This window comes from Chitinophaga arvensicola (assembly GCF_900110835.1).
Lineage (GTDB): Bacteria > Bacteroidota > Bacteroidia > Chitinophagales > Chitinophagaceae > Chitinophaga > Chitinophaga arvensicola.
Genome location: NZ_FOJG01000002.1, coordinates 807,403 through 865,073, shown reverse-complemented (window position 1 = coordinate 865,073; position 57,671 = coordinate 807,403). Strand labels below are relative to the sequence as shown.

40 protein-coding genes (2 of these 40 only partly in view) are annotated in these 57,671 nt (G+C 48.6%); 27 read left to right on the top strand and 13 right to left on the bottom strand.

Going from position 1 to position 57,671, the window contains the following annotated elements:
• The 12 genes from BMW79_RS20900 to BMW79_RS20845 all read left to right on the top strand — a co-directional run.
• Positions 1 to 6,296, top strand: partial view of a hypothetical protein gene (locus BMW79_RS20900; protein WP_089897747.1) — the 3' portion only. The gene continues 187 nt to the left of window position 1, outside the view; 6,296 of the gene's 6,483 nt are visible here — the last part of the coding sequence; its start codon lies off the left edge, out of view; it ends in the stop codon at positions 6,294 to 6,296.
• Positions 6,297 to 6,305: 9 nt separating this feature from the next.
• Positions 6,306 to 7,742 (top strand): contractile injection system tape measure protein, encoded by a 1,437-nt coding sequence (locus BMW79_RS20895; RefSeq protein ID WP_143059235.1) that lies wholly within the window; start codon positions 6,306 to 6,308, stop codon positions 7,740 to 7,742.
• Between the two features lie 27 nt (positions 7,743 to 7,769).
• A complete protein-coding gene (locus BMW79_RS20890) occupies positions 7,770 to 10,367 on the top strand; it encodes an eCIS core domain-containing protein (protein ID WP_089897743.1) in 2,598 nt (865 codons plus the stop codon).
• A 10-nt stretch (positions 10,368 to 10,377) separates the two neighbouring features.
• On the top strand, positions 10,378 to 10,998 hold the full coding sequence (locus tag BMW79_RS20885; protein ID WP_089897741.1) for a pentapeptide repeat-containing protein: 621 nt from the start codon (positions 10,378 to 10,380) through the stop codon (positions 10,996 to 10,998).
• Positions 10,999 to 11,009: 11 nt separating this feature from the next.
• Positions 11,010 to 12,368, top strand: coding sequence for an OmpA family protein (locus BMW79_RS20880; protein ID WP_089897739.1), 1,359 nt, complete (start codon positions 11,010 to 11,012; stop codon positions 12,366 to 12,368).
• Between the two features lie 11 nt (positions 12,369 to 12,379).
• Positions 12,380 to 15,220, top strand: coding sequence for an eCIS core domain-containing protein (locus BMW79_RS20875; RefSeq protein ID WP_089897737.1), 2,841 nt, complete (start codon positions 12,380 to 12,382; stop codon positions 15,218 to 15,220).
• A gap of 146 nt (positions 15,221 to 15,366) precedes the next feature.
• Positions 15,367 to 16,230, top strand: a complete 864-nt coding sequence (locus tag BMW79_RS20870) for a WD40 repeat domain-containing protein (RefSeq protein WP_089897736.1) — start codon at positions 15,367 to 15,369, stop codon at positions 16,228 to 16,230.
• Positions 16,231 to 16,242: 12 nt separating this feature from the next.
• Positions 16,243 to 17,616, top strand: a complete 1,374-nt coding sequence (locus tag BMW79_RS20865) for a vanadium-dependent haloperoxidase (RefSeq protein ID WP_218150394.1) — start codon at positions 16,243 to 16,245, stop codon at positions 17,614 to 17,616.
• A gap of 7 nt (positions 17,617 to 17,623) precedes the next feature.
• Positions 17,624 to 18,394, top strand: coding sequence for a ParA family protein (locus tag BMW79_RS20860; RefSeq protein ID WP_089897729.1), 771 nt, complete (start codon positions 17,624 to 17,626; stop codon positions 18,392 to 18,394).
• A 6-nt stretch (positions 18,395 to 18,400) separates the two neighbouring features.
• Positions 18,401 to 19,120 carry an eCIS core domain-containing protein gene (locus BMW79_RS20855; protein ID WP_089897727.1) on the top strand — a complete coding sequence of 240 codons (720 nt, stop codon included), beginning with the start codon at positions 18,401 to 18,403 and terminating at the stop codon, positions 19,118 to 19,120.
• Entirely contained in the window at positions 19,117 to 20,637 is a 1,521-nt protein-coding gene (locus tag BMW79_RS20850) for an ATP-binding protein (protein WP_089897725.1), read from the top strand. Before BMW79_RS20855 ends, BMW79_RS20850 begins: the two co-directional genes overlap by 4 nt.
• A gap of 265 nt (positions 20,638 to 20,902) precedes the next feature.
• The gene (locus tag BMW79_RS20845; protein ID WP_089897723.1) at positions 20,903 to 21,772 is read left to right on the top strand and encodes a glycerophosphodiester phosphodiesterase family protein; all 870 of its coding nucleotides are present in this window, start codon (positions 20,903 to 20,905) and stop codon (positions 21,770 to 21,772) included.
• Between the two features lie 3 nt (positions 21,773 to 21,775).
• Here BMW79_RS20845 and BMW79_RS20840 read toward each other — a convergent pair whose 3' ends face one another.
• Entirely contained in the window at positions 21,776 to 22,411 is a 636-nt protein-coding gene (locus BMW79_RS20840; protein WP_089897721.1) for a response regulator transcription factor, read from the bottom strand.
• Positions 22,401 to 24,392, bottom strand: a complete 1,992-nt coding sequence (locus BMW79_RS20835; protein WP_143059233.1) for a sensor histidine kinase — start codon at positions 24,390 to 24,392, stop codon at positions 22,401 to 22,403. Before BMW79_RS20835 ends, BMW79_RS20840 begins: the two co-directional genes overlap by 11 nt.
• 218 nt (positions 24,393 to 24,610) lie before the next feature.
• Here BMW79_RS20835 and BMW79_RS20830 point away from each other — a divergent pair, with 218 nt between their 5' ends.
• Positions 24,611 to 25,000: a hypothetical protein gene (locus BMW79_RS20830; RefSeq protein WP_089897716.1), complete on the top strand. Its 390-nt coding sequence runs from the start codon at positions 24,611 to 24,613 to the stop codon at positions 24,998 to 25,000.
• A gap of 89 nt (positions 25,001 to 25,089) precedes the next feature.
• On the opposite strand, the gene BMW79_RS20825 is transcribed toward BMW79_RS20830, so the two are convergent.
• The gene (locus tag BMW79_RS20825) at positions 25,090 to 25,839 is read right to left on the bottom strand and encodes a LytR/AlgR family response regulator transcription factor (RefSeq protein WP_089897714.1); all 750 of its coding nucleotides are present in this window, start codon (positions 25,837 to 25,839) and stop codon (positions 25,090 to 25,092) included.
• A gap of 13 nt (positions 25,840 to 25,852) precedes the next feature.
• The gene (locus tag BMW79_RS20820) at positions 25,853 to 26,971 is read right to left on the bottom strand and encodes a sensor histidine kinase (RefSeq protein WP_245752620.1); all 1,119 of its coding nucleotides are present in this window, start codon (positions 26,969 to 26,971) and stop codon (positions 25,853 to 25,855) included.
• A 249-nt stretch (positions 26,972 to 27,220) separates the two neighbouring features.
• On the opposite strand from BMW79_RS20820, the gene BMW79_RS20810 reads away from it, so the two are divergent.
• Positions 27,221 to 29,665 carry a TonB-dependent receptor domain-containing protein gene (locus tag BMW79_RS20810; protein WP_089897711.1) on the top strand — a complete coding sequence of 815 codons (2,445 nt, stop codon included), beginning with the start codon at positions 27,221 to 27,223 and terminating at the stop codon, positions 29,663 to 29,665.
• Between the two features lie 125 nt (positions 29,666 to 29,790).
• Positions 29,791 to 30,594: a 3-keto-disaccharide hydrolase gene (locus tag BMW79_RS20805; RefSeq protein ID WP_089897709.1), complete on the top strand. Its 804-nt coding sequence runs from the start codon at positions 29,791 to 29,793 to the stop codon at positions 30,592 to 30,594.
• A gap of 75 nt (positions 30,595 to 30,669) precedes the next feature.
• Here the strand turns inward: BMW79_RS20805 and BMW79_RS20800 are convergent, their stop codons facing one another.
• Positions 30,670 to 31,428 carry an SDR family NAD(P)-dependent oxidoreductase gene (locus tag BMW79_RS20800; protein ID WP_089897707.1) on the bottom strand — a complete coding sequence of 253 codons (759 nt, stop codon included), beginning with the start codon at positions 31,426 to 31,428 and terminating at the stop codon, positions 30,670 to 30,672.
• A 240-nt stretch (positions 31,429 to 31,668) separates the two neighbouring features.
• On the opposite strand from BMW79_RS20800, the gene BMW79_RS20795 reads away from it, so the two are divergent.
• Both BMW79_RS20795 and BMW79_RS20790 read left to right on the top strand, forming a co-directional pair.
• Positions 31,669 to 33,942, top strand: coding sequence for an ATP-binding cassette domain-containing protein (locus BMW79_RS20795; protein ID WP_089897704.1), 2,274 nt, complete (start codon positions 31,669 to 31,671; stop codon positions 33,940 to 33,942).
• A 39-nt stretch (positions 33,943 to 33,981) separates the two neighbouring features.
• Positions 33,982 to 34,671 carry a GNAT family N-acetyltransferase gene (locus BMW79_RS20790; protein WP_089897702.1) on the top strand — a complete coding sequence of 230 codons (690 nt, stop codon included), beginning with the start codon at positions 33,982 to 33,984 and terminating at the stop codon, positions 34,669 to 34,671.
• Here BMW79_RS20790 and BMW79_RS20785 read toward each other — a convergent pair.
• Positions 34,640 to 35,398 carry a ferritin-like domain-containing protein gene (locus BMW79_RS20785; protein ID WP_089897700.1) on the bottom strand — a complete coding sequence of 253 codons (759 nt, stop codon included), beginning with the start codon at positions 35,396 to 35,398 and terminating at the stop codon, positions 34,640 to 34,642. The two genes, BMW79_RS20790 and BMW79_RS20785, sit on opposite strands and share 32 nt — an antisense overlap.
• A gap of 228 nt (positions 35,399 to 35,626) precedes the next feature.
• Between BMW79_RS20785 and BMW79_RS20780 the strand changes: the two genes are divergently transcribed.
• The 5 genes from BMW79_RS20780 to BMW79_RS20760 all read left to right on the top strand — a co-directional run bounded on the left by BMW79_RS20780 (position 35,627) and on the right by BMW79_RS20760 (position 42,856).
• On the top strand, positions 35,627 to 36,256 hold the full coding sequence (locus BMW79_RS20780; protein WP_089897698.1) for a hypothetical protein: 630 nt from the start codon (positions 35,627 to 35,629) through the stop codon (positions 36,254 to 36,256).
• 77 nt (positions 36,257 to 36,333) lie between these two features.
• Positions 36,334 to 36,867, top strand: coding sequence for an RNA polymerase sigma factor (locus tag BMW79_RS20775; RefSeq protein ID WP_089897696.1), 534 nt, complete (start codon positions 36,334 to 36,336; stop codon positions 36,865 to 36,867).
• A 92-nt stretch (positions 36,868 to 36,959) separates the two neighbouring features.
• Positions 36,960 to 37,976, top strand: coding sequence for a FecR family protein (locus BMW79_RS20770; RefSeq protein WP_177192266.1), 1,017 nt, complete (start codon positions 36,960 to 36,962; stop codon positions 37,974 to 37,976).
• 94 nt (positions 37,977 to 38,070) lie between these two features.
• Complete coding sequence (locus BMW79_RS20765; RefSeq protein ID WP_089897692.1) at positions 38,071 to 41,307, top strand: SusC/RagA family TonB-linked outer membrane protein; 3,237 nt, start codon at positions 38,071 to 38,073, stop codon at positions 41,305 to 41,307.
• 19 nt (positions 41,308 to 41,326) lie between these two features.
• Positions 41,327 to 42,856 carry a RagB/SusD family nutrient uptake outer membrane protein gene (locus BMW79_RS20760; protein WP_089897690.1) on the top strand — a complete coding sequence of 510 codons (1,530 nt, stop codon included), beginning with the start codon at positions 41,327 to 41,329 and terminating at the stop codon, positions 42,854 to 42,856.
• Between the two features lie 49 nt (positions 42,857 to 42,905).
• Here the strand turns inward: BMW79_RS20760 and BMW79_RS20755 are convergent, their stop codons facing one another.
• The 6 genes from BMW79_RS20755 to BMW79_RS20730 are packed head-to-tail and all read right to left on the bottom strand — an operon-like array spanning position 42,906 to position 48,674.
• Entirely contained in the window at positions 42,906 to 43,160 is a 255-nt protein-coding gene (locus BMW79_RS20755; RefSeq protein ID WP_089897687.1) for a DUF6755 family protein, read from the bottom strand.
• A 5-nt stretch (positions 43,161 to 43,165) separates the two neighbouring features.
• Complete coding sequence (locus tag BMW79_RS20750) at positions 43,166 to 43,681, bottom strand: Rieske (2Fe-2S) protein (protein WP_089897685.1); 516 nt, start codon at positions 43,679 to 43,681, stop codon at positions 43,166 to 43,168.
• A gap of 10 nt (positions 43,682 to 43,691) precedes the next feature.
• Positions 43,692 to 44,261, bottom strand: coding sequence for a 4Fe-4S dicluster domain-containing protein (locus BMW79_RS20745; RefSeq protein ID WP_089897683.1), 570 nt, complete (start codon positions 44,259 to 44,261; stop codon positions 43,692 to 43,694).
• 11 nt (positions 44,262 to 44,272) lie between these two features.
• Complete coding sequence (locus tag BMW79_RS20740) at positions 44,273 to 46,486, bottom strand: molybdopterin oxidoreductase family protein (protein WP_089897681.1); 2,214 nt, start codon at positions 46,484 to 46,486, stop codon at positions 44,273 to 44,275.
• A gap of 38 nt (positions 46,487 to 46,524) precedes the next feature.
• Positions 46,525 to 47,589: an MFS transporter gene (locus BMW79_RS20735; RefSeq protein ID WP_089897679.1), complete on the bottom strand. Its 1,065-nt coding sequence runs from the start codon at positions 47,587 to 47,589 to the stop codon at positions 46,525 to 46,527.
• A gap of 23 nt (positions 47,590 to 47,612) precedes the next feature.
• Positions 47,613 to 48,674 carry a tellurite resistance/C4-dicarboxylate transporter family protein gene (locus tag BMW79_RS20730; protein WP_089897677.1) on the bottom strand — a complete coding sequence of 354 codons (1,062 nt, stop codon included), beginning with the start codon at positions 48,672 to 48,674 and terminating at the stop codon, positions 47,613 to 47,615.
• Between the two features lie 157 nt (positions 48,675 to 48,831).
• Between BMW79_RS20730 and BMW79_RS20725 the strand changes: the two genes are divergently transcribed.
• From BMW79_RS20725 to BMW79_RS20715, 3 genes are all read left to right on the top strand, one after another.
• Positions 48,832 to 49,743: a sterol desaturase family protein gene (locus BMW79_RS20725; RefSeq protein WP_089897675.1), complete on the top strand. Its 912-nt coding sequence runs from the start codon at positions 48,832 to 48,834 to the stop codon at positions 49,741 to 49,743.
• 62 nt (positions 49,744 to 49,805) lie between these two features.
• Entirely contained in the window at positions 49,806 to 50,450 is a 645-nt protein-coding gene (locus BMW79_RS20720) for a hypothetical protein (RefSeq protein ID WP_089897673.1), read from the top strand.
• 38 nt (positions 50,451 to 50,488) lie between these two features.
• Positions 50,489 to 51,679 carry a M50 family metallopeptidase gene (locus tag BMW79_RS20715; protein WP_089897671.1) on the top strand — a complete coding sequence of 397 codons (1,191 nt, stop codon included), beginning with the start codon at positions 50,489 to 50,491 and terminating at the stop codon, positions 51,677 to 51,679.
• On the opposite strand, the gene BMW79_RS20710 is transcribed toward BMW79_RS20715, so the two are convergent.
• Positions 51,647 to 52,606, bottom strand: coding sequence for a ligand-gated ion channel (locus BMW79_RS20710; RefSeq protein WP_089897669.1), 960 nt, complete (start codon positions 52,604 to 52,606; stop codon positions 51,647 to 51,649). The genes BMW79_RS20715 and BMW79_RS20710 overlap by 33 nt on opposite strands.
• A 322-nt stretch (positions 52,607 to 52,928) precedes the next feature.
• Between BMW79_RS20710 and BMW79_RS20705 the strand changes: the two genes are divergently transcribed.
• Both BMW79_RS20705 and BMW79_RS20700 read left to right on the top strand, forming a co-directional pair.
• A complete protein-coding gene (locus BMW79_RS20705; protein WP_218150393.1) occupies positions 52,929 to 54,701 on the top strand; it encodes a hypothetical protein in 1,773 nt (590 codons plus the stop codon).
• An 86-nt stretch (positions 54,702 to 54,787) separates the two neighbouring features.
• A protein-coding gene (locus BMW79_RS20700) for a SusC/RagA family TonB-linked outer membrane protein (RefSeq protein ID WP_218150392.1) crosses the window boundary here: on the top strand, positions 54,788 to 57,671 show its 5' portion. It continues 290 nt past the right edge of the window; the window shows 2,884 of its 3,174 coding nt (coding positions 1-2,884); it begins with the start codon at positions 54,788 to 54,790; its stop codon lies off the right edge, out of view.

Here is a 57,671-nt window from a genome sequence, read left to right as displayed (position 1 = left end):
TGCTGGACATGGGATACAGAACCAGTTTGCCTTTTGAAGACCTGCTGAGTATGAATCCCGGTGGTGCGCAGAAAGAAGACAATTTTTTCACTCCCGCACGGATACTGACCGTGAACCCACTCACCATCACCGATTACCGAAAATTGCTGATGGATATTGATGGTGTGCGCAATGCATGGCTGGAAATCGCCGGCGATGTACCACCTGAAATACATTGGTCGGCAGCAGGAGAGAATAGTCTTATGTGCCGTGGAAAGGACTTTCAGGAAGGGTATCAGGACGATATCACCCTGGTGGAATTAAATGGCTTATACAATATTTTCATTGAACCGGAAACGCTGCCGGAAGACAGCCAGGAGAGAGCGCAGGCGCTCAGTGATCTGAAAGAAAAGATTCGCAGGGCGTTGATGGCGCACCGTAACCTGTGTGAAGATTTTTACAATATTACTATCCTGTGTCACGAGGAGATAGGTGTGTGCACAGAAATTCAGCTGGAAGAGGGGGCAGACCTGACTACAGTACTGAATGAACTGGTGTTAAGGCTCTATAACTTTTTCTCTCCCCGGGTGACCTTTTATACCCTGCAACAGATGTTACAGGAAAAGCAGGTGGCGATGGAAGATATTTTTGCGGGCAGGGCTTACGCTGCCGGCAGTCATGGTTTCATTGACACCACCGAACTGAATGCCATCACCCGGCCCACCGAAATACACGTGTCCGACGTATATCATGTGATGTTTGACGTAGCGGGAATTGCCACTGTTTCCGGTCTCAGTATAGCCGGTTACGTGAGTGGCAGTACTTCGCCGTCGGCTTCCACGCTGGGCAAAGCCTGGATTCTCCCATTGCTGACAGGGCATCTGCCGGTGTTGTCGCTGGCGCTCAGCCGTTTTGTATTTAAACGCGGCAGTGCCACCTTTACTTTTGATGGTAATAATCTGCAGCAATATTTAAACGGCGCTTTGCTGAATGGGACCAAAGTATGGTACGAGGCTACTTCCGCCTACCTGGATCAGCCGGTGCCGGCTGGATTTTACCGGGAAGACCTCGGCAACTATTACTCCCTGCAACGCGATTTTCCCAGGGTATATGGGATCGGCGACGGAGAACTGGGCAACGATGCTTCGCCGCTGCGTAAAGTGCAGGCATGGCAGCTGAAAGGCTTCCTGTTGTTCTTTGATCAGCTGCTGGCTGATTATCTTGGGCAATTACAACACCTCCGGGATCTTTTTTCCATGTCGCCGGATGCTACTCCCCAGACTTATTTCAGCGGTGGCATCACCGATGTTCCCGACCTCGACAAACTATTACGTTTTCAGCAGGGCGGTTTCTATGCCGATCTGGGCTGGAAACAAAATGATACCCTGATGCTGCCGGTAGCGCGGGAAATCCTGAATGAACTACATACGGGCGTTACCGTTAAAAAGGATGTGATCCAGCGCTGGCGGAATAAATATTACAGCTTCGACTATCTCACTGCCCGGAATACAGCCGTTGAGCAGTTGATGCTGGATATGACCAACCGTGATAACAACGCCAACATTACGACTTACCTGTTCGGGGATAGTTGCTGGTGTTTCGTGATTGCCACGCCGGGGAGGGACTATGTATTGCTTGGCTGCCGTTATTATCCTTCACAGCAGAAGGCAAAAGAGGCGGCACAATCGGCCATTTTCCTGGCCGCATACACGGAAAACCTGCGCCCGTTTGGTTTTAAGAATTCCGCCAACAAAGATCAGTATGCGTTTGATGTGGTGTTCAGCCTGGCAGATTACCAGGGCTACCTCCGGAAGATTGTGGAAGACAAAGCCCTGTATCAGCAGCGTCGTGAAACGATGCTGAATCATTTGCTGGCCCGTTTTGCAGAAACATTCACCGATTATGCGTTGGTGTTATATGGTATCAACGACCGGCAGGCTGCAGCAGATAAAGGGCTGCGCGCTAAGGCGAGTTTTCTTTCGGGGTACGATGTGTTCAGCAGCAACCGTGGGAAAGCGTACGATTACCGCGTTAACAAATGGAATACTTCCAATACTTCCGGTTATGAGCAACGGGTGCTCGCACTGGCAGGTATCGATAAAAGAAATCGTCATTACTTATGCCCCTTTATAGTAGGACCTTATGAAACCTACTTTTACGCAGAAATCCGCGATGCGGAAGACCAGGTATTATTTAGAACAGCGAACTATGTAACAGCAGCGGATGCGTCTGCAGCACTGGTACAACTGGCCCAACAGCTGCAACATCCGGAAAAGCTGATCCGGACAGATGATGTAGTGAAAAGCGAATACGGTGTAAAAGTGCCCCTGAGCGCCGGGTACGCTTCCCTGGCTATCCCGGCGGCTACGCCGGAAGAAAGGGATCAACGCCTGCAACAGATACAGGCGTATTTTGCGGAGCCACCTCTCAGCGGGGCCACAGAGATCAGCCGTTATGATCACTTTATTGAAGTAACAGGTGCAGACGGAAAGCTGCTACTACATTCCCATACAGCCTATCCGGATCAGCCGGGAGCTGTAGCTGCTACTGATGCACTGCTGGCAGAAGTAAAAGAAGACGACTGGCAGGTGTCGCCCCCACAGGAACTGCCATCGCTTCATTTATTGCCGGTTAATGCCACACATACCACCTTCATCAACCTGGATGCTTTCCAGGCAGATAATATTCAGCAGAAAGGCGGCAAATTGCAGGTGCAGATCAGTATTGAAGAAGACGCCTTTATCATGTTCACTTCTGCCACACTCGTGAAAAGCGAGCAACAGGCAACTGATGAATTTCACCTGCTGTTGCAACTGGCCGCCGCTCCCACCAGCTACCTGGTACGGCAAAATCCGGATGGCAGGTACGAAATAGTACTGGTAGAACGAAGCGATGTAAAAGCCACTCATCCCGGCTTGTTTGATGAGGAACTCCAGGCAGAAAATACGGTGCTGCATATTCAGCAGATTGTACAGGCACAATTGTACCAGGTATCTTACTCGAAACAGCCTGCTGCCTGGAAATACAAGGTGCAGTTGCAGGGAATGGAAGGAAAGCCATATGCGTTTAACAGCGATACTGAGTATACTACCGATGAACTGGCACAAACAGCCATGGATCATTTTACAGCTTCCCTGGATGGATTGGAATTGCAAACAGAAAAGGGCGCCCGCCCTGCTTTGCAGCATGCGGCATTGAATACCAAACTGACTGCCACCGCAGCGGCTTCCGGCAAACTGCAACAGGCCCTGTCGATGGCGCAACTCAGAAGTGGTCACGTTCCGGCTGATATCTCCGGATATATTCATGCTACCAGCACCACCGGAACCGATGGTAATCAGCTGGATACCTATGTATACCGCGTCATTAATAAAACGGGTTGCATGGCAAGGTATCCTAAAACCTTTGCGGATAAAGCTACGGCAACGGATAAACTGAGTACGCTGCGCAGTATTGATCAGCAGGGAATCGATTACCTCGAAATCTGTATGGGAGGGGAGGATGTGGTGACCTGTGTAAAAGATCCCCAGACACAGGCAATAAGCTATTACTATGTGATCCGGGGTATTGAAAAAACTTACAAGGCGCCAGGTTATCCCACTGTTGAAACGGAATATTTGCGGAGCTATAAATCTTACCGCTCGGCTGCAGAAGCCATCAGTGCTTTTCAGCAGCAATACCTGCAACTGGTACATATTGCCGGAGATCCTGCTGCTTACGGCAGCAGCATTCTCCTGGAAGGAACGCCGGCAGCAGATCCGAAAAACATACCACTGGCCATTGTGCCCGCAGCCACCATTACACAGTTTGGCGGAAACGCTGCCCTGCTGGCCATTGTGCCGCATATTATGCGCAGCTTTCCCTATCATTGGCTGAGTAATGTACAGCGGCTACGGGTTAGCCTGTACGATATTACCCGGAAGGAAAGGATCTGGAAACTCTGCGAGTGTTTTACTGATATGCCTTCCGCCTGTGAAGGGTTACAGCTATTCCTCGCTCTGGCCAGGTACGCCGGTAACAGCGGGGTGCGTTTGAGTGAATGCAGTTGCCGCTACCAGGTGGTAATGAATGAAGTCTTACTGGAGAGTGTTGCACATTATAATTCCATTGCCGACGCCTGGGGAACGGAAGGGAAAGATGCTGCCGGACAAGGTTTGTATACTGGATTGGAATTATTGCTGGATGCCACCCGATGGGGTAACAGCGCCTATTACGGAGAAGTAAAGAACGACTCCTGTTACAGCTTTAAGGCGGTGAAAAAAGGTTATCGTCTCGCCGTACATCCTTACTCCTACAATACAGAATCGGATAGAACGCAATACCTGGAACAGCTACAGGTAATTGGTCAGCAGTTATCCGGTACCTGCCAGGTGACATTGGAAGTAAGCCCATTTTATGCAGGCAATTATTTTCAGCTGCAAATACTGGCTGCCGGAGAAGTGGTGTTGTATTCCGCCCGGCAATATCCTACCGATGCGAATGCGGCGGGTGCTAAGGAAGACTGGTTGTTTGAGGTGTTATCGTTGTTGTGGAACCGGAACAATTACGCCATCAGTAAAGATGGAACCCGTTTTGAACTTTCCGGCAACGGTACCTTGAGCGGTTATTATAAGCCTGCCGGTACCGGCGTTTTATCAGATAAGGACAAAGACGAATGGATAAAGAAATGGCAGCAGCTGGCGCTTTATTACCCGATACGAAGGGAGAAAACCGCTTACGGCTATACGTATTCTTTTCGCTTATATAACAGCAGTTTTACACCGCAGGAAGAACTGCCCGATGAAACAACGGGTTGTAATTGCGATGCACCGCCACCAGTTGCCAAACCGGGCGCCATTGTATGGGAAAGTGCTGCGCAGTACTATTGTTTAGCAGCCGCTGTGCTTGAATTCAAAAGGTTTTGTGCGGCATTGGCCAATACAGATAATTATCAACCTTCGCTGGGAGAAAGTTGTGGTCCGTTTGGTATTGAACTGGTAGATGGTACCTATGTACTGGCACTTAATCCGCAATGTTATTCTTCCCTGCCTGCGATGCAGGCGGCCATCGATCGTGCTGCCGCTGCTATCAATGATGAAGGCATGCATGTGGTAGAGCATATCCTGCTTCGGCCAAGGAATAATGATGATTGTCAGTGTTTACTACCGGCCAAACCGGAGCCGTTGTGTGAACTACCCTGGAATGAAGAGATCGTTGGCTACGATACACCGCCCGATCATCCGAGTTTAGTCACCACCGTTATACCATTTGCTGATCCCTATTCTTTTGTAGCCACCATCGTACTGCCTGGCTGGCCGGTGCGTTTCCGGAATGATACTACCCGGGCCATGATGGAGCACCTGCTGCGCAAAGAAGCCCCTGCACATGTGCTGTTAAACATACTATGGGTACGCCCGCGCAGCTTCTGTGAGTTTGAAACCCTTTATCGCAGATGGTTGCAGCACCTTGCCTGTAAACCAGTGTGCGGCGATGATGCACATATCCAATGCTGCCTGATCTGCTATCTTTTTGGACAGATAGATACCATGGATACGGTTTCCGATACGGCCATTGATCCCGGTTGTAACCAGGTGAGTCCTTCCTGTTTCGAGGTGAAAGATAAATGGGAATCTGATTTTGGCAGCTGGATCAACAGCAAATTCCATCAACGTTGCCAGATGGAGGAAATAGATTGCCTGTCGAATGAAATTCCCGCTGTACCCGGAAGAATACTGACTGATACGCGTGTGGTGAGGGACACTGTAACTGCAACACCGGAAGCAGCAGTAGCTGAAAAAGCAGCAGGGGTAACGGTAACGGATATACCGGAAGCCCCGGTGGCGGCAACACCCGATGATGCGGCATACGCTACTCACCGGACGAATTCCCCCGAAGACATATTGCTTCGCGATAGAAAAGGCCGTCAGCGTATGTCGAAGTACAAACAACAGATTCTTCCTGTAGATCCTGACAATATCGTAGACGCGGAAGCATATGACCGCACAGAGAAGTTCATGGAAGGTGGTCCGGTGAATATGCACAAATACAGCACCCTGTCAGAGTTCCTGTTAAAGCATATGCCTTCCGGTAAAAAGATGGCAGCCAGCGAACAGGCATTGCTGCTGCGCAATATTACCTGGTTGTGCCTTGATCAGTTGTTGCTTCGCAGGCCAGTGGCTATTGGAGCACCTGAAAAGAAACAGCTGCAACAGACATTACGCAAAATGAAGGACAAAGGAATAAACCTGTCGGCCCTGGCAAAAGACTGGAAGCCGGAGGAACTGATTTCTGATGAAAATGAAGATCTGGCGGCACAATGCCTGCGCTGGATGAAATAAGTGATGATGATGTTACATAGGATCCGCAAACAAACACTCCTGCTGACCGTACATAACAAAGAAACGGTATTTACCTGGCAACACCAGGTAACAGACCTGTACTGGAAAAAAATCATCCCGGCGCTGGAGCAGCTATTCGACAGTATCAGTACGGAAGATGTGGTCATCTATATCGACCGCCTCGAAATTGATCTGGGGAAGATAGAAGCCAGGGACCTGGAGAATGATCAGTACGTCGCTTTACTGGTGGCCAAAGTCAGCGAAGCCCTGTTTCTCTTAAAAATAAAAGGACCCAGCTTTAAAAGCCTGCCGGAGCATGCTTTTGATCAATGGTGCTACTATATGGAACAAGGGGCGCTTCCATGGAATGCCGGTCGCCCGGATACCGCCTGGTATCAGCAGGTATTGCAAACACTGGCAACCAGCTATGGTGCTATCGCTTATCTAAAGAAGCAGTTGATAACATCTCCCGATTATTTGCGCCGCATTGTTTTCCAGCACCCACGGGCTTTCCTGGCGCAATTGCTGGGTACTATCACGGCAAAGAACCAGGTACACTGGGAATTGTTGATACAACAACTCTATGAAGCCAGCGGCAGCCTTATTTTTGCAAAGGAATCATTGCTGACGGAAGGAGCCTTTGAACAGGACTGCTGGCAGTCGCTGTTGTTGCAGGCAGCGGAAGATCCTGCCAGCAGTGAAGTAGTTTTCCTTCATCGTTTACTCATCACAACAGCACCTGTATTACTTACTGATATGGATGCCCTGCAAACGCTATGCGGGCGTAAAGACTGGCAGAAGTTACGTGGTGTGGTATCGGATTATATTACTACCCATCCATCGGCGCTGCAAAAGAAAGTGACTACGGTAACGGATATACCGGAAGTGTTGCCTAATGAAAAAGCGATTGCTGAAACTGAGCTACAGGCAGATACCACCGAAAAAAATACTTTTTATGTAATGCATGCGGGCATCATCTTACTGCATCATTGGTTGTCGCCCTTGTTCCGGCAACTGGAATGGACGGACGGCAAACAGTTTATCAATGCAGCTGCCCGGCAAAAGGCGATCCTGTTGCTGCATTATATGGCCACCGGGCAAACGGAGGCCGAAGAATTTGAGATAGTATTACCCAAGCTGCTCTGTGGCTGGCCATTGAAGCAACCCCTGGATACCAGGCTGACGCCGGATCCGGCGGCGATGGAGGAAGCAGACGGGCTGCTGGAAAATGCGATCCAACACTGGAAGATATTAAAGAATACTTCGGTAGATGGACTAAGGGAAGGGTTCCTTCAGCGCTCCGGAAAACTTACCATGGGCGAAGACAAGCATCAGTTACAGATGGAGTCTGGTGTGATAGATATGCTGCTGGATCATCTGCCCTGGAATATCAGTATCATCAAATTAAACTGGATGAAAATTCCGCTGCATGTACAATGGCGATAGCGTCTGGTACTGCAGCTTTCCGCGAATATGAAAACAGTTACCCCCCGCACGGCTACTGCCGCCCCGCATCGGGCCGGTCAACCCTTTTTCAACAAAGGGAAAGGGGGATTTTTTTCCAATGAAAAAAGTACTGGTTCCTTTTTCCCTGGTCAGCCGGTGGTTCAGACAAAACTATCTGTAGGAGAACCCGGAGATCATTATGAAAAAGAAGCAGATGCCACGGCCGATAAGGTGGTACAGCGATTAGCCCAGCCGGCGCCGGCAACGCCCGTAGAGGGAAGCCCGTTGCAGCGCAAAAGCCCGGCTATACAATTGAAATGTGCTGCCTGTGAACACGAAGAACAGGAGCAAAAAGAAGAACAATCCGAAAAGAAAAAACCGGGTTTGCAACGCAAACCTATCTTTGATACCGGTGGCCCGTCGGAGATCCGCCTGCAACCGGCTGGCTCCGGAGGCGCCGCTGTAGCTGCACCGGCAGTGGAAGCAGGCATTAGTAGCAGTAAAGGCAAAGGGCAGTCGATGGCGCGGGATGTGCGGCAGGATATGGAAGGTGCTTTCGGGAAAAGTTTTGAAAATGTACAGATCCATACCGGCAGTCATGCTGCCGGTTTGAACAATAGTTTACAAGCCCGGGCTTTCACGCACGGGAATGATATTTACTTCAATCAACGCGAATACAACCCCGGGTCAGATAGCGGCAAACACCTGCTGGCCCATGAGCTCACACATGTATTGCAGCAGAATACGCTGACACCAGCCGCGATGCCGCAAATGGTACAGCGGGAAGGGTTGCTCAGCAGCGTGGTGAGTACAGTGGCAGGCGGTTTGGGTGACCTGGCAGATCTGCTGGGGATCAAGATCCCGGAATCGCCGTTGGAGGCAGCGGAGATGATCCTGGATGCGGCTTCCGGTACGGCGGCACAGGTGGTGATCAGTACCATCCCGGGCTTGCCGGCAGCCCTGCTGATGCTGAAAGGATTTGTGGCAACGGTGAAAATGATCCAGGAAGTGATTGCACATAAAGAGCAGATCCTGGCCGAAATAAAAGCATTTATAGAGCAAAAGATAGACGCCATTGGTCCGGCAGTACAGAAATATTTCTTCTCCCTGCCTTTCGCAGACAGGCGGCACCTGGAAATTATCTGGGACGACTATTTAAAGCCCATGCTATCGCATCTCAAGGATAACTGGTGGGAAACGATCAAAGAAACCGTTCACGACCAGCTCTATCCTTTTGAAGGCATCACCACCGCTTTTGAAACCGATCCTAAAAATCAGAAAGGATTGGGTAAAGAGATCGCCACCCTGATGAAAGATGCGAAGCTGGCGATCCATGAATTGAAAGAACTGAATGTAGGCAAGTTCACAGATCAGTTCCTCTATGTACAGAAAGATTTGCTGAGTATAGCCAACCGTTTCTATGGATGGGTGGCTATTGTGATTGTTGCCTCCGAAACCGTGATGGGATTGGTAGGCGGCGCTGCTGCCGGTGGCGTAGGAGCTGCGCCGGGAGCGGCAGCGGGCTTTGGAGCAGGACTGGCAACAGCAGGCAGCATCGGCGAAGGTTTACTGGCAGCTACCATAGGCACGGAACTGCTGGTGATTTTGAAAAGTGTACTAAGCCTGAACAGCATTGAGGCCTGTGCCAAAGATGGCGCCCTGGCCGCAGAAAATGATAATTATTACAAACGCATTGCGGAAGGATCTATCAGTACAGCCATGATGCTGGCTTTACTGGCCCTGGCCTGGGTGGGCGGTAAAATTGCCGGCGCCATCCTGAAGCAGGTGGTGAGTTGGTTGCCGAAGGACTTGCAGATGCTTATCGCCCGCTATCTCCGGTACATAGAAATGGGAGCGAAGGGAGAAGTAAAAAATGGTAAGATCAAAGGAGAAACAGAAACGCCGGGTGCGAAAGGGGAAGCGCCTAAAATTGAAGCGGAAGGCAACAGTATTGATGGGAAACGTAAGGTACAGGTAGATGAAAATGGTAAATGCCTGGTGTGCGCTTCGCCCTGTGATGATATCAGATTGAAATACGACAAGGAAATTAAGCTGGATAACCGCATGCGTGGTGGTACACCGGATGCGTTTGAAACCCGGCTCAGGAATATCGAAGCAAGAGCGGATCTGACCGAGCAACAGAAATTGGCGCTTTATGAAAATGTAGAACAGGAAATCGCTAATTTCAGACAACGGTTTAAAGACCTCGCCATCGAAGATGGAAAGGTAGGTCCGAAGAAAGATGCAGAAGCCAGCGCCGTGTTACAGGCAGAGCAGACGGGCCGCCTGAAAGGAAGGGCCAGAAGACCGGATACTGACAATGGAGAAGCACCACATGATTTCGCGATGGTGGATGAGAAGAATAAACTGATTAACTACGTGGAAATAAAAACACCGGTTGAGCCAACATTGCCAAACGGCAAGACCTACGGCGTAGATCTGCAGGCAAAGGACATCGGTCTGAAAATACAGAAATATACCAGGGATGTGGAAGTAGTAGTAGATGTAGGTAACCTTACACCGGCAGAAAAAGCTACTTTCCTTAAAGAACTGGATGCCATCATGAAAGGGCCGCCAAGCCCTATTCCGGATGGTACGAAGCGGGTAATTATCATCAACAATTAAAGCAACAGGCATGGATCAGATCAACAGCAAAAATTTACAGGAAGCCATCCGGGAACATGAGCAATGGCTGGATAACGGAGGGGATAATAGTGCCGGAAACCAACTCCGGCTGGGTGATGTCAGGTTTGCTGATGCAACACTGGATCATTTGTCGGTGCAGGAGAGCCTGTTGTCGTACTGCGTTTTTGAAAATGTAGTTTTTGAAGATGTAGATTTTTCTTTTGCAGATGTGCTATACTGTACCTTCATTGATTGCCGGTTTGTGCATTGCAGTTTCTTTAAGTGTAATCTGTCCTATTCCCGGTTTGAACGTTGTGAAATGATCAACAGCAATGGAAAGCGGGCGGATTTTACCGGCACCATATGGAAAGACGTAGCATTAGCAGATACCTCTCTGGAAGCGGCCTGGCTCATGAATACGCAAATGGAACAGGTGCGCATGGAAACGGTGTCCCTGTCGGATGCACAGATCAGTGAAAACGTATGGCGTAACCCCGGGCCATTTACAAACATGCAGGTGGAGAGAACACAGGTAATGGAGGTGGTGATAGAAACAAAAGAAGGCACGCGAAAGATAGATGATGCAGCAGCTCTGGCTGCCTATTTCAAAGAAGAACCGTTGTTTGAATAAAATAGTCTGATATGAAGAAGCACCCCAAAAACTTAAACAATAAACAGGCGGAAAGTGATAAGCCTTTTTTCAGCAAAGCTGAGGGCGGGGATTCTTTTTTCAGTAAAGCCCCTGATAGTACCCTGCAAAAGCAACCCGCAGATACAAAAGCCAAAGATACCGCCAACGCCGCAGTGGCAGATGCTTGTAAATCAGACAAGACGCCGGAAGCCAAATGGGCCAGTGATAATCCAGGTAAGATTTTCGGGGTGGAAGATACGAGTGCCGGTAAAGCCAGCAGCAACGAATTAATTTTCTGGAATTATTGCGTGGGTGAAACAGATATGCGTGATGCACACCGCCAAAGGCTAAACGAAGTAGGCGATCGTTGGGTAGAGTTATTAAAAAAAGACAGCTCTTTACAGGTGAAGCTACAAGGTGCGGCCAGTACCTCCGGCAATGCAGACAGCAACAAAGCACTGGCAGGACAGAGAGCGGCGGTGATCCGTGATTTCCTGATCGCTAAAAAAATTCCTGCCAACAGGATTGTGATAGATTCCACTACCAGTCCGAGAAGCCTGGCGCCGGAAACTTCTCCGGAAAATCAGGCGCGTAACCGGCGGGTGGAACTGTTCCTGTTCAGGCCCACGCCGGTTGTATCCAAGTTGCCACCCTGGGTGGATGTGGATGTACAGAACCTGATCATAAAACAACAGGGAATTCCCACGCCCAAGCCCACTTTTAATGAGGCGGATAACTTTTTCGCCCGCACTCATTTTTCCATGGCCGCATCGGCCGATATCACGCTGACGTCCCTGGGTGGCACGGGTGTTGGTTTTACGCAGATCCTCACGCGCGACACGCTGATGGCGCAATACAGCGACAATGCCGGTCGCACGATGCTGCTCGACTACGCCAATTGCAACCTGTTACCTTGTAAAGATCTGGAAAACGCTACCAGTGGCTTTGCTATAGATGGATTGAGTATGTTCAACTCAGGTCCGGGTACTACCAAGGGTAAGATAGGTCTCCGGGATCGCCCGGGTGCGGTATTCCCCCTGCATTACCCGGATGCAAAAAAAGGGCCTTTCCATCTCACACATTATTTCTGGCTGATGAATTTTGCAGTGGTGCTGGGTGTGCGCGAAATGGGTGCTTTTATTCCATTGAATCATGCGTTCTGGAGTGTGACCGGTTCGGAGAATGTAGATATCAAAAAGAAGCAGACCAGCGGTCTGGCGCCGATTTCGATTATCGGCGACTGGCAACCGGGAATGGCGCCAGGCCTGGACCTGGAAGCCATTTATGGAGGTCCTACCTGCCGGTATGTGAGACGGTCAGAAAGTAATAATGGTCAGGGCGTTTGTGTTCCTAACCAGACAATTGAATAAAACGGAAGCACGTGGCCAGACCAAATGCACAAATACAACCAGCGGGATTAAAAGCTACGGCTCCTCAACAGCGGGAAGGTCCTTTTTTTGGTACCTCTCCGGTGAAGGAATCTTTTTTTCAGCCCGTCATTCAGCGGCAGGCGGAAGGAGATACGGGGACACAGGAAGTGGCACCGGACGTAGAACAGCAGCTTGCCCAAAGTAAAGGCGGCGGCTCGCCGCTACCTGCGCGTCAGCAGCAGGATATGGGCCGTGCTTTTGGCCGGGATTTCAGTGCGGTACGTATCCACGAAGATGCAGGAGCGGCCCGGCTCAGCGGGCAGTTGCAGGCAAAAGCTTTTACGCATGGCAATGATATCTTTTTTGGTGCGAATGAATACAGCGGCGACAAGGAAGGGAAACACCTGCTGGCGCATGAACTGACGCATGTGGTGCAGCAGCGCCCGGCCTCCGTGATTGCCCGTGCACCGCTGGCGCCATTTGTTAATTCTCCTGTAGACAGGAGCGACAAAACAACGTTGCTGGGAGATGGTACCGCTGCCAATGAAGGCATGTCGCTGGAGGAGTTCAGCAACTATACGCTGCGGCAATCCGATTGGTTTATTGATCCCTCGCTGAAGAAGCCGGCCGATCGCAATGCCTTATGGTCGTTGCTGAACCGGCTGAGATCAGATGATTATTTAATTCCGGGTGCAGGCGACGTGAAAATAAAAGACCTGGTGGCATTGAAACCCCCGCAATGGCAGGCGCTGTCTGCTTTTGGACGTGGTTGTCAGCAGGTGGACACGGTGAAAATACAGGATAGCACCCCGCCATTGGCTAAACGTATTGAACTGGGCGTAGCCTTACAACAGCTGGAAGCGCTGATGGGCGGGCATGTACTCAATAATTCGGTGTCAGAGCAACAACTGATAGACCTGGTGGCTTCCTGGAAAGTGCTGTGGAAGAAACTCAAAGACTACTGGAAAGATTTCCAGCCGCATTTACAGCAATTGTATACGCCTGGAGCAGGTGCAAGGGGAGCGGAGTTTCAGAAGATAATAGATATGCTTACGGTTACTTCTTCCGACGCTTTTTCGGAATTAAAGGGAAAGGTGCGCAACCTGCACCGGTTTTCGATTCCTGCGTTGAATAAACTGAAAGCGAATTTTAAAAACAGGTCCAGGAAAGCCCCGCTGCATCTTATTCTGCACACAGGCGACGATGCCGGCGCCTTCCAGGATTCTGCCGGTCTTTTTGAAGACCTGATCCTCAATTCACCTAACCTGGTGTTAATGCTGGAGGGACAAGCTTCGCTGAAAACCATTACCAATAAGCTTCCGCAGCTGGCGAAAACATACGGACAAAAAGATGCCACCGGAAAATACCGTATTGAGCAGGTGATTATTGCGGGGCATGGTTCTCCCTATAGCCAGGAGCTGGCGGGCACACCAAGTATGAAGAATGGTATAGTAAATTATAATACCGAAAGCCTGGATGTAAGCAATGCTGCATCGAAAGCCAGAACACAGGCCTTGCTGGATGTGCTTATCCGGCAGTTGCCCAACAACCCGGCTAAGGCGCGAATCATCTTTGCAGGTTGCCTGGTAGGGGCGCATGAGATCCCTGCGGGTACGCCGGCAGCCGGCGTTGCACCGTATATGGCAGCGAATCCGAATCTGAGCGAGTTTACAGCGCAACGTATTGCGGCACAGAAGAAAGGCGTGGCGATAGAAGCAGCGCGTGCATCCGTAGGATTGAGTGCTACCAAACTCAGGGACCCTGTTACAAACGATATGCATATTATTTATCCCTTTGATCCGAAAGCATTGGGTGATGCGCTTACTTATATAGCAGAAGGTATGGAGGCAGAAGGGGTGATGCGTGCTGCAGTGGAAATAGCGGCTAAAGATCCGAAAAATGCGACTGCGCAGCTCAATAACCGGTTGGCATTTGTTCCGGCAACTCCGGGTTGGTGGAATGATTGTACGGTGGGAATGGTGAAAGTAGCGTTGGATGGGGTAGGCGTAGGTAATGTGAGCCTGGCCAGGTTGCAGGAACTGGCAGAAGTAGCGCGTTTCCCATTCCTGGCTGGATTTGGCCTGGAGTACGGTATTACGGCAGATCATTTTGTACAGCAGGTAAATCCACTGGTGAGTGCGCCGCTGATTTATAAAAAGATGCTCACAGAAACGGTGCTGAAAGCCCCTACTGAACTTTCCGAACAAATAGGACGGCTTATCATGGAGCAGGGCTGGATGGTACTGAATCCTGGCAGGGAAGCGGCCTTCCTGACCTATATAGAAAGTTTGCCGGCCGGCAGGGTCAGGGATGTAATGGAAGTACTCGACCCATTCACATTAGGTAAACTCGATGCGAGTCTCTTTGCGGCAGCTGCGCCGCGCAGTATAGGCCGGCTCCGGCTGGCTATTGCGTGGCTGGAGCGGGACTCTTCCAACGCGTTGGTAAAAGCATTCCTGGAAAGCGAAATTATTAATACCGCTGCAGGTCCCACGTTGTCTCCTGCACTCACTGCTCAATTGGGCAGCCGGAAGCCGGCGGAAATTCTTGGTTTGCTGGAACGTCGTGCACCACGGTCTATGGTGCCGGGAGATAACCGTCCTGCTGCCAATACCCAGCTTCCGGGTGAGGTGGAGAACACCTTGCTGATAAAGGCCAGCAACCGTAAGGCAAGGGTGACTGCTGCTACAACGCTGAATGTGCGCAACGGCCCGGATACCAAACACAAAGTGATTGGTGTGGTGAAACCGGGCGAAAAAATACAGGTGGCGGGCATCGTAGATACCTGGGCTGCCATTGATTTCTATGGAAAATTGGGTTTTGTTATAAAACGTGGAATTTCTCCGTATTGACGGTGCTTCCCGGGAATAATGAATAGCAGCAATACCCGGTATGAAAATGATAATGGGAGATGAATACCGAAGTATCCATCTCCCGGAAATAAAAAAATAACAGGAGAGGATCGCGATGGTAGTCCTTCCCGGAAAAGATGAAAAGAATGAGTAACTGGAAAACATTGACAGGTGGCGGCGGCAGCAGGATGATCCTTCACGGTGAATACGCGGTGGCGGCAGAACTGCACCGGATAACGGTATGGAAGAAGGAGCAGCTGTGGTGTCAGCAAACGGTTGATAAGCCCCAGCCGGGCTTCCCCAGGCTGGTGAACGACCAGTTATATTGGGGTGCCGGTGTCATGAACCTGACTACCAGGCAATGGCAGGATATTCCGGGTATATGGAACACATTGGCATCGCAGGCTGCAACTAACTATGACGGTTACACGCCAACGGTTTTTTCCTGGTCGCCGGATGCTGCTGTTGTCGCCGTATCCGTAAAGTGGACCGGTCAGCCGGGACCGCCACCCGCAAAGGTACTGTTACTGAACAGCGAAGGGCAGCTCCTGCAAACACTCTGGGAAGACAGCGATCTGCCGGTAGCGGCGCTGTATGTCAGTGATAAATGGATCCTGGCAGGTACCAGGCAATTCCGGCTGTTTGACAAAGACACTTTTGCGTCCAGGGTGATTCCGGAGAAATTACCCGCAGTGAAAATCGATATGACCGCAGATGAGCAGCGGTTGCTGCTATTACAATATGATCATATCGGTTTGTGGGATGCCGCCACAGGAAAGGAAATTCACCGTTGGAAAGGACAATGGAACGACGCCGCCATTACCCCGGATGGAAAATACATGATAGCAGTAGACTTTGACGGAAAAGCATTTCGTGTGCACACAGATACGCCTGAGGAAAGACAGGTGCTTTCCGCTCCGGGCGCCATCTTTTCTGTGGCCGCAGACAACGACCGGTTACTCGCTTTTTTTATGGAGGGCGCCGTCGTCAGGATTACTACTTTATTATAAATGAAAGATGATATGTCAACCCCGACAACACTCGTAGTACAATGGAACCAGCTGGCAGTGGATGCAATCCGCTACTCGGCCGTTCCGCCTCCACAGGCCGCCCGTGCACTGGCTATGGTGCATACCGCCATGTACGATGCCTGGACGGCTTATAATCCCTGTGCCATCAGTACGATCACCCGTAGTTATATCAAACGACCTAAGGAAGAACATAAAGCTGCGTATAAACGCAAAGCTTATAGCTATGCAGCTTACCGGGTGCTCACCGCGCTCTTCCGGCTCATCCTGCCTGCGGAGAACAAAGAGATGTTTCATGATATGATGCTGCAACTGGACTATGATCCTGCCAACACTACCCTGGATATTACAAAAGCGGCCGGTATCGGCAACCTGGCAGGCCGCTTTGTACTGGAAGCTTTTTCCGGCGATGGTGCCAATGCCTATGGCACTTTACATATGCCTGCCTGGTCCGATTATACCGGATATACACCAGTGAACACACCAGCGATGCTGAAAGATCCTGCCCGCTGGCAACCACTGAAAATAACTGATAGCGACGGACAATTTCATATACAGGAGTTCCTGACACCCTATTGGTCGGTGGTACGCCCTTTCGCACTGCAACGGGCCGACCAGTTCCGGCCGCCCATTCCTTATCCACCTGGTAGCAGCGAGTTTCAGCAACAGGTGGATCAGATCATCGGTCTGAGCGCCGGTCTGAACGATCAGCAAAAAGCCATCGCCGAATACTGGTCAGACGGCCCAGGAACGGTGACGCCACCAGGCCACTGGTGCCAGATTGCGCAATATATCTCTGCACGTGATCAACATTGCAATCACCAGGATATCAAACTGTTTTTTGCTCTCAGCAATGCCTTCCTGGATGCCAGCATCGCCTGCTGGGATTGCAAACGGCGTTACGATTCTGTGCGCCCGTTGTCTGCCGTGCGTTATCTCTATAAGGGCCGTATGATCAAGGCCTGGGGCGGCCCCGGACAAGGCGCCAAAGAAATAAAAGGGGAAGAGTGGATACCTTTTCAGTTGCCACAGCACATCACACCGCCTTTTGCAGAACATGTTTCCGGTCACAGCACTTTTAGTAGTGCTGCAGCGTATATCCTCACACAGTTTACCGGTGGCGACCGGCTTGGCGCTACGGTATTATGTCCCAAAGGAGGTTCACTGATAGAGCCCGGGCAAAGCCCGGTGAGGGACATTTCACTGAGTTGGAACACTTTTTCAGAAGCTGCGTCGCAGGCTGGCCTGTCGCGCCTGTATGGAGGAATTCATTTTGCACGCGGCAACCAGGAGGGACAATTACTCGGACAGAAAATAGGAAAGATCGTATGGGAGAAAGCTGTTTATTTTTTCAACGGAACATTATAAATATCGCATGACAGTTATATCGCTGGCCATTCAGAAAGGAGGTTCCGGCAAAACCACCACCGCTATTAATCTTGCTGCTGCCTTACAACGCGCGGGGAAGAAAGTACTGCTTGTGGATGCAGATCCGCAGGCCAATCTTACACAGGCGCTGGGTTATGCAGAAGATCCGCCGCAGCATTTGTATACCGCTTTGAAAAAAGAAATTGCGGGAGAAGAAGCGTTGCTGTCGCAGGTAATCCTTACTTCCTCCTGCGGACTGCCACTGATCCCCGCCTCGCTGGATCTGGCCGGTGCAGAGCTGGAGCTGGTGGGCATGTACGGCAGGGAGCAGGTATTCAGCTGGATGCTGAAACCCCTGTTGCCACAATTCGATTTTATTCTGATCGATTGCCCCCCTGCCATCGGTATGCTCACGGTGAACGCTTTGGTAGCCAGTGACTATGTATTACTACCGCTACAGGCAGAATTTCTGCCACTGAAAGGCGTTCGCAGTTTTATGTATCACTTTGAGACCATAAAAAAGAAACTCAACCAGCACCTGGAGGTACTCGGCATCGTGTTAACAAAGTACGATGACCGCAAATCCATGAACCGGCAGGTATTGAAACAACTGGAAACAGAATATACCGGTAAAGTACTGGATACCTATATCCGCAGCAATATCCAGCTTGCCAAAGCCCAGGAGGCAGGGATGGATATTTTTAGTTATGACGAAACATCACATGGTGCAAAGGATTACCGGAGACTGGGCGAAGATTTTTTAAGCAGAATAAAATAGTTGGTTATGTTTGACAGTAAACAATCCGCACCCGCTGCCGCTTCCTCAAAAGCGCCTTTTTTCAGCGGTATCCAGCAAAAGAAGGAAAGTACTTTCTTTCAGACAAAACTATCCGTAAATACCCCCGGCGACGCTTTTGAACGGGAAGCCGATGGGGTGGCCGATAAGGTGGTGAGTAGCAACAGTGCTGCCGGACCGGTGGTGCAGAAGAAGGATATCAGTTCCGTACAAAGACTGGCTACTTCCGAAGCGGAAGAAAAACTGGGTACCAACGATGCCCGTATGCGCCGCGATAAAGACATTCAAACCAAGCTGGAGATCCAGCGTAAATGCGCTTCCTGTGAAAAAGAAGAAGAAGGCCAGGTGCAGAAATCAGAAGGCGCCGCAGGTGGTAGCGGTGGTACCGCCTCCTCACAACTATCGGCACAGATAACCGGCAGCAGTGGTAAAGGCAGCGGTATGGGAGCACATACCACACACGAAATGCAACAGAAATTCGGGGTAGATTTCAGTCATGTCAATATCCATACCGGCGCTGATGCCGTACAAATGAACAAAGAGCTGGGCGCACAGGCGTTTACCCACAAGAACGATATTTATTTCAACGCCGGGAAATATAACCCGGATACCAGTAAAGGAAAACATTTACTCGCCCATGAACTGACACATGTAGTACAGCAGGGGGCGGCTACAAAAAATACGCAAACAGGAGGAACAAAAATATGAGTAAAATAAACGGTACGGCAGCAAAGAAAAAAGTAACTGCTAAACAAAAAAGCAGCAGTAAAACTACCGCTAAGCAGGTGCCTGTGAATCCGGATAACCACAACAACGTTGCAAATGAGGCTACGTCTGCCATCCCTCCGCGTGCAGATAAAGCCCCGGCTCAACCGCCAGTGGTGGAAATCCCGGAATCAACCGCCAGGCCGGAAACCGCTACGGCGCCGGAACTCCGCTACCTGCAGCAACTGATCAACTACCGGCTGGGTAGCTATTTCGGAAGAGAAAGTACCGATGCGCCGGTGGTGCCAGACCGTGCTACCTGGCAGATCGTAAGACCGGAAGCCATGCAGCAGCATAGCTGGAGCGACGATGAACTAACGGTGCTGCTGATAGCATTGGTGCCACACATTCTTCCTGAATTGTTCGATACGGCGGTTTTTCAATTCCTGCCGAATGGTGGAGAGTTTCAGCAGCTGGGCGGTGCGCGTGGCAAGCAATTCCGGGGTTTTTTACCTACGGGGAAAACAGTGCTGTTTCTGCTGGCAGACACCAACTGGCAACGGCGCCTGGAAATTCAGGAGCTGTTTGAGCCAGATCATGAATTTGCCCGCAAAAGAATATTATGGCTGGAAGATGTGCAGGGAGGAGAACCGCTGATGAGCGCGAAGCTCATGATGGACATCGATTATGTAAATCTCTTTATAAAAGGAAAACCAGGGAAACCCCATTTCAGTATGAGTTTTCCGGCCCGGCTGATCGCCACGGAACTCAGCTGGAACGACCTCGTACTGGACGAAAGTGTATTCTCACAGATCCGTGAACTGGAAACCTGGTTGCACCACAACGATCAGCTGATGAATGATTGGGGCATGAAACATAAGCTGAAAAAAGGCTACCGCGCACTGTTTTATGGTCCTCCCGGTACCGGCAAAACCTTTACCGCCAGCTTGCTGGGCAAATATACCGGCAGGGATGTGTATAAAATTGATCTGTCTATGGTGGTATCCAAATATATCGGGGAAACAGAGAAGAACCTGGAAACCCTTTTTGCCAAAGCGAGTGACAAGGGCTGGATTATATTTTTTGATGAAGCAGATGCCTTGTTTGGGAAACGTACCAGCGTGAGGGATGCGCACGATAAATACGCCAACCAGGAAGTATCTTACCTGCTGCAGCGTATCGAAGATTTTAACGGCCTGGTGATACTGGCTACCAATATGAAGAATAATATTGATGACGCTTTTATCCGGCGTTTCAATGCCATCATACAATTCCAGGTGCCGGGAGAAAGGGAGAGAGCCGCTATCTGGCAAAAAACATTCCCACCAAATGTAACGTTGCAGGACGATATTCCAGGTAAAGTAAAGAAGTACGAAATTACCGGCGGCAATATCATCAATGTGGTACAATATGCCTGCTTGAAGGCGCTGGAGCGGAAATCCGCCGAGGTAACGCTCGACGATGTGATGAACGGCATCCGCAAAGAGATGAACAAGGAAGGGCGATCATTTATTGTATAGTTGACGACCGTCCCTACCAATTATTCCCCCGGATGCTTAATTTTTATTATTTTCCTTGTTACCATTCATCTCTAACGTATGATCAACATAAACGGTAACGCAAAGGCGAAAAATACTTATTATGCCGTGAAGGAATTAAAACGGCAGCAATTGTAGCATTAGTAAATTATAAAGTAGCGAAAGTGTGAGGGTATTTGAATATTTTCAGGCTCTTATAGAGAATAAAGGTGATTGTCGTTATCTCTCTATAAAATATAAACGCTAAATGAATCGATTATTGTTACTGATTGCATGCGCGGGCGCACTGTCGGTGTCGGCCCAGGAAAAGAGACCTGTAGATGCTATTCTGAACGAATTTTATCATCAGCCGCAGCATATTATGGTGGCTGCTCACCGGGCTGCGCATAACAAATTTCCGGAGAACTCGCTGGCTGCCATCAAAGAAGCTATTGAGCAGGGAATTGATATCGTAGAAATTGATCTGCATGAAACAAAGGACCGCATACTGGTACTCATGCACGACGAAACCATTACCCGCACTACCGGGAAGCCCGGTAAGGTAAGGGATTATACCTACCTTGAATTGCAACAGTTCCCCCTGTTGTTTAACGGAGCACCTACAAAAGAAAGGATTCCCACTTTTGACCAGGTGTTGCAACTGGCGAAAAACAGGATCATGATAGATGTGGATTTTAAGGAAGACAGTGCCGCTACCTTCCGCCAGGCTTTTTCGCAGATTGCTGCACAGGGCATGGAAGACCAGGTGCTTTTCTTTATTTATGATCACCATCTCGCGCCGGATCTGTATGGCTGGAACCGGAAGATCCCGGTAATGCCCCGTGCGCATAGCGTGGCAGAAGTAGCCGAGATCCAGCAGATCGCGGCAAGACAAGGCGCTTTCCCGGTTATTCATGCAGATGCTTCTTTCTATTCAGATTCACTGGCGCAACAAATTACAAGCCAGGGCACACGTATCTGGATGAATGCGCTCGGAAAATATGATAAACTGGAAGAGGTGCAGGAAGATGCCGGCTTTGATCAGCTGCGTCGCGATGCTTCCTTTGCCAACGCCATTCAGACAAACTATCCTGAAAAGCTGCTGGCATACCTGCGAAAAAAGGGTCTACACCGGTAACGGCTATATTAAACCTTGCTGGGCGGCTATCTTTATAAGGGCCGCCATATTTTTTACCTGGAATTTCTGGATGAGATTTTTACGATGTGTTTCCACTGTAAGCGGACTAAGATTTAGTTGCGCCGCAATGTCGGGGGTGGTTTTACCGTCTGAGATCAGGTGAAGTATTTCTTTCTCCCGCCGCGTCAGTTGCGGTATTCCTTTCAATTCAGTAACAGAAGGCCGGGCCATGATTTCCCTGGCGCCCTTACTAAAAGTGATCATACCACTGAGCGCTTCCCGGATACAGGCAATGAGTTCTTCAGAAGAGATGTTCTTTAAGAGGTATCCCGTAGCGCCGTGCTGGATCATCTGGAGGATCATGCTGCGTTCAGCGTGATTACTCAGCGCCAGTACGTGGGTGTCGGGCGACAACGATTTTACTTCCTTACACAGATCAATCCCGTTTACATCCGGCAGTGTGATGTCGAGTAACAGTACATCTACCTTATTTTCTTTTAAGAAAGACATAAACGCGGTACCGGTTGTAAAGCAACCGGAAATGGTGATGCCTTTTACATTACTCAGCAGTCGCTGCAACCCTTCCAGTACAATCGGATGATCGTCTACAATCGCCAGTGTGGCGGAATCAGTCAACATGTAATTCAATATTTATGGTGGTGCCTTCATTGACAACGGAGTCGATATCCATTTTCCCTTTGAGAAATCCTACGCGGTTCCGGATATTGCTTAAGCCGATGCCTTTTTTATTAGCTGCAGCCTGAAGGTCAAATCCCTTGCCATTATCTTCCTGGGTGATAAAAAAGATGTGTTCGTGCTGGCTGCATTGGAGGATGATGTTGGTGGCATTGGCATGACGCACGGCATTTGACAACAGTTCCTGTACGATGCGGTAGATATGGATCTGTACTTCTTCCCGGAGGCTTTCTTCGAATCCCAGGTCCTGGAAGCTGATATGGGTGGTATCGCTGATGAGCGATTCACAAAGGTCTTTCAGCGCGGTTTTTAATCCGAATTTCAGCAGATTGACGGGCATCATGTTGTGTGCAATGCGGCGTAGTTCTGTAACAGAATGATCCAGTTGGCGGGTCACTTTTTCCAGTTCGAGGCGTTGATCAGGAGAGGAGGTTTCTTCCATTTGTGCGGAGAGATTGATTTTCGCGCCGGCCAGCATTCCGCCCAGGCCATCGTGCAGATCCCGCGCGAGGCGCCGTCTTTCCTGCTCTTCTCCTTGTATTACTGCCTGGCTGAATTGCAATTGTTGCTGTTGCTCAATTTCGTGAAGCTGTTGACGGTGGCTCAGTTCTTTTTGTGCCAGCAGCTTCTTTTTGCTGCGGTAAACAAACAGGGCGAACAGGAGTATCACGGCCAGGATGAGGATTGCGGCTCCCAGTAACCAGTTCACCAGCCGGGCATTTCTGGCGGAAAGGGTTTCCTGTGTATTTTTTGCTTTGAGTGCATTTATTTCCTGTTGCTTTTCAGCGTTGCGATATTTTATTTCCATGGCGTGTACATCGTTTTTCAGCCTGCTCTGGGAAATACTGTCGCTCAGTTCGCTGTAGCGTTTCATCCACTGATACGCGGGGCCCATCTCGTGTAGGTTTTCACAGGTGAGGGCCATGCCGTAGAACAGTTGCACGCGGTTGCCGGCAAGCCGCATCATTTCTTCCTGCTGCATCAGCAGTGTGGCCATTTCTTTTGCTTTTACAAAATTATTGTCGTTGAAGTAAGCATAGAATTGCTGCATCTGCAGGCGTTGTTCATCATACCGTAATCCTTTTTTGCGGGCCAGTTGAATGCCTTTGTCAAGGCTGGATAAGGCGTTTTTGTACTTCCCTTCCAACGTAAAATACATGCCTTCTGCGGCGTAATAATCGAGTACCGGTTCTGAGTCCGGATAAGCAGCCAGGAATTTCCACGCACTGTCTAATGCGGGACGGGCTTTCGCATTCTGACCTGACAAGGAATAATTCTCTGCCAGGGTATGCCAGGCTGTGCCCAGCTCCAGATCGGGGGAATGACCGTTTCTGAAAGTTTCAATCGCCTCCAGCAGATAAGTGGTGGCTTTATCATATTGCGCAGCGTTCTTAAATACCAGTGCTAATGCCAGGAAGTTTTTTCCCACCTCGGTCTGATCGCCCGATTGCTGTGCCAGCGGAATGGCCTTGTTCAGGATGATATCTGCAAAAGCTTTATTCTCATCCTTTCCCTGCCCGATGGCGCCATAGCTGTACCAGGCCCTCGCGCGGTAGGTATAGGCTTCGCGTGTTTTAAACGGACTTAGCAAAGTATCCGCTTTCATAAAGTCTGCCTGGCTTTTTTCCGGGTGCGATTTCGCGAGTGTACGCGCCTCATAGAAATAAGAAAGTGCCAGCAGGAACGGGTTATTATGAATGTATTGTTTGCCTTTTTCCAGGTTTTGTACAGACTTCACAGTATCCTTTACAGACCAGTATTCCGATAGCGAGAAGTGCGCCCTGGCGCGGATACTGTCGGATGCTGCATACCGTAATACGCTTTCCAGGCTATCCGTAAAATTTTTTTCATTCACTGACATGTTTTGCGCGGCACACCAGCTGCCGGTTATCAGCAACAATAACAGAACAGGTAATCTTTTCATGATGGAAAAATATAAAACAAATCCGGATACCGGGTTATACGGAGGCAAAAATACCTGAAAACAGGTAGAAATAAATCATGAATTGCAGGTATTGTGAGGAGACTTAACCAGCGGTAATTTTGCGGCAATGCCGTTTAAATTTTAACCACCTATATTAAGTAGCAATACAGGGAAGCCGAAAACTGTGCATTTAAGAGTAGGCATTTTAATTTGGAATTATGAAAATACTCAGAAAAATTTTGTTCCCGGCTTTGATGATAGCCACATTGTTTGCAGCCTGCAAGAAAGATGACAAAAACGACGGACCATCCTCTACTTCTCACAAGGTAGTTTTTAAAGCGATCGGTTCTTCAGATGCAGTATTATCTGTAGCTGTTTATGGTTATGATACCCAGATCACCACTTTATCCAACCTCAGTGGGTCCACCTGGACCAGCCCTGAAGTAACGGTGCCTGCTGGTACACTGACCTTGAATGCAGGTGTTACCGGTACTTCCGCTAATTCATCTGCTACCCTCAAAGTGCAGATCCTGGTAGACGGTCAGGTGAAAGCAGAAGGTACCTCAGCTGGTACGGTGCTTTCCGGACATGCTTCCTACAATTTCTAATATAGTAATCCCGATATAGATAGCCTCCTGATCGTAGAGATCCGGGGGCTTTTTGTTATGTGTATAGAGAGATGATAATGCCCGGTTGTTCACGGCAATGGCGGCCGGCTCACCTTATCCCATAATTTACGCATCACCACCTGCTGAATAACAGATTCCCTGTAATTACGGCTGATCGGGATCTGATGGGATTGTATACAGATCTCATTTCCCTGGATGCTGTCTATTTTATTGACCGCTACGATGTAAGATTTATGAACGCGGATAAAGGATTGCGCCGGTAGTTGCTGTTCCAGGTTTTTCAGGTACAACAGGGTCATGTACTTTCCCTTTTTCGTATAAATGCTGCTATAGTTCTGCATACCTTCCACAAACAGGATATCTTCTACCTGTATTTTTTCATACCGGGTACCGCATTTGATAAAGAAATAATCAGCTTCCGGGTCAGGCGGCGGCGCTTCCGCTTTTGCGGCGGGGTTCATCAGCTGATGATAATCCCGGGCCTTGGTAGCGGCTTTGAAGAACCGGTCGAAAGTAACCGGTTTTAGCAGGTAGTCCAGTACATTGAGTTGAAATCCTTCCAGTGCATATTCCGGGAAAGCCGTAGTGATCACCACCATGGGCGGATGTTGTACCATTTTCAGAAAATCTATGCCGCTCAGTTTTGGCATCTGTATATCGAGGAAAAGGAGATCCGCCGGATGTTGCTTGAGCAGGTTCACCAGTTCAACAGGGTTTTCGCAGATGCCCGTCAGGTGAAGGAAATCCACTTCTTTCACGTAGCTGGCAATGCCTTCCCGCGCCAATGGTTCGTCGTCTGTGATGATACACTTTATCATAATAACGGCATTTTTAGGTGGAGATCAATTGTGGTACTACCTGTTCCATTAATTGCAGTTGCAGGATCACCTCAAAGCAGTTGTTTTCCCGCCTGATATCCAGGTCATACTGTCCCGGATATACGAGATCCAGCCTCCGCTGCACATTTTTCAGCCCGATGCCGCCGTAGTCTATCAGCGGTGGCTGATACTCATCAGCAGCCGTGCTGTTGGCAACGGTAAACAGCAGCTGTTGCTCTTCCAGCACAAGTTGAATCCTGATCCAGTTGGGTTCATCCGCATGTTTGGACACGTGTTTGAAAGCGTTTTCTACAAAAGTCATCAATATAAAAGGGGCAATACTCAGGTGCGCCATGGGTTGCCGCTGGTAATCAAAACTGACCTTTACATTGTTGTTCAGCCGGAGTTTTTCCAGTTCGATGGAGTTTTCCAGGTAGCCGATTTCTTTATTCAGCGCAATCTGTTTGTCGTTGCACTCATATAGCTGGTACCGCAGTAGTTCCGAGAATTTCGCCAGCGAAGCGGAAGCCATGTCGGGGTTTTTATGGATCAGGAAAAAGATGGAATTGATGGTGTTGAAAAGGAAATGCGGGTTAAACTGATTCTTCAGAAAATTCAGTTCCGTTTCCAGTTTTTCTTTTTCCAGCAGCTGTTGCCTTCTTTTTGTCTGGAGCCAGTCGCGGGTAAGTTTAATACTCATGCCCAGTGTCATGCTGGCCAGGGTAGAGGGGAGCGCGCTCCCAAAGAAGTGGAAGAAGCAATAGTTGTCCGTTCCGGTCCCGAAGAGTTGTTCAAATGTTTTGCCTGACACGGCTGAACTGAGGTAATACCCTCCAACAATTATGGAAGCAGTGCTGATGGTTGTCAGCAGCAGCACTGCGAAATAAAGCGTATACCTGCCTCTTTCGAGGTATTTGGGAATCAGGTAATAAAGATTGAAATATACTGCGGTTGCCTGAAAGATAACATAGAAAGCAAACTTGATGGTATAAGGGAAAAGGATAATGTTGTTGGCCGCCTTCACAGGGTTTCCCATTGCCACTACCCACCAGAGGTAATGGTAAATACACCAGAAGGGGATGTGGTAAAGTTTATATTTTAGCAGCCAGTTGCGGCCAGATATTGTATTCAAGATATAATAAATTACCTGTAACTAAAGATAGGCAGATTTTGCCGATTCTGCTGGCGTACTATACCAACGGTCCGAAATAACTGACCACCTGCATCTGCCGGTTGCTGAAAGGTGGATTGCGCCCATTACAGCGGTTTTTGAACGAATAGCGCTTCTTTTGGGTACTTCATCAATTTTCTGCCGCCGGACGTCATTCCGGTTTTTCCCGGCAGGCTGCCCGGCCTTTCTTTGCCGGAGTAATCCTTGCATATGAACTACTTATTATTTCTGGCCTTCTGGCTCTTTGCTTTTCTCTCTGATGCAGGTGCCCAGGTAAGCGGTAAACTGGTAACAGCCGCCGGAACGCCGGTTCCATTTGCCAATGTGCTGTTATTGCGGCAGTCCGATACTTCGCTGGTAAAAGCTGTATTGACGGGTGAAGATGGCAGATACCGCATCAGCGGCATTCTTCCGGGTAATTACCGGTTGCGGTTTGGCAGCATCGGCTATGAAAACGCAGAAACACCGGCGTTCGAAGTTAGTCCCACATCTGCCGATACCACCTTTGCTAACCAGGTACTGCTCCGCAATACACAGCAATTGGGTGAAGTAGTGGTGCGTGCAGAGAAGCCGCTTTTTCAGCAACAGGTATTCGGTACCGTCATCAACGTAGAAAACAGTATCCTTACGAAAGGCAGTTCTGCCCTGGAGTTGCTGGAACGCTCCCCCGGTGTGTATGTGGACCGGCGGAACAACGGTATTGCGCTGAATGGAAAAAGCGGGGTGACGGTGATGCTCAACGGCAAACTGCTGCGGATGTCGGCCGATCAGCTGATGATTTATCTGCAGGGAATGACCGCCAATGACATTGAGAAAATAGAATTGCTGAGTACACCACCCGCCAAATATGAAGCAGCGGGTAATGCCGGTATGATCAATATCGTGATAAAGCGAAACCGGGACCCCGGTAACTTTTCGGTGACCGGTGGCTATGGGTATGGAGAGAAAGCCGCCGCCAGCGCGAATCTGGCACGTACCATCGGCAATACAGGCCTGTATGGTAATTATTCATTTTCTCACGACAGAACTTACTACGACTGGTCTTCCCCGGCTACAGATGAAGTGCCCTTGCTCGGTGGCCATGCTTCCTCGTATTTCCTGAGTGTGATCAAACCGGTGAATAACAGTCATAATCTCAGTGTTGGCGCCGATACACGGTTATCGCCCCGCACAACGATTGGCGGTAACCTGAACTTCAACTACAGTGCAGTTAATGAGCAAACGGTGAACTATGGCGAATATCATATAGCAACGGGGAAGGATTATGTGCAGCACGCCACCATCAATGGAGATAACCGCTGGACCAATGCCGGCGTTTCTTTTTATGCCGACAGAAAAATCCGCGAGGGGGAGCAGCTGCGGTTCGACCTGGATTACCTGTATTATAAAAATAACCGGCCCTCCTCCGCCTACAGCACTTTCCTGGATAGTGAGGGACACCCCCCGGAAACGAATGACACGCTTTTTTCTCCACTGCAGCGGAGCTTTTCCAACACCATGATCCAGGTAGGCGTATTAAAAATGGACTATAGCCGGCAGTTATCTCCCAAAATAAAAATAGAAGGCGGTATAAAAGGTACCTACACCCGCACCGGCAGTGCCTCGCGGATAGAAAGCTTCCTGGACAGTACCTGGGTGGTTAGCTCCGCTGCCGCCACAGATATGCTGTTGAAAGAAGGTATCGGGGCGGTGTATGGTTCATTGGAAGCGCAAATACGCCCGTCGCTGCAACTGGTAGCCGGTGTGAGGTATGAATATTCCCATACGCAGATGACGGATCCCGGAAAGAAACAGCTTATCACCGACCGCCCGCTGAGTGCCTTTTTCCCAGGTATATTCCTTTCGTGGAAAGTGAATACCATATCAGAATGGCAGCTGTCTTACACCAAACGGATCAGCCGTCCGGCCTATAATGACCTGGCTTCTTTCGTGTTGTACACAGGGCCTACTTCTGTGGAAACAGGCAACCCGATGCTGAAACCCACCATCACCAATAACCTGAAACTGGGTTATCAGTATAAAGGATATGCAGCTTCCCTGCTGTTTAGCAGGGACCAGTATCCCATGGCCCGGTACCAGATCACCGCCAATCCCACGGGCGAGGTGATTGTGGTGTCGCCACAAAACCTGATCTTCCAGGATAATGTATCACTGCAATTGCTGGCCCCCTGGAAAGTAAAGGAATGGTGGGAGATGAGTTTCGGGCTTACCGGCAGCTGGCGGCGGTTTAAGCTGGACTATACCGTGCTGCCGGTGGAGAAAGCCTATATTGCCTACAACGCTAATTTCAGCACTACTTTCCGGCTGCCCGCCCGTTTCTCACTGGAATTGTCCGGCTGGTACAACAGCGCTTCCTATGATGGCTCCCGGGAAGTGGATGGATTTGGTGCGGTGAATATGGGTGTCAAAAAGACATTAAAAAAGAACGGCGGCAGTCTGCAACTAACGGTAACGGATATATTTCGTACTACGGCGATCGATAGTTATTTCGGGACACTCACCAAAGAAGCGTTCAATCTGAATAGCAAGGTGACCTTTCATCCGGAGCCGGGGAAAGCACAGATCTTTAAACTTACCTGGACAAAATCCTTTGGAAACAGCGCCCAGCGGCAGCAACGTGCCGAGCCGGAAGAACGGAACAGGGTCAGGAAATAAGGCCGCCGCAGCATTATCTAGCTATCATGTATTACCGGCCAAATAGTTTTTTTACTTTTCTATCTGTTTTATTCTATTTTAACCGCCATACCACCACGAAATGAAAAATTAATTTAGCAACAGATATGAACAAGACCTTTATTTCACGTAAACTGTTACTCATAGCCCTGCTGGCTGCCGGCGTATCCTGCAATGAAAACAAACAAGCGGAAAAGAAACCCGAATGGGTGTCCCTGTTTAATGGGAAGGATATGAACGACTGGATCGTAAAAATTCACCACCATGAAGTAGGTGAAAACTTCGGAAATACTTTCCGGGTGGAAGATAGCGTGATTAAAGTGCGGTACGACCAGTACGGCGATTTTAATGATCAGTTTGGCCACTTGTATTATAAAGAACCTTTTTCACATTACCACCTCAAATTTGAATACCGGTTTGTCGGCAAATGGTATCCTTCTGCTCCTGAGTATACGTTGCTGAATAGTGGTGTAATGTTTCATTCCCAGGATCCGCGTACCATGCCCAAAGAGCAGGACTGGCCTATTTCTGTAGAAATGCAGCTACTGGCGGGTTTGGGTGATGGAAATGCCAGACCCACCGGTAACATGTGTTCTCCGGGCACCAATGTGGTGTACAAAGGCAAACTGGATCCGCAGCATTGTATAGAGTCTTCCTCTAAAACATATGAAGGCGAACAATGGGTGAGGGGAGAACTGATTGTGCTGGGAGACTCACTGATCACGCATATCATTAACGGCGATACGGTATTGCAGTATTCCAAACCACAGATTGGCGGCGGTGTAGTTACCAACTACGATCCGGCCATCAAGATAGACGGGAAGCTGTTGTCCAAAGGCTTTATCGCCTTGCAAAGTGAAGGCCAGCCGGTAGATTTCAGGAAGATAGAGATACTCAACCTGGAAAAATAACGGTCACGCATACATGAAAAAGCGGTTTCCTTTTTAGGGGAAACCGCTTTTTTATTGTAGGATCAGTTATCCGGGTTATTTGGCAGAAGAACCGCCATCGATCACATATTGCGCACCGGTAATAAACTGACTGTCGTCAGAACCGAGGAACAACACGAGTTTAGCGATTTCCAGCGGCGCCGCATATCTTCCCAGGGGAATGCCAGCGGCAAATGTTTTCTGCATATCGGCTGCTTTGCCTGGTTCATATCCTTCTTCGATAGAACGCATCATACGGTTGTCTACCGGTGACGGATGTATGCTGTTTACACGGATCTTCCTCGGCGCTGCTTCAAGAGCTGCCGTTTTCATGATACCGAGGGTCGCATGTTTACTGGTGGTGTAGGCCACAAAATTAGGCGAAGCGCCCAGTCCAGCTACAGAAGAAGTAATGATCATGCTGCTGCCGTCTTTCATTTCGGGTAACACATATTTACAGCCGAGAAAAACACCTTTCACGTTTACGGCCATTACCTTATCAAATATATCTTCCGGGAATTCAGTGATGGGTTTTACTACTCCTTCAATACCGGCATTGTTAAAGAAAATGTCGATTTTACCGAATTTCTTCACGGCCTCTTTGGCGTATCTTTCCACATCTGCTGCTACGGTGACATTGGCGGCTACATAAGCGGCCTGATCACCCAATTCGCTGGTTACTTTTTTCAGTGCTGCTTCATCGAGGTCAACCAATACTACTTTTGCACCTTCTTCAATAAATAATTTAGCGGTCGTCTGTCCGATGCTTCCTGCTCCGCCCGTAATAAGGGCTACTTTGTTTTCCAGTCGTTTCATATTGCTATATTTTTATTTTGAATGATTCAATACGGGGCAATGGGCTGTAAGCCTTTACAGCGGCGGTGGGAGATAAACAGGAGGGTCTGTTTTTTGTATGGCAAAGGTACAACTTGTGTGGGAGACGACCAGCCCTTTTAACGTTTTGGTAAGATATATGAAATATCGTTACCCGATTTTTTTTGCATCATTATTGTTGATGGGTTGGCAATCGTGTTAACCATCTAATACTATCCATGTATGCAATCCGGTAAAAAAGATCAGATCATAATAAAAGGCGCGCGGGAGAATAATCTACGCAATATCAACGTAAGTATACCCAAGAAGAAAATCACGGTATTGACGGGCGTTTCCGGTTCCGGAAAATCTTCCCTGGTATTCGACACTATCGCCGCAGAGGCACAGCGTCAGCTGAATGAAACCTTCAGCAGTTTTATCCGGCATCGTCTGCCACATTACGGGCAACCGGACGCTGACCTGATGCAGAACCTGAGTCCTGCTATCATCGTGGATCAGAAACAGATCCGTGGTAACGCGCGCTCTACCGTGGGTACCATTACAGATATCTATTCCCTGCTGCGCCTGCTGTATTCGCGTATAGGCAAGCCGTTTATCGGTTATTCCAATATCTTTTCCTTTAATCATCCGGAAGGAATGTGTCCGGTATGCGATGGCCTCGGAACAGTGACGGCGGTAGATATAAAAAAATTGTTCGACCGGAGTAAATCACTGAATGAAGGGGCGATCCTGTTTCCTGCTTTTGCCCCTGGCTCGGCGTTGTGGAAACGCTTTGTACTTTCCGGGTATTTTGATAACGATAAAAAATTAAAGGACTACACGGAAGAGGAATGGCAATTACTGCTGTACCAGGAGGAAATAAAGCCTAAAAGCCCGAAGGCCGGTTGGTGGCCTTCTGCAAAGTATGAAGGCGTAATAACCCGTTTTAATAAACGTTTCCTGGATACGGATCCGGAAGATAGTAAAAAGAGTTTGCAGCCGGCCATGCGACAGGTAGTGACCAAAGGCCCTTGCCCGGCGTGTAAGGGCGCGCGGTTGAATGAAAAGGTGCTGAGTTGTAAGATTCACGGAAAGAATATCGCGGAAAATGCCGCTTTGCAGGTAAGCGATCTGATAAAGGAAATAGGTCGTATCAAAGAAGCTGCTGCACAAACTATGGTGGCGGCTATCATTGAACGGTTAACGCACCTGGAAGGCATAGGATTGGGTTATCTGAGCCTCAACCGGGAAACATCTACTTTATCCGGTGGTGAATCACAGCGGGTAAAAATGGTGCGTCACCTCGGTAGCAGTCTGTGCGACATGATGTATATTTTCGATGAACCCAGTACAGGATTGCATGCACGGGATGTGCATCAGTTGAATGTACTGATGCAAAGTCTCCGGGATAAAGGCAATACGGTGTTGATAGTGGAGCATGATCCGGATGTGATCACTATTGCAGATCATATTATTGATATGGGCCCCGGCGCCGGTAAGCATGGCGGTGAAATTGTTTACGAAGGTACCGTGAAAGGATTGATGAAATCGGGTACGTTGACCGGCATAGGGTTAAGAAGGCAACCCGCCCTCCGGGAAACGCTACGCAAGCCGGCAGGGAGTTTGAAGGTCCGCAATGCCACGTTGCATAACCTGCAAAAGGTTAGTGTAGATATCCCGGAAGGAGTGTTTACAGTGGTAACCGGCGTGGCAGGTTCCGGGAAAAGCAGCCTGATAAACGGCGTATTGCCACGTTTGTATCCGGATATAGTCTGTATCAATCAACATGCACTGGCAGGTTCGGTACGCTCCAATCCGGCTACCTATACCGGCATTGCAGATCAGATCCGGTCGTTGTTTGCCAGGGCCAATAAAGTGAGCGCGGGGTTATTTACTTCTAACGGGGAAGGCGCCTGCCCGGCCTGCAAGGGACTGGGTGTTACTTCCATGGACCTGGCCTTTATGGATGCGGTGGTAACCACCTGTGAAGTATGCCAGGGGCGCAGGTTTAAAGACAACGTGCTGGGATATACGCTGCGTGGCAAAAGTATTGATGAAGTATTGAAATTAAATGTGGAAGAAGCTTCACAGTTTTTTTCAGAGGAAGATATTGTCAACGTGTTGCAGCGGTTACATGAAGTGGGGTTGGATTACCTCACCCTTGGTCAGCCACTGGATTCGCTGTCGGGCGGAGAACGGCAACGTATCAAACTGGCTACTGAACTGGAGAACACCGGCAATGTTTATATCCTGGATGAACCCACTACAGGACTTCATTTATCAGATGTAGATAATTTAATTGCTTTGCTGAACCGGCTGGTAGACAACGGGAGTACCGTGATCGCCATAGAACATAACCTGGATGTGATCAGTCAGGCCGACTGGATCATTGACATGGGACCGGGCGCCGGGCGTGATGGGGGTAAAGTGGTATTTGAAGGAACGCCGGCAGCATTGATCAACGATAAGAACTCGCTGACGGGCATCTTCCTGAAAAAGTATATTCATGCGCGTTAGCGCGGTGTATTTCTGAGAAGAAATACATAATTTAGACATATGAAGGAAACCATTTTAGACAATCCTGCCTGGGGTGCGTTAACGAGTGAACATGCCCATTTTGCGCAGGGAACTGCATCCGCAAAAAGATACCCGCAGGAGGTACTCCCTTTTATAGCGGTGGAAACCACCAACAACAGCAGCATAGCCGCATTGGACAACCGGATAACACCAGGTGAATCATTTTTTATCATCGGGGAACTACCGGTTTTACCGGAAGGCTGGACCGTTGAAAATGAACTGCCCTGTGCACAGATGTTGCTCACCGGATTACCGGCGCCTTTGACGGCGGCGGATGCGGAACTGGTATCGTTATTGGGGCCGGAAGACGCCGACGATATGTATACACTGATCAACAGTATTCAGCCAGGTTATTACAAGCCGGATACGCGCCTGCTGGGGAATTATTATGGCATCCGCCAGGAAGGCCGGCTGGTGGCCATGGCAGGCGAGCGGATGCGGATGACCGGGTTTACAGAGTTAAGCGCAATTTGCACGCATCCGGATTTTACGGGTCGTGGCTACGCGCAGAAACTGATCACCCGGTTATGTCATCAGCAGGGCGGTAATGGCATTACTTCTTTCCTGCATGTGGCTTTATCGAATGAACGGGCCATCCGTTTATATGAACACATGGGCTTTGCACAGCGCCGCGTCATCAGCTTCCACCGGGTGAAGAAGCAGCCATAGTGGTAAATGGAGTATGAACCGGTAGAATTTGCCGGAAGATCTTCCGGTATTTATAAGTCATTTTCCGGAGATAACTACTGAATGTGTTACCGCCTGCCCGGAACAATTGCCGGTGTGCAAACCATACCAGGCTGGTCGTGAAAACAAAGCAGCATTTGTATAACAATGCCCTGAACGCCCTGGCAGTAATGCTTTTCCCCTGAAGCATTGCCGCCAGCCGTTCTACCTGGAAGCGGATATGGGCCGCTTCATCAATCAGGATGTCTGTGCAGATCTGTTGCAGCAGCTGGCATTCCGTAGCGTCTTTAAGCGACTGGTAAAATACCTGTGCGGTACTTTCCACAACCAATACTGTGATTGTCCATATTTCGAGGCTGCTGTTGAAATACCGTGCCTTTCTGAATAGCGTATCTCCCCAGTCTTTTTTAATCCTCTTTTCGCCAATAGCATCCAGGTACCTGCCGAGGTTATTGCCATGTTTCTGCTCTTCGCAGATAAACTGTTTGATAGGGATCACGTAGTCGGGATCCTGTAATTTCCTTGCATATATTTCCGTCGCCCGGATAAGGTGGGAGCCGTCGGAGGTTTCGCCGAGCTGCCATGCCTGGAGGGATTTCAGGATGTTTTTTCTTTCTGAAGGGGTAAGGGTTGCCGGGAGCTGCCAGTTGATCCGCTCCTGTTGTGCATTATGCGCGAAGTAATCGATCCATTGTTTATTGGAATACATGATCAGGGATTTTTGGGTATAAGATGTCCGGGGGGCTTCAGGAACCCCGGATTTGTTATTTGGAAAGTACTTTGTATTGCAAAGTAAGTGATAATTTATCACATTCTGTACTTTTTAGGGAGATAGATAAGAAAACGATGAGTTACTGATGTAGCCTGCCACATCGGATATTCCGGAATAAATTTCAGCAGTGGACATAAAAGGATATGTTATTATTGTAAAAAAAACTTGTTACCACTGGAGTTATTAAAGCTGCATGCCGACTATGAAGATGATATCACTTACCGGGTGATCCGTTCTGAGCGGGTGGGTGAGAATATTCTGATCCAACTGGAGATTCAGGTAGTTGGCCCTTATGTGGAGCATGGTTTCACACAATCCTGGCAGTTGGAAATAGCCGGTTACCTGGCCGGTGCATTTTCTTTTGCTCATTATTTTGATATACGATGTGAAGAAAAGCATGCCCTCTTGTGGCCTTATACAGATATAACCTGTGAACTTTATTTTAACGGAACCGCTGCCGATACTACTGCATTGTTTGCAGCGTTGTATCAGGTGCATAAGTATAATTTTGGTAATTATTATCCGTTCGAAAAATTTATGAATACAGGATACAACATTACCGGATTATTGAAGGTGGGTTCGGGACTGCTGGCAAAAGGTCCCAAAGAACTATTAATGAGTTATGCTTCCTGTTTATTGAAACATAAGATGAATTATTCTATTCTTCCCTCGCGTCTCCAACCTCTTTACCGGGATCCCGATTCGCCGGAGAAAGATAAAAAAGCCCTGAAAGTACTTTTGCTGGACGACGATTACCTGATTGCAGAACAGTTTGATTTTGTAAGATTATCCTAGCAGGCTGCATCAGGGGCCATCCTTTCGTCCAGATTTATTTTGCATGCTATGGTGAAACAGTGTATTTTTAAACCACTTTGGAGTTAATATCAGCCATAAAACGCGGGGACGAATTGTCATTTAATCATGCCTGGATACAGCGGCATGAGAAAGTATATTTTTACTTTCTGAAAAAGACAAAATCAGAAGAAGACGCCAAAGATCTCCTGCAAACCACCTTTCTGAAGCTCTGGCAGTATCGTACATCCCTTTCAGAAAAGTACAACCTGGACCAGCACCTTTTCAGCATTGCCCGTACAGTATTTATTGATTATCTCCGGAGCCAGTCGAAATTGGCGAAAGTAGCTGCTACAGCCGATGACAGCGCTGAGGAGCCATCACAGCTGCCGGGAGTGGAAGAGCAACAGAGTTTACAACAGGCGCTGGCCCGTATGCCGGCCACCCGGAAAAATGTGTTTGTATTGCACCGTTTGCACGGTTATTCTTACAAAGAGGTAGCAGAACAGTTATCCATCTCCGTAAAAGCAGTAGATAATCACCTGGCCAAAGCCCTCAAACAATTAAAAAAGTTTTTTCTTTTTACCCTTATCTGCCTGTTACTGGTCTCCTGACGGGCTTTTCGCCTTTTTGAAAAATATTTCAGAGGGGGGTAGGAGTTTCCGTGTTTGCCACGTATTTATTAGTAATGGGCCATTATGACGCCATGAATATAACCAGCGAACTATTAGCTAAATTTTTTGATAAACGTTGTACACCGGCAGAAGCAGCAGTGGTGAGCGATTATCTGAAAAGCAATCCTGATGTACTGAACGAGTATCTCAGCGAAGCCGAATGGGAGGAGGTGAGGGCCACTAAAGTCTTACCGGCTTCTTTCTGGGATAATGCCTGGGAAGAGATCCAGCAAAGGAAGGAACAACCGGGAGGAAGGCTGATATGGCTCAAACGCACAGCAGTAGCAGCATCTGTTGCATTGCTGTTGGGCGCGGGGTATATGGTATGGATAAACAACACCACCCATGACAAAAAGATAGTGGAGCACAAGGCAACGCATCATCGTATTGAAAATACCTCTGAAACAGCAATGCAGCTCGTTTTGCCGGATAGTTCCCGGGTGGCGCTGTCGCCCGCATCTGTGCTGGATTACGAAGAACCGTTTGGTAACAGCCGGCCGGTTTTTCTGACAGGAGCAGCGGTATTCACGGTGACAAAAAATGATAAGAAGCCGTTCACCGTATATAGTGGAGTATTGGCTACCACCGTATTGGGTACCACTTTCCGGGTAGAGGCGTTTCAGGCAGATAATACCATCCGGGTAAAACTGCTGGAGGGGAAAGTGGTGGTGAGGGCAGCCGATAGCACCACTACACTGAAAGGAAATTATTTCCTGAGTCCCGGTGAAGAGCTGCGGTATAATAAACAACTGATGACAGCCAGTATGATCCGCAAAATAATACCTGTAAACGAAACGTATCTGCGGGAGCGCAATGATGCCGTGGGCAACTGGTATATGTTTAATAAAGCCTCACTGGCAACGGTATTCGACCAGTTGTCGCAGATGTACGGCGTACCGGTTATCTATAATAAAACACAACTGAACGATCTTTATTTTGTCGGGAAATTTGAAAAAACAGATTCATTAAAGAATATTTTACAAACAATAGGTCAACTGAATAATCTAAAGGTGGAACCGATGAAAAATGGCGGCTACATAATTAAATAGTAATTCCAACCAAACATACATGAGCACCACCCGTTTGAGGTGGATGATACTCATGCGTGAACGATGATTTATTCCTGATAAACAAAACAACGCTATGTTAAAAACGACTATTTGCCTCCCTGGCAAATTGCGGCGCTATGCCCATGTACTACTGGTGCTATGTTTCCTGCTATGCACTACCGTCGCTGCTTTTGCGCAAAAGAAAAGTATTGTAAAAGGATTGGTGAGAGATGAAAAAGGAGAGGTGCTGGCAGGCGCCACAGTGGTGGCCAGGAATGCAAAAACCGGCTTTACCGCCGGCGTACAAACCGATTCTGTAGGATTGTTCCACTTTAATAACTTACCGGAAGATGGCTCTTACAGCTTCCAGGTGTCGATGATCAGCTTTGAACCACAAACGGTTTCCGGTTTCACCATAAAAAGCGGCGAAACTATCTCTGTTGCCATTAAGCTCAAAAGTAGCTCCACTCAACTGAACGATGTGGTAGTAATCGGTTACGGTGCGGTAAAACAGAAAAACCTAACCGGCGCCATCGCTTCCGTGAAGGCCGCCGATCTCAATATGAGCGTGGCTTCCAGCTTTCAGCAAACTTTGCAGGGAAAGGCTACAGGCGTGCAGGTAATACAGGGTACCGGTCAACCGGGTGCCAATGTAACGGTGCAGCTAAGGAGTAATCCGTCCTTTGCCAATGCGGGCGCTTTGTACGTTATCGATGGTGTACCGGTAGATGCCGCATTACCCGTAGATGGTCCGAAAGCGCTCAGCGGCGCCAGGTATGGCAGTGCAGGCGCCAGGCAGTCGCCGCTTAACTTCATCAACCCCAATGATATTGAGTCCATTGAGTTCCTCAAAGATGCCAGCTCCGCCGCCATCTATGGCGTAAGAGCAGGAGGCGGTGTGATCCTCGTTACCACCCGCAGAGGTAAAAGCGGTAAGCCCAGTATTCAGTATACCGGCAGTTATGGCGCACAACAGGTGGCTAAGATGTACGAAGTGCTGAATACAAAGGATTACATGGAACAGCGTAACCTGTTACACCAGGAAGTGTGGATGAAAAATAACAAAGTAGCGCCCTATTATGGTACCGTGGATGCCGCCAGTGTAGCCACTCCTTACAAACCCATTTTCACGCAGGCACAGATAGACACCACACCGCAGTACCAGAGCGCGATGGATGCGATTACCCGCCAGGGATATACGCAGCAGCACAATATCTCCATGTCCGGTGGCAATGGCAAAACATCTTATTTTGTTTCGGGAAACTATTTCGATCAGAAAGGCGTATTGCTGAATTCAGGATTCAAAAGATACAATGGCCGCGTAAATCTCGACCAGGTAATTTCTGACAAAGTAAAAGTAGGCGTGAACCTCATCGGGTCCAATTCCATTTCAAACAATACCATTACCGGCGGTCAGAATGAAGCAGGTGGTATTGTTACTGCCGCGATGTATTTCCCTGCCAATCTGCCTTTCTATGGCCCGGATGGCAGTTATACAGCTAACCCGATGTATGCCAATATTCCCAACCCATTGTCGTATGAAACAGTGGAAGACCAGACCAAAACACAGCGCCTGTTGTCGAACGCATACGGTACCTGGGAAATTATTAAAGGGTTAACGGCCAAAGCTAATTTCAGCTACGACCAGTCGAATGTAAAGCGAACCAATTTCCTGCCCACTACTTTTTATTATGGCGCTAAAGTAGGCGGTCTGGCCAGTGTAGCCAGCAGCGTGAGTACTTCCAAATTGCTGGAATATACCCTGAACTATACCCATTCCTTTGGGAAAAGGCAAACCTTGCAGGCATTGGCAGGCTACTCGTACATGCTGAACGATTTCGAAAATATGAATGCCGGTAACCAGCAGTTTGTTTCCGACATAGTTTCCTGGTATGATCTGAACAGCGGCGCCGGCGCCAAACCTGTGGTAGGTACCTACAAAACGCAGGATATCTGGGCGTCTTACTTTGGCCGTGCTATCTATCAGCTGGACGATAAATATACCCTCACCGCCTCTGTACGCCGTGATGGCGCTTCCCGCTTCGCAACGAATAAAAAATGGGGCATCTTCCCCGCCATTTCCGGTAGCTGGCTGATTTCTGAGGAACAGTTCCTGAAAAATAACGCGGTGGTTGACTTCCTGAAACTGAGAGCCGGTTATGGCGAAACAGGTAACAGTAATTTCCCTGCTACCGCCTTTGAAATATATGGTACCAGAGGTAATCCCTGGTTTGGTGAAAACGCCGCTTCTTCTACGGCAATTTTCCTGAAACAGGCCGCCAATCCAAATCTTACCTGGGAAACAGCCGGAGAGTTTAATGCAGGCGTCGATTTTGGTATCCTGCGCAGCAGAATTACCGGCTCGGTAGATTATTTCAATAAGAATATCCGCAACCTCATTGCCTGGATGCCTTTCCCTTCCGACTTTACCGTGAGCGGCGTGTATGGTAACTCCGGCACCACCAAATCTACCGGTTACGAAATAGGCCTGCAATCAAAGAATATTATCGGGAGAAAGGGCGGCTTTAGCTGGTCTTCCAATATAAACTTCTCCCATTACCTCAACTACTGGGTAAAACGCTCTCCGCAAAGTCTGGCTACGCTGGACAAATGGAAAGATGCCTCCGGTAAAAATGCACTGTTCAACGGCGCCTACGGCTATGTAGCGGATGGTCTTTTCAAAGGACAGTTTGGATCTGCACCCGCACTCATGCCTGGCATGTTGCCCGGTGGCATCATCATCAAAGATATCCATGGCTTTGATGACAAAGGAAACCTGTCCGGCCCCGATGGTTTGCTCACTGCGGCCGATCAGACGCTCCTGGCTAACCTCGATCCTAAGTTCAATTTCGGTTTCGGCAATACCTTCACCTATAAAAACTTTGACCTGAATATCTACTTCTCCGGCATGATAAAGAAGGCCAGAAGTCCCTACTATACTGATTACTACCGGATCGCCAACCTGCAGGCAAACATGGAAACCTACGGCTGGAATACCATGCCGGTGAGCAAAGACAGATGGACATTCAAAAATCCCACTGGCGATTTCCCTACCGGTTTGTCTGATTCCCGTTATGCCAGCTACCAGAACTATTCCAGCTACTATATCTTAGACGCCAGCTACCTGCGTTGCAGAAATATTACCCTCGGATATTCGTTCCCGGCTTCATTCTTCCAGTCGCAACACACCATTTCCGGATTGAGATTATCACTGGATGTACAGAATCCATTTACGATTACTTCTTACCCCGGACTGGATCCTGAGCTGACGCTCGACAATTTCTACCCATTGAGTAAAAGTGTTGTATTCGGCGTAAACGTAACCTTGTAATCACCTGAAAAAAAACGATATGAACATATTATATGCAAAGAGGATAAAAAACTGGTGCACGATACTACTTGCAGCAGGAGCCATGGGAACTTTGGCTTCCTGTGAGAAGAAACTCGATAATGTTACCTATGGCAGTTTATCCGGCGATAACTTCTTCAAAACCGCCAATGACGCTAAAGCCGCTACGGATGCGATGTACACGGGCCTGTATGAAACACCGAATGGTGGTCGCGGCTGGGCATCTACCAATTACTCCTTCAGAACACAGGCGGCACAAACCACCGATGAAATGGTGTGCTACTGGGATGATAACGGTAGCTGGGCCAGGTTGCATGCGCTGGATTTTACCCCTGATTTTGCCGTGGTAACATCACATTATACGCAGCTGATGCAGTATGTTTCCCAGATTACCGTGAATATGTCCAAAATACAGGGCATCAAAATGGACGAAACGCTGAAAGGAAGATACATTGCGGAGCTGAAAGCCCTGCGTGCCTATTTCTCCCAGATCCTTTACCTGTACTATGGTCCCGTTCCGGTACGACTGGATGCTTCCCAGATCGATAATCTCGCTACACCGCCTTTGCCGCGTCCTTCAAAAGAGGAGATGATAAACGGCATCATAAAAGATTTTACCGAAGCTATTGCCGTGCTGCCGGATAAATTTGATAAAGAAAACTATGGCCGCTTTTCTAAAGCCGCCTGTTACACCAGCCTGCTGAAATTATACATGCAGGAAAAGAGGTGGGACGATGCCATCGTGGCCGGTGAAAAGGTGAAAGCGATGGGATTCAGCCTGATCGATAATTACGCGGATAATTTTAATGTGAAAGCGCAAAGTGGCAATACGGAAATTATTCTGCCGGTGATCTGTTCTGCCAGCAGTGATCAGTTTTCGAACGACTGGCTTGCACATGCCCTGCCATCCGATTATTATGATGTAAGCCGTGGTATCACGCTGTCTGGTTGGGGTGGTTACCGTATGCCCTGGAAAACATATGACAAGTTTGATAAAAAAGACAACCGCTTAAGCGTGCTTTTACAAACATATACTACCGGCAAAGATAATAACGGCAATGTGATCTATGTAGATACCCGCGCCAGGGGCGATATAGGTGCCATACCGGTTAAAATGGGAATGGACCCGGCTATGTCAGATCCTTCTGTAAGCGGTATCAATTATGTGGCATTCCGGTATGCAGATGTGGAATTATTGCTGGCAGAAGCTATCAATGAAAAGAACGGAGTTCCAAACGCCGAAGCATATACGTTGTTGAATGATGTGCATCAACGCGCCGGCCTGACGCCCTTTACACCCGGTTCATTGAACCAGGTTCAGTTCAGGAAAGCCATCCAGGATGAGCGCTTATTTGAATTATGGGGAGAAGGCGTACGCCGTGATGACCTGATCAGGTGGGGACTTTACATCAAACGCGCGAAAGACGATGGCTCTGTGGTGGCCGATGATGATAAAATACTGTATCCTATTCCAAGAAGTGTGATTAACCAGAGCAATGGGGTGATTCAACAGAACAAAGGTTATAAATAAGAGACATTGTTATAAACGTTAACGGATAAACGCTGTTGAAAGACAGCGTTTATTTTTTGCCCGTTTTTTTGTATCCCATCGGTAGAAAATACAACCAGCAGAAGCTGATCAGGAACAACACTGCAGAGGCAATGAATGCCGGCAGGGCAATATCTTTGTTGTCCTCCAGCGCATTGTTCAAACCGGTATACAGGAGCCAGATCTGTATGCCGACGTTTAAAATAAGGATAACAATCAGCGCCGACATCAGCGTGTTGGATTTATTCGGATGTGCTTTATTCTGGGCGTCTTTGAAATTACTCATCGCATTTATTTTTTAGCCAGTTCAGTACCACCGGCTCTCACATAAATATCTTCTCCTTTTACCACCACTTCCAGAGCGGGGAGTGGTCTGGGTGGCGGGCCGGCGATTACCTCGCCGGTCATGGCGTCAAAAAATCCCTCATGGCAGGGGCATACAATCTGACTGCTGCCGGGTTTATAATAAACAGCGCAGGAGAGATGCGTACATTTCTGCTCATAAGCGCGCCAGTGACCTGTTTCCAGTTTGACAAGAATATAAGGGATATCACTGCCGGCCAATACAAAAGAACGGGTGCCTCCGGTAGGAACACTATCTGCCTTACAGATAAAATGCTCTCCCTGTACTTTCTCCGGAGGAAAGAAATTAGCCTTTACCGCCACATAGCCGCTGCCTACTGCCAGTCCGCCGGATACCAGGCAGAGAAACCTGGCAAAGTCGCGGCGGCTGACCTTTGTCGCCTCTGTTCTTTCAACGGGGAAATCCTCTTTCCAGTGAGGATCCTGGTTTGATTGATCAGACATATCTTTCAGTTTAATGTACTTTTAATTGGGTGCTGCCTTTGGGCATCATGATATTTACTTTGGTGGTTACTACCTGCTGACCGAAAATAAACGTATTCACCGGTGTGCTGTTGGGCCGCATACGGTTGATCTCTTCCCGGGTGCCGTAGAAGAGCGCCTGACTGGGGCATACGGTGGCGCACATGGGCTTTTTCCCGGCGCTGGTGCGGTCGTAGCACATGTTGCATTTCATCATCATGTCGTACTTTTCTTCTTTTTTGGGTACCCCAAAAGGACAGGCCATCACGCAATTGGAACAGCCGATGCAACGCGCGGTATTGGCGCTTTGTACTACGCCAAAATCATCTTTTGCAATAGCATCTGCCGGACATACCTTGGCGCATACCGGATCATCACAATGCATGCATACCTGCACGGTTGTTTGAATGGTTACCGCACGTTCCACATAATTTACATGGATCATGCTTTCCTGTCCATTGGTTTCGCATTCTGCGCAGGCCATTTCACAGGCTTTACAGCCAATGCAGCGCTGCATGTCTACGAAGAATTCCATGTTTGTTTTATACGCAGTTACTTCCATTGTATGCTTTTTTAGATGCTGTCGAATGCGTGTGTTTCACCGGGTGTTGAGATAACGCCCAGCGGCGTTAGCCTGCAGGCGCACACTTTGAATTCCGGTATTTTCGATATCGGGTCCAAAGTGCCGATGGTGAGCTGATTGGCAGATTTTTTTCCGGGCCAGTGATAAGGAATAAACACGGTGTCCTTCCGGATGGTTTCTACAATGTTTGCCGGAAATTCTGCTGTTCCCCTGCGGGTGGTTACCCGCACCATTTCCCTTTGCCGGATATTATAGGTAGATGCCAATGCCGGATGTATTTCCAGCAACGGTTCCGGGATCAGGTTCACTAGCTTGCCAATACGCCGCGTTTGCGAACCGCTGAGGTATTGTGAAACTACTCGTCCCGTTGTTAATACTACCGGGAATTCGGCATCTGTTACCTCGGAAGGTTCTTTAAATTTCACGGGGTTGAAATGTGCTTTTCCATCCGGTGTAGCAAACTTTTTGTCTTCCCATAGCCGGGGTGTGCCCGGATGATCTTCGCTGGGGCAGGGCCAGAACACACCCATGTTATCTTCTATCTTTTTATAGGTGATGCCAAAGTAATCGGCGGTGCCGCCTTTGGAGGCCACACGTAGTTCGTTGAAAATGGCTTCCGAATCGGCGTAGGTAAACTTATCCTTTGCGCCGAGCCGTGCTGCCAGTTCCAGGATGATGGCCGTATCTGCGCGAGCATTTCCCGGAGGGGTAACGGCCCTGCGTATACGAACCACTCTGCCTTCCGCGGTGGTCACGGTTCCTTCTTCTTCTTCGTGGAGGGAGCCGGCCAGCACAATATCGGCATGCCTGGCTGTTTCACTGAGAAAGAAATCAATCGCTACATAGAACTCCAGTTTCTCCAGTGCTTCCCGCACGTAATTATTGTTGGGTAACGATACCAGCGGGTTAAAGCAGATCGACAACAAACCCTTTACCTCTCCCCGGTGGATGGCTTCAATCAGTTCCCAGGCGGTGAGGCCTTTTCCGGGTAGCTCAGATTCGGGGATGCCCCATACACCGGCTACATAGGCGCGGTGTTCCGGATTGGTAATGTCGCGGTTGCCGGGGAGCTGGTCACATTTATGTCCCTGTTCCCGTCCGCCTTGCCCGTTGCCCTGCCCGGTAATGGTGCCGTAACCGCAATAGGGCCGCCCAATGCGGCCGGTAGCCAGCACCAGGTTGATGCAGCCCAGTACATTGTCTACCCCTTTGGAATGATGTTCTATACCCCGTGCGTGTAAAAGAAAACTTGTTTTTGCTTTGCCCCAGAGTTCTGCGGCCTGCCTGATTTTTTCTATTTCAATACCGGTAGTGGCAGCCGCCCATTCCAGTGTGTAATCCTGTACTGCCGACAGGGTTTCTTCAAAACCGGTAGTATGGTTGTTGATAAAATCATGGTCCAGCATATCGTGGTCGCCCAGGTATTTCAGCATGGCGCCATAGAGCGCCGAATCGGTACCGGGCTTTACGGGTAAATGGATATCGGCCGTTCTTGCGAGTGGAATAACTCTGGGATCTATGACGATCAGTTTGGCGCCGTTGTCGCGGGCGCGCCAGAGCCAGTGCGTGAGTGTGGGGAAAGTTTCGCTGACATTGGCGCCGGCCACAATAATTACTTCTGCATGTTCCAGGTCGGCGTAGGTATTGGAGGTGCGGTCTAGCCCGAATGCTTTTTTATTGCCGGCGCCGGCACTCACCATGCAGAGCCGGCCGTTATAATCGAGGTTACTTGTTTTGATGGCTACACGGGCAAATTTACCCATGAGATAACTTTTTTCGTTGGTGAGGGATACACCGGATAAAACGGCAAACGCATCTTTGCCATAGGCGTCCTGGATCCGCTGTATCTCCGAGGTAACGCGGTCCATCGCTTTATCCCAAGATACGGGCTTGAATCCTTCGCCTTCCACCCGCTGCAGAGGTTCCAGCAGGCGGTCGGGATGATTGTCCTGCAGGTACCGCTGAATGCCTTTAGGGCATAGCCGTCCTTCGTTGAAAGGGAATTCCATCCAGGGTTCAAAGCCAACTACTTTATTATTTTTTACGAGGAGTTGGATCCCGCATTGCATACCGCAGAAGCAACAATGGGTTTTCACGGAGGCATCCGGTTCATCACGGCCGGGATAGCCTTCTTGCGGGGCATAGTTTAAATGCGGACCAAAATCCGAGATGAGCTTCTCTGGAGATGCGGGTAGTTTAGCCATGCTGGTCGTATTTTATTTCCCGGAAATGCTTCCGGTAGTTATCCAAAAAATGAACCTCCTTCCTGCCTGGCTTTTAGATGCGCGAGGGCCAGCAGGTCACGTTTCCCTTCCGGGCTATAATCGAGATGGGAGGTGCCGTCTTCCAGTGTGAAATCGAATCCTACCTGTTTGGTAACGGTTTTGAGGTCGTCTACATGCAGCTGTGTGGTGAATGCCTGTTTTGTATAAGGGCAAACCGCCATGCCTTTTTTCTGACCTTCTTTCTTGTAGATATGTGCGCCGATCTGTGCCGGGCGTTGAATGATATGAAAGAATTTGCCAAACGGAATCCATACCAGGAAGAGGATTACCGAAATGGCATGGGTAACGGACATGAAATCATATGCAATACCTTTCATAAAGGCATAACTGAAATTCAGTCCAAGGCCTGTCACCGAAATAATGATCAGCAAAATAAGGGGAAGCAGGTCTCCTTCAAAAGTCTGCGACGCTATAAGTCCCGCATTGGTGAGTCTTCTCACTAAAAAAATAACAGCACCCGCTATTACTGCCCAGGAGCACCAGGTTAATGCATGAAAGATGAGAAATGCCAGGGGCGAACCCAGTTTAAATCCCATCACCCGGAAGCCAAAGAAATTGGCGTAGTACAGGTTGGTGGCGCCGGGGTCCAATGCAGTGCCAGGGTCCAGTGTAAAATTGATCCAACCCAGCGTGAGGGGAATGGTGATGGCAAATGCTGCCATACAACCGGAGGCCAGCATAAAATGAGCGAGCCATCTCTTTTTTCCTCTGGGGTAAATGAACCGCTGGAACAAAAGGTTCTTCACCGCATCCACCGTCATAAACCACGCGTGGGTAAAGAAGCTGCCGGTGAAAACAAATTGCCAGGTACGTTTGAAGTACATCCAGGTAGGAGGCCTTTGCAGCCATACACAATAACGGTACACACCACCGAATAAGGCGAAAAGGGTCCCAAACAGGTAGGCGATCAGGGCAGGGTCGAAGTTCTGCAGTTTCCTGGACCCGTAAAATGAAATCACCACACAGGCCAGTGTGACAAAAAACGCAATCAGGGCCGCTTTTCTGTTGAGAGAAAATTGCATGGTCGCCAGTTTTTACAATGTTACTATCCTTGTTTCTTTCCTGCTGAAAACAGGTCAATGAATAAACCGATAAATACAATGATCCACGTGACTAAAGCTAATATAACAAATAAAGCCGAAATGGGTTTAAGGAATGTGAAGCCCGTAATGGAGGCATACGTGAATGTACACACGCCGTACATCCCCAATGGGAAAACCATGGACCAATACTGCGGATCATATTTCAACGGTACCCGCGCAATAAAGTGCCGGTAGGCAAACATGAGGAATAACAAAGGAATCCACCAGCTCGCAAAAGCCCAGAAGAACATGGTAAATGCTTTTACAAAACCGGACCACTGGCTCAATACTTCGTGCGCATCTGCATACATGACCAGGCGGGAACCCGCCAGTGTAATAATCGCCACCGCCCCCATATTGATCCAGTAGGGAGGCGTCAGCGTTTCTGCCTTCATACTGAAAAACAGCCAGCGGTAAAGAATCAGCCCAATCAGCACAAAGTAGAACATTCCGCCGATCATGTAGGAACAAAGGGAAATGAAGGCAATCAGCCAATGATAGGCGCTGCTGTTGGCTATAATAGCACCCAGTACCGCTACAGATTCGGTTGCTACCACAATCAGTAGCCAGGCGCCGTTGATGCTCTGTTCGAGGGTAGGCTTGGGTTCTTTCAGGATATTTACCAGAAAAAAAGTATAAAGGATCAGGCCCCACAGGATAAAGCCTGCCACCCACAACACCAGTGCCACATCCATCCGGCCTGTAATAATCGCAATCTGACTGCCCAGTACATTGTTGCCTGCTACCAGGGTAAGGAAAGTGACGCCCCTGGCCGAATGATGGAGGTCGTTCCATACTATCACAGGATACCTGACAATCCGCATGATCAGTATGACCCAAAGTCCGATATAAAACAATACATTCATACCCAGGAACAGTCCTGCCAGCCAGGCGTAATGCCATAGGAACAAACCGATGGATACGATGCCGGTAGCCATTACCAGCGCGAAATAGCCGGGAAAGAAGTTTTCCAGCGAAGTGGAATGAACAGGCTGACCAGGATGTGCAAGCGGAGTTTGAGACATGATCAGGGTTTTAAATAAGCATGGATTATACCTTGTAAAAGTAGGGGAAAACAGCTTTCTTTGCACTTTCTATGTTTTTTAAATGACGGATAGGGGTTTTGATATCCACATCCGTCTTATAAGCGGAAACACATTTTAGTATACACCACCACCACCTATGACAGAGACACATTTAAGCCTGGCTATCACGTATTTATTCGGAACCATCATTGTGTTAAGTATCCTGGAATGCTACTTTAGTTATATACACGACCGTAAACATTACGAATCCAGGGACACGCTGACCACCATTTACCTGATGAGCGTCAACTTCCTGGTAAATGTGATCATGAAATCCGGCACCTTCCTGTTGCTTGACTATTGCTATCACAACTACCGGTTTACAGAAATTTCGAACGTATTTCTTTACTGGACTGTGCTCGTGCTGTTGCAGGACTTCCTGTACTGGCTGTTGCATGCCACGGGACACTACATCCGTCTGTTCTGGGCCGTGCATGTAACACACCATTCTTCCGAGCATTTCAACCTCACCACCGGTTTCCGATCCAGTGTATTTGAACCTTTGTACCGCCTGTTTTTCTTTGTGCCACTGAGCCTGTTAGGCTTCAGTGCCATCGATATCCTGCTGGCGTATTATGTAACGCAGATTTATGGTAACCTGGTACATACACAAACCATCGGTAAACTGCATCCTGTTATTGAATATATTTTTGTAACGCCTTCTCACCACCGCGTACATCACGCCAGTAACCACCGTTACCTGGATAAAAATATGGGTATGCTGCTGATCCTCTGGGACCGCATGTTTGGTACCTTTCAGGAAGAACTGGCGGAAGATAAGGTGAAGTACGGCCTGGTGAAAGACCTGGAAAACAGGGGACCAGTAAACATCATTTTTCATGAATTCATAGCCATCTCACAGGACATGAAGAAGACAGATTCACTGCTGGATAAGTTGAAATATCTTTTGTATGCACCGGGATGGAGCCACGACGGGCAGTCGCAAACAACGAAGGATCTGCAACGGCAACTGAAAGAAGAAGAAAACTGTGCCATCGCGGAAAGTTAAATGATTGGCAGGAAGCAGGAAATGCCCTATCTTTTGACGACCTAAACTTTCTGCCAACTTACATGAACCAGATAACCCGGCCCCTGTATGCAGATGAAATACGCCTGTTAACCAAGCTGAAAAATAAAATCATTCATAAGAAACGCACCGGTATCGGAGCTACGCATATTATCCTTGTACTCTTCACCGGTTTAATTTTTGCAGATCTCGCTTATGTACTTCATACCGGCTTTATGGCCTTTGTATCCGGCACCTTTGCCGTAGTCTGTTTTTTATTTGTGATATTTGGCCCCTACGAAGCGTATAAAGACCGCCGGCGCGCACGGAAACGACTCCGGCAACTCAATCAATTGCTCCTCACCAATACCCTCGAAGTAACCCTTGTTCATGCACAACAGATTGCGGTAGGCCGCGAGTTTGAAGATGAAGGGGATCTTTACCTTATCGCTTATGGCGATGGAGACGTTTTATACCTCTGGGATAATGGACATGGCATGAAAGGTTTTCCCTGCCTGACTTTTGAAATTTATAAGGAAGACTACACTGCACTGGTGTCCCGGCAGATACATGTATTGAGCCCGAAAATAACGCCCGTGGAAATTGAAGCAGAAAAGAAATGGAAGTACCTGAAGAAATACGGTGGCCCCGGCCACCTCGCAACGGAGCGCGTGGATTTCGACGTTTTACTCAGCCGGTTTTATGAATGATGTTGTATTTTCAATGTTCCTTTACCTAACTGATATTAATGGACGTTATACTGATTTTGCTAGGGATATTTTTGCTGTGGTTTTTGACAAGACCATTTACCTTATTGTTTCATGAACTGGGACATGCGCTACCGGCACTCTTGTTTACCCGTCAAAAAACGGTTATCTACCTGGGTTCATACGGCAATACAGGTAAAAGCATATCTTTCAGGATCGGCCTGCTGGAAATATGGATCCGCTTCAATCTATTTACTACAGGAGGTCTTTGTTTGAGCTCGCCTTCAGATATGCGTGTCTGGCAAAGAACCATTTTCCTGTTGGGTGGCCCTTTATTTTCGCTGGTATTGGGTGTAACGGGCAGCTACCTGGCTTTTATGTTAGATAGTCATGGCTTCATAAAATTGTTCCTGGTAATCTTCACTGCCTCCGCGATATTTGACTTTTATTTTAATCTGAGACCAGGCAATCGTCCTGTTTTGGTGCATGACGGAAGAATTACTTTTAACGATGGATACTACCTTAAACAGTTACTTTGGCATCGTAAATACAATGAGGCAGTAGAAGAAGGAATTGCGCTCTTCGAGGCGGGAAATTACAAGGAAGCGATAGTCCGGCTGGAACGCCAGCGTACAAAAAGCATTGGTAACCCCACCATTTATGCTTTCCTGGTAGCTGCGTGTATCAACAAGGAGGACTATACGAAAGGACAGTCATACATTGAAATGAAGGAGATTTACTGTGGTCTGACCTCGGATGATTATTGTAACCGTGGTATTATACTGGCAACCACGGAAGGTTTTGTCACGGCCTTGGACGATCTGCAGAAATCTCTGGTGCTTGATCCGGAAAATGTCTTCGCCCTGATTTATCTGGGATATGTTTTCAATATGCTGGAGCGATATGCAGAAGCCATTCCACTGTTTGATAGAGCGCTGGAACTGACGCCAGAAGACGGATACGGCTTTAATCAACGGGGACTGGCAAAAGTTAAAACCGGTTTGCCGGAAGAAGGCCTGGCAGATATTCTTCGCGCATTGCAGCTAACGCCCGATCATGCATACGTACATCTGCATTTGGGTATTTATCATCTGGATAAAGGAGCGCCGGAGGCAGCATTATTGAGCTTTAACAAAGCTGCTGAACTGGATGGAGAGATTGAATCATTACCAGCACTAATTGCAACTGCTACTGCCAACTCAACTGCCATACAAGGCCCTGGCTACAAATAAAACATTCAGTAAAACATACACCAGCAACACCACCTGCGCCATCAACAGATCCAGGCGCCTGCTCTGTTTCACCTTTCCAGCCTTGATGAGTTGCAGCGAATATGCCGATGCGGTAATCGTTACAAAAATAAAGAACAGCGTAATGCCATGCAGGGTATCTACCAGTGTAAAGGAAGTAGCATCCGGGAGAGATGAATCTATGATATACTTGTTACCAATTGCTGCAAACAGGGAACCCACCCCAAGACCAAAACGCGAATCAATATTATCGGGATGAATATAAAAACAGATGTAGGCAATCAGGAAAGAGACATACATGCCCAGGAACATCTTCCAGAACAATTGCGTGGCATCCCTGCTGATACCAATTCTTACCATAAAATTACTGTATTCTGTGTGCGGAGTAGCCAGGCTGCTATCGCCAAAAGCCGTTTCATAAGCCTTGATACCAGTCGCTATTTTAAAGCTGTCAATGTTCCATCCTCTTAAGGTAAAACGCGGATCATAGTGTTTTCCGGATGAATCTACTGCGAAAACCATGGCTTTCGAATCAAACTGTGAATTCTCAATCGAGAAGCGTAGTTTCTGCTGATCGAAAGGGAAGTTATTGATCTTCCACGAATCCTTCATCACACATTGCAGTTTCATCAGCAGGTAAATACGGCCATTGGAAGAATCGATGGTGGAGTAGGACTTGGTAAATGTTTTGGCTTGTGGTACTTCCAGGTTCTGTGCAAAATCGAATTGTGGATTTTTATAGGTAAGCCACAACCATAGGTTAATGGTATACTCGCTTTGTTTAAAATCAATGTCGTGAATGCTGGTAACGTAGATGCCTGTACGAACGGTGTCAGGTGAATGCTGCTGTGCATTTGCGGATGATGCTAAAAACAGGAAGCAAGATAGCAATAGCCATGCTTTTTTCATGCAGGAGTACATTATAAACAGGGAAATAAAAATGTCTCAGCTATTGATGCAGATGCCGGTCGTTTGGTCACCCTGTAAAGATACAACTACTGCGCCGGATGTTACAAGATAATTTCGTAGGCCCTTTAGGGTAAGGCTCGCTCCAATTCGCTGAAACTCAATGCTAGCGGTTATTTCCGTCGTCGTTTATGCAGGATGGTGCAGGACGGGCCATGATAGTGCAGGTTGCGGGAGATGAATTTTACTTTTAATATTGATTATGCATCTGCGGAGTGAAAAGTGAACAACCCGGCACTGTCAACCAAATAAGAATTCCACTATTATGAAATATGCAAGCTGGAGGTATCTCCTTTTATTTCTGACGTTTTCAGGCGGGGTGAGTATTGCCCAGGAACCACTGGTGAATTATTCTGCCGGTCTGCCCGCTACCGATGCCATAGGCCGGAAACTTCCCACACACGCCGAAACCGGTGATGAAAAAAAAGACCGGTATGTAGGCATGTTCTACTGGACCTGGCATGCCGCGCAAAGCAAGGGTCTGGCCGCTCACAACACCTCTGCTTTTATGGCGCTGCATCCGGAGGCATTATACGATTTTCATCATCCGGCATGGCCATTAAAGGTGCAGAACTTCTGGAACGAACCCCTGTTCGGATACTATATCAATCTCGATAAATGGGTAGTCTGGAAACATGCGGAAATGCTGGCAGATGCCGGTGTGGACATGATCATGTTTGATTGTACCAATGGCGACCTGGTATGGAAAGAGGCATACATGACCTTATGCGAAGTATTCACGGAAGCCCGTAAAAATGGTATCCGTACGCCGCAGATTGCCTTTATGATGGGCTTCGGACCCAGCGATGGCTCCAAAAGCGCCATCAACCAGGTATACAACGACCTGTATAAACCAGGCCTGTACAAAGACCTCTGGTTTCAATGGAAAGGTAAACCATTGATCATGGCTTATCCGGATAACATCGACAACGAAGCCATCAAACAGTTTTTTACTTTCCGCCCCGGTCAGCCGGTATACAATAAAGGACCACAGCGGAATGATCAGTGGGGATGGCTGGAAATTTATCCCCAGCACGGTTTTGCAAAGAACCCGGATGGCAGCTTTGAACAGATGACCGTAGGCGTATCGCAGAACTGGACCAAAGCAAACGGACTGAATCCGATGAATGCCAAAGGTGCTTTCGGCAGGAGCTATACCGATAAGAACGGACATGATACACGGCCGGATGCTTATCAGTATGGCCTCAACTTCCAGGAACAATGGGACCGTGTGCTCCAGCAAAATGTAGAACTGGCCTTCGTAACCGGCTGGAACGAATGGATCGCAGGCAGGTACGAAACATGGGCAGGCCAGCCCAATGCTTTCCCCGATGAATTTGATACCGAAAACAGCCGCGATATTGAGCCTATGAAGGGCGGTCACCACGATAACTATTACTACCAGCTGATCGCCAATATACGCCGGTTCAAAGGCATGCCGGCGCCGGAGAAAGTATCTCCCGAAAAAAATATGCTCATCGATGGTAAGTTTAGCGACTGGAACAATGTACTGCCTTTGTACAAAGCCCATCGCGGCAGTACCCTGCACCGCGATGCGGACGGTTTCCCGGGTACACACTACACCAACAACACCGGCCGCAATGACATCGTAGCTGCAAAAATTGCACGCGATAAAAGATACGTGTACTGCTATGTACAAACGGCCGCCCCGCTTACACCCCACACAGATCCGGGCTGGATGCGGTTATTCATCGACGCAGACCGTGATAAACGCACCGGATGGGAAGGATATGATTATGTGATCAACCGTACAGCCCCCGGAAAAAAGGCCAGCATAGAGCGTTCCCGGAATGGATGGCAGTGGGAAAAAATTGCGGAGGTGGATTACCGTTATAACGGTGCCCAACTGGAAATACGGATTCCCCGCGAACTCTTACAAACACAGGATAATGCACTGAACTTTGAATTTAAATGGTCGGATAATATGCAGCAGGATGGCGATATCATCGACTTCCTCGTGAATGGTGACGTAGCTCCCGCCGGCCGCTTTAACTATCTCTTTAAAGAAGAACAATAGGACTCCACGTAACAGCACAATTCCTTCAGCTAAATTTTTATCAAACCAAAATCATCTTTCAGAAAGTCTAAAAAAAGACCACGATTATGAAGAGTATGTATCAACGTCACTGGGCAACGCTCTGTTTGCTCCTGATGGGGGTTTGTTGTTCCTACAACTCCCACGCACAGGACAGGATCACTGTGTCAGGCACCGTGGTAGATTCGGCCGACCTCACGCCGCTACCCAGTGTCAGCATTAAAGTTGAAGGCGCCACACAGGGCGCACAAACCGACCGGGATGGAAAATTCTCCTTCCAGGCCAGCCCCGATGCCGTGCTGGTTGTTACCTATCTGGGCTACAACCGGAGCATCATCCGGCTTAATGGAAAAACAAATATTTACGTACGCCTGGCATCCACCAACGCCAAACTGAATGAGGTAGTGGTAGTGGGTTACGGTCAGCAGAAAAAGGTGTCTGTTACCGGCGCGGTAGCAACCGTCAATGCCCGGGAGCTGAAACAAAGCTCATCGGCAAACATCGCCAACGCACTGGCGGGACGGTTACCAGGCCTTACATCGATACAATCGGCCGGCGGACAACCAGGCCGTGATGATGCCGTCATGTACCTTCGCGGCGCCAGCACCATTAATGGTAAAAATCCGCTGATCCTGATTGATGGGGTACCACGGGATAACATCCGCACCATCGATCCCAATGAAGTGGAAACAGTGACCATCCTCAAAGATGCCTCTGCTACCGCCGTATTCGGTGTGCGCGGTGCAAACGGGGTGATACTCATCACCACCCGTCGCGGACAGCCAGGCAGGGCAGAACTGAATATCAGTGTAGATCAGAGTTTCTCTTCCTTCACCCGCGAGCCTTCCCGCCTGCATTCCCTGGAATACATGGCGCTGAGAAATGAAGCCGCAAAAAATGATGGCATTACCACACCACCTTTTTCACAGGCGATCATGGACAAATATGCGAACCCGCTGGCAGGATTGGACCCATCAGATCCGGACTACGAAAGAAAGGCCATGATCCGGAATTATATGTATCCCGATCATGATTATTACCGTGATTTTATAGCGCCTTCGGCGCCGCAAACCCGCGTGAACATGGCCCTCAGCGGTGGTGCAGATAAAATATCCTATTTCGCCAACGCTACTTACCTGCACCAGGGCGGTAACCTGAGAACAGAACCCAAATCTGCACTCGGCTACGATCCTTCTTTTAAAATGGATCGCTATAGTTTCCGATCCAACCTCGACTACCGCCTGACGCCCTCTCTCAAAGCATTTCTAAACATCGGTACCTATATAGAAAAAGTAAACATGCCTTCGGCAAATGCTTATCCGGGTTCTTCTACCGATTGGATGATCAACGATATCATTTACCAGGCCCAGACCATTTTGCCGATTACCCCGGGCCCCACCACCCTCGATGGTTTCGGGGTGCCACCGGGTAAGATCGTTGATCCAGGTTACCTCGACCGCTCCGCTTTTGAAGTGGTGAACCGGATGGGCTACCGCAACGAGGTACGGTCTAACCTGAACAGTACCCTCGGAATGGAATGGGACCTCAGCAGAACAGTCACCAAAGGCCTCAGCCTGAAAGGAATGATGTCGTACGATTCAAAATCCACTACGGCCATGCAGGGCAGTAAAACCGAACAACTTTATCTCACACAGATCAATTACGCTACTGATGAACTGAGCTATACATTGAAACGCGCCGGTGAAAACCGCATAGGACTGGTGAAAGGCGCCGACTCCCGCTATAATATCAATATGCAGGGAAGCATTAACTACAACCGCACCTTCGGGGGCAAACACGCCGTGGGTGCTATGGTACTCGCACAGCGCGACTACTGGGAATCCACTGCCGGGGAAATCCCGTATAACGTAGTAGGTATTGCCGGCAGGGCCACGTATGCATACGATAACCGGTACATGGCAGAATTTAACTTTGGATACAACGGCTCTGAACAGTTTGCACCAAGCAAACGTTTCGGATTTTTTCCGGCAGTATCTGCCGGTTGGGCAGTGAGCAATGAAGCATTTTTAAAAGACAGCCGCGTTATCACCAATCTGAAGCTGAGAGCTTCTTATGGGGAAGTAGGTAACGACAAAATGGGTACGTCTGATCGTTTCCTGTATCAGAGCAATATCCTCATGGGCGGTGGTCCGCTCGGCAGCCTGGGCAACGGGCAAGGCGTTGATCAGAAGCTGCTCGGCAACCCGCTGATTACCTGGGAAACCGCGAAGAAACAGAACTACGGACTGGATCTGCAGCTCTTCAAAAACCTGAGCATTACCTTTGATTACTACCTGGAAAACCGCTCCGATATCCTCATTACACGCGGTACAGTGCCACAGTTGCAGGGCGTTCCGCTGGAATATATTCCCCGCATCAATATGGGAATCGTAGACAACAAAGGATATGAAATCGAAGTGAATTACAACAAATCGCTGGGTAAAAACTGGCAATTGAATTTCAAAGGAAACTTCGGACACAATAAAAACGTGGTACGCTTCAATGATGAAGCCATCAGCAGCGAATCGTATGCATACCGCTATCGCACTACGGGTTTTGCCCTCGGACAAAACTGGGGATACCGGATCGACTATAGTAACGGTAACGGCTACTTTAATTCACAGGATGAGTTAAACAAATATCTCGAACATACTACTTATGGTTTTGGAACCCCACGCGTAGGTGATTTCAAGTACATGGACCTGAACGGCGACGGCGTGGTGGATGATAAAGATCAGGCGCCTATTAAATATACCAGCATCCCTGGGATGATTTATGGCGCCACTTTATCAGCCGGCTTTAAACGGTTTGAGTTCACCGTTTTCTTCCAGGGCGTAGGACAGTACTCCGGTAATTACGCCAACCAGGGTGTATATGAAAACACGCGTCAGGGCACGTATTTCGATTATCACCGCACCGCATGGACCGCAGAACGCTATGCCAATGGTGATA

Excerpts from the sequence above, each read along its gene's own strand:
- BMW79_RS20745 (WP_089897683.1), bottom strand. The coding sequence starts at position 44,261 with ATGGAAGTAACTGCGTATAAAACAAACATGGAATTCTTCGTAGACATG.
- BMW79_RS20800 (WP_089897707.1), bottom strand. The coding sequence starts at position 31,428 with ATGAAACGACTGGAAAACAAAGTAGCCCTTATTACGGGCGGAGCAGGA.
- BMW79_RS20710 (WP_089897669.1), bottom strand. The coding sequence starts at position 52,606 with ATGAAAAAAGCATGGCTATTGCTATCTTGCTTCCTGTTTTTAGCATCA.
- BMW79_RS20790 (WP_089897702.1), top strand. The coding sequence starts at position 33,982 with ATGAAGGAAACCATTTTAGACAATCCTGCCTGGGGTGCGTTAACGAGT.
- BMW79_RS20735 (WP_089897679.1), bottom strand. The coding sequence starts at position 47,589 with ATGCAATTTTCTCTCAACAGAAAAGCGGCCCTGATTGCGTTTTTTGTC.
- BMW79_RS20730 (WP_089897677.1), bottom strand. The coding sequence starts at position 48,674 with ATGTCTCAAACTCCGCTTGCACATCCTGGTCAGCCTGTTCATTCCACT.
- BMW79_RS20785 (WP_089897700.1), bottom strand. The coding sequence starts at position 35,398 with ATGTATTCCAATAAACAATGGATCGATTACTTCGCGCATAATGCACAA.
- BMW79_RS20840 (WP_089897721.1), bottom strand. The coding sequence starts at position 22,411 with ATGTTGACTGATTCCGCCACACTGGCGATTGTAGACGATCATCCGATT.
- BMW79_RS20890 (WP_089897743.1), top strand. The coding sequence starts at position 7,770 with ATGAAAACAGTTACCCCCCGCACGGCTACTGCCGCCCCGCATCGGGCC.
- BMW79_RS20845 (WP_089897723.1), top strand. The coding sequence starts at position 20,903 with ATGAATCGATTATTGTTACTGATTGCATGCGCGGGCGCACTGTCGGTG.
- BMW79_RS20725 (WP_089897675.1), top strand. The coding sequence starts at position 48,832 with ATGACAGAGACACATTTAAGCCTGGCTATCACGTATTTATTCGGAACC.
- BMW79_RS20880 (WP_089897739.1), top strand. The coding sequence starts at position 11,010 with ATGAAGAAGCACCCCAAAAACTTAAACAATAAACAGGCGGAAAGTGAT.
- BMW79_RS20835 (WP_143059233.1), bottom strand. The coding sequence starts at position 24,392 with ATGAAAAGATTACCTGTTCTGTTATTGTTGCTGATAACCGGCAGCTGG.
- BMW79_RS20850 (WP_089897725.1), top strand. The coding sequence starts at position 19,117 with ATGAGTAAAATAAACGGTACGGCAGCAAAGAAAAAAGTAACTGCTAAA.
- BMW79_RS20885 (WP_089897741.1), top strand. The coding sequence starts at position 10,378 with ATGGATCAGATCAACAGCAAAAATTTACAGGAAGCCATCCGGGAACAT.
- BMW79_RS20755 (WP_089897687.1), bottom strand. The coding sequence starts at position 43,160 with ATGAGTAATTTCAAAGACGCCCAGAATAAAGCACATCCGAATAAATCC.
- BMW79_RS20720 (WP_089897673.1), top strand. The coding sequence starts at position 49,806 with ATGAACCAGATAACCCGGCCCCTGTATGCAGATGAAATACGCCTGTTA.
- BMW79_RS20760 (WP_089897690.1), top strand. The coding sequence starts at position 41,327 with ATGAACATATTATATGCAAAGAGGATAAAAAACTGGTGCACGATACTA.
- BMW79_RS20715 (WP_089897671.1), top strand. The coding sequence starts at position 50,489 with ATGGACGTTATACTGATTTTGCTAGGGATATTTTTGCTGTGGTTTTTG.
- BMW79_RS20860 (WP_089897729.1), top strand. The coding sequence starts at position 17,624 with ATGACAGTTATATCGCTGGCCATTCAGAAAGGAGGTTCCGGCAAAACC.
- BMW79_RS20770 (WP_177192266.1), top strand. The coding sequence starts at position 36,960 with ATGAATATAACCAGCGAACTATTAGCTAAATTTTTTGATAAACGTTGT.
- BMW79_RS20865 (WP_218150394.1), top strand. The coding sequence starts at position 16,243 with ATGTCAACCCCGACAACACTCGTAGTACAATGGAACCAGCTGGCAGTG.
- BMW79_RS20740 (WP_089897681.1), bottom strand. The coding sequence starts at position 46,486 with ATGGCTAAACTACCCGCATCTCCAGAGAAGCTCATCTCGGATTTTGGT.
- BMW79_RS20705 (WP_218150393.1), top strand. The coding sequence starts at position 52,929 with ATGAAATATGCAAGCTGGAGGTATCTCCTTTTATTTCTGACGTTTTCA.
- BMW79_RS20765 (WP_089897692.1), top strand. The coding sequence starts at position 38,071 with ATGTTAAAAACGACTATTTGCCTCCCTGGCAAATTGCGGCGCTATGCC.
- BMW79_RS20795 (WP_089897704.1), top strand. The coding sequence starts at position 31,669 with ATGCAATCCGGTAAAAAAGATCAGATCATAATAAAAGGCGCGCGGGAG.
- BMW79_RS20825 (WP_089897714.1), bottom strand. The coding sequence starts at position 25,839 with ATGATAAAGTGTATCATCACAGACGACGAACCATTGGCGCGGGAAGGC.
- BMW79_RS20855 (WP_089897727.1), top strand. The coding sequence starts at position 18,401 with ATGTTTGACAGTAAACAATCCGCACCCGCTGCCGCTTCCTCAAAAGCG.
- BMW79_RS20750 (WP_089897685.1), bottom strand. The coding sequence starts at position 43,681 with ATGTCTGATCAATCAAACCAGGATCCTCACTGGAAAGAGGATTTCCCC.
- BMW79_RS20810 (WP_089897711.1), top strand. The coding sequence starts at position 27,221 with ATGAACTACTTATTATTTCTGGCCTTCTGGCTCTTTGCTTTTCTCTCT.
- BMW79_RS20805 (WP_089897709.1), top strand. The coding sequence starts at position 29,791 with ATGAACAAGACCTTTATTTCACGTAAACTGTTACTCATAGCCCTGCTG.
- BMW79_RS20870 (WP_089897736.1), top strand. The coding sequence starts at position 15,367 with ATGAGTAACTGGAAAACATTGACAGGTGGCGGCGGCAGCAGGATGATC.
- BMW79_RS20895 (WP_143059235.1), top strand. The coding sequence starts at position 6,306 with ATGTTACATAGGATCCGCAAACAAACACTCCTGCTGACCGTACATAAC.
- BMW79_RS20830 (WP_089897716.1), top strand. The coding sequence starts at position 24,611 with ATGAAAATACTCAGAAAAATTTTGTTCCCGGCTTTGATGATAGCCACA.